General features: G+C 39.2%; 44 protein-coding genes. 14 read left to right on the top strand and 30 right to left on the bottom strand.

All coding sequences use genetic code 11. The annotated features are described in order from the left end of the window. Positions 1-268: 268 nt before the first annotated feature. The 7 genes from AC07VK_RS17330 to AC07VK_RS17300 all read right to left on the bottom strand — a co-directional run bounded on the left by AC07VK_RS17330 (position 269) and on the right by AC07VK_RS17300 (position 6380). Positions 269-649: a hypothetical protein gene (locus tag AC07VK_RS17330; RefSeq protein WP_131029427.1), complete on the bottom strand. Its 381-nt coding sequence runs from the start codon at positions 647-649 to the stop codon at positions 269-271. Between the two features lies 1 nt (position 650). Then, the gene (locus AC07VK_RS17325) at positions 651-1886 is read right to left on the bottom strand and encodes an ABC transporter permease (protein WP_492962029.1); all 1236 of its coding nucleotides are present in this window, start codon (positions 1884-1886) and stop codon (positions 651-653) included. Between the two features lie 88 nt (positions 1887-1974). Continuing rightward, a complete protein-coding gene (locus tag AC07VK_RS17320) occupies positions 1975-2613 on the bottom strand; it encodes an MBL fold metallo-hydrolase (RefSeq protein ID WP_492962027.1) in 639 nt (212 codons plus the stop codon). 50 nt (positions 2614-2663) lie between these two features. Next, a complete protein-coding gene (gene gldD, locus AC07VK_RS17315) occupies positions 2664-3251 on the bottom strand; it encodes a gliding motility lipoprotein GldD (protein ID WP_492962025.1) in 588 nt (195 codons plus the stop codon). Positions 3252-3306: 55 nt separating this feature from the next. Beyond that, positions 3307-4050: a shikimate dehydrogenase family protein gene (locus AC07VK_RS17310; RefSeq protein WP_492962023.1), complete on the bottom strand. Its 744-nt coding sequence runs from the start codon at positions 4048-4050 to the stop codon at positions 3307-3309. 98 nt (positions 4051-4148) lie between these two features. Then, positions 4149-4916, bottom strand: coding sequence for a phosphosulfolactate synthase (locus AC07VK_RS17305; protein ID WP_029276919.1), 768 nt, complete (start codon positions 4914-4916; stop codon positions 4149-4151). Between the two features lie 60 nt (positions 4917-4976). After that, positions 4977-6380, bottom strand: coding sequence for a tetratricopeptide repeat protein (locus AC07VK_RS17300; protein ID WP_057930756.1), 1404 nt, complete (start codon positions 6378-6380; stop codon positions 4977-4979). A gap of 250 nt (positions 6381-6630) precedes the next feature. Here AC07VK_RS17300 and AC07VK_RS17295 point away from each other — a divergent pair, with 250 nt between their 5' ends. Further along, the gene (locus tag AC07VK_RS17295; RefSeq protein WP_492955901.1) at positions 6631-7086 is read left to right on the top strand and encodes a nuclear transport factor 2 family protein; all 456 of its coding nucleotides are present in this window, start codon (positions 6631-6633) and stop codon (positions 7084-7086) included. Positions 7087-7558: 472 nt separating this feature from the next. On the opposite strand, the gene AC07VK_RS17290 is transcribed toward AC07VK_RS17295, so the two are convergent. Both AC07VK_RS17290 and AC07VK_RS17285 read right to left on the bottom strand, forming a co-directional pair. After that, entirely contained in the window at positions 7559-10069 is a 2511-nt protein-coding gene (locus AC07VK_RS17290; RefSeq protein ID WP_492962021.1) for a M1 family aminopeptidase, read from the bottom strand. Positions 10070-10174: 105 nt separating this feature from the next. Beyond that, positions 10175-11056: a TraB/GumN family protein gene (locus AC07VK_RS17285; RefSeq protein WP_492962019.1), complete on the bottom strand. Its 882-nt coding sequence runs from the start codon at positions 11054-11056 to the stop codon at positions 10175-10177. Between the two features lie 210 nt (positions 11057-11266). Between AC07VK_RS17285 and amaB the strand changes: the two genes are divergently transcribed. Then, the gene (gene amaB, locus AC07VK_RS17280) at positions 11267-12808 is read left to right on the top strand and encodes an L-piperidine-6-carboxylate dehydrogenase (RefSeq protein ID WP_492962017.1); all 1542 of its coding nucleotides are present in this window, start codon (positions 11267-11269) and stop codon (positions 12806-12808) included. A gap of 177 nt (positions 12809-12985) precedes the next feature. On the opposite strand, the gene AC07VK_RS17275 is transcribed toward amaB, so the two are convergent. After that, positions 12986-13627, bottom strand: coding sequence for a GIN domain-containing protein (locus AC07VK_RS17275; protein ID WP_492962015.1), 642 nt, complete (start codon positions 13625-13627; stop codon positions 12986-12988). Between the two features lie 293 nt (positions 13628-13920). On the opposite strand from AC07VK_RS17275, the gene AC07VK_RS17270 reads away from it, so the two are divergent. From AC07VK_RS17270 to AC07VK_RS17255, 4 genes are all read left to right on the top strand, one after another. Beyond that, a complete protein-coding gene (locus tag AC07VK_RS17270; protein WP_492962014.1) occupies positions 13921-16725 on the top strand; it encodes an outer membrane beta-barrel family protein in 2805 nt (934 codons plus the stop codon). A 5-nt stretch (positions 16726-16730) separates the two neighbouring features. After that, positions 16731-17513 (top strand): GLPGLI family protein, encoded by a 783-nt coding sequence (locus AC07VK_RS17265; protein ID WP_492955895.1) that lies wholly within the window; start codon positions 16731-16733, stop codon positions 17511-17513. 55 nt (positions 17514-17568) lie between these two features. Next, positions 17569-18138 (top strand): Crp/Fnr family transcriptional regulator, encoded by a 570-nt coding sequence (locus AC07VK_RS17260; protein WP_492955894.1) that lies wholly within the window; start codon positions 17569-17571, stop codon positions 18136-18138. 265 nt (positions 18139-18403) lie between these two features. Further along, entirely contained in the window at positions 18404-18838 is a 435-nt protein-coding gene (locus AC07VK_RS17255) for a carboxymuconolactone decarboxylase family protein (protein WP_131029441.1), read from the top strand. Positions 18839-18949: 111 nt separating this feature from the next. Here AC07VK_RS17255 and AC07VK_RS17250 read toward each other — a convergent pair whose 3' ends face one another. Together AC07VK_RS17250 and AC07VK_RS17245 are read right to left on the bottom strand one after the other, a co-directional pair. Further along, positions 18950-20134 (bottom strand): class I SAM-dependent rRNA methyltransferase, encoded by a 1185-nt coding sequence (locus tag AC07VK_RS17250; RefSeq protein ID WP_492962012.1) that lies wholly within the window; start codon positions 20132-20134, stop codon positions 18950-18952. A gap of 147 nt (positions 20135-20281) precedes the next feature. Then, on the bottom strand, positions 20282-21292 hold the full coding sequence (locus AC07VK_RS17245) for a LacI family DNA-binding transcriptional regulator (RefSeq protein ID WP_492955892.1): 1011 nt from the start codon (positions 21290-21292) through the stop codon (positions 20282-20284). Positions 21293-21556: 264 nt separating this feature from the next. Here AC07VK_RS17245 and AC07VK_RS17240 point away from each other — a divergent pair, with 264 nt between their 5' ends. The 5 genes from AC07VK_RS17240 (at position 21557) to AC07VK_RS17220 (ending at position 30314) form a co-directional block, all read left to right on the top strand. Next, complete coding sequence (locus tag AC07VK_RS17240) at positions 21557-24787, top strand: SusC/RagA family TonB-linked outer membrane protein (RefSeq protein ID WP_492962009.1); 3231 nt, start codon at positions 21557-21559, stop codon at positions 24785-24787. Positions 24788-24804: 17 nt separating this feature from the next. Beyond that, complete coding sequence (locus AC07VK_RS17235; RefSeq protein WP_492962007.1) at positions 24805-26649, top strand: RagB/SusD family nutrient uptake outer membrane protein; 1845 nt, start codon at positions 24805-24807, stop codon at positions 26647-26649. A gap of 13 nt (positions 26650-26662) precedes the next feature. Continuing rightward, positions 26663-28309 carry a hypothetical protein gene (locus AC07VK_RS17230; RefSeq protein ID WP_492962005.1) on the top strand — a complete coding sequence of 549 codons (1647 nt, stop codon included), beginning with the start codon at positions 26663-26665 and terminating at the stop codon, positions 28307-28309. 231 nt (positions 28310-28540) lie between these two features. Next, a complete protein-coding gene (locus AC07VK_RS17225) occupies positions 28541-29557 on the top strand; it encodes a pectinesterase family protein (protein ID WP_492962003.1) in 1017 nt (338 codons plus the stop codon). A 16-nt stretch (positions 29558-29573) separates the two neighbouring features. Continuing rightward, on the top strand, positions 29574-30314 hold the full coding sequence (locus AC07VK_RS17220) for a rhamnogalacturonan acetylesterase (RefSeq protein ID WP_492962001.1): 741 nt from the start codon (positions 29574-29576) through the stop codon (positions 30312-30314). A 206-nt stretch (positions 30315-30520) separates the two neighbouring features. Here AC07VK_RS17220 and AC07VK_RS17215 read toward each other — a convergent pair whose 3' ends face one another. The 11 genes from AC07VK_RS17215 to AC07VK_RS17165 all read right to left on the bottom strand — a co-directional run bounded on the left by AC07VK_RS17215 (position 30521) and on the right by AC07VK_RS17165 (position 46310). Continuing rightward, positions 30521-32146: an NADP-dependent glyceraldehyde-3-phosphate dehydrogenase gene (locus tag AC07VK_RS17215; RefSeq protein WP_057930772.1), complete on the bottom strand. Its 1626-nt coding sequence runs from the start codon at positions 32144-32146 to the stop codon at positions 30521-30523. A gap of 117 nt (positions 32147-32263) precedes the next feature. Then, positions 32264-33703, bottom strand: coding sequence for an MFS transporter (locus AC07VK_RS17210; protein WP_492953642.1), 1440 nt, complete (start codon positions 33701-33703; stop codon positions 32264-32266). A gap of 22 nt (positions 33704-33725) precedes the next feature. Next, positions 33726-34388 carry a bifunctional 4-hydroxy-2-oxoglutarate aldolase/2-dehydro-3-deoxy-phosphogluconate aldolase gene (locus AC07VK_RS17205; protein ID WP_492961999.1) on the bottom strand — a complete coding sequence of 221 codons (663 nt, stop codon included), beginning with the start codon at positions 34386-34388 and terminating at the stop codon, positions 33726-33728. Next, complete coding sequence (locus AC07VK_RS17200) at positions 34381-35436, bottom strand: PfkB family carbohydrate kinase (protein WP_492953644.1); 1056 nt, start codon at positions 35434-35436, stop codon at positions 34381-34383. Before AC07VK_RS17200 ends, AC07VK_RS17205 begins: the two co-directional genes overlap by 8 nt. 114 nt (positions 35437-35550) lie before the next feature. Beyond that, positions 35551-36951, bottom strand: coding sequence for a glucuronate isomerase (uxaC, locus tag AC07VK_RS17195; protein ID WP_492961997.1), 1401 nt, complete (start codon positions 36949-36951; stop codon positions 35551-35553). A gap of 197 nt (positions 36952-37148) precedes the next feature. Further along, a complete protein-coding gene (locus AC07VK_RS17190; RefSeq protein ID WP_492953646.1) occupies positions 37149-38795 on the bottom strand; it encodes a UxaA family hydrolase in 1647 nt (548 codons plus the stop codon). Between the two features lies 1 nt (position 38796). After that, positions 38797-40308, bottom strand: coding sequence for a tagaturonate reductase (locus AC07VK_RS17185; protein WP_492961995.1), 1512 nt, complete (start codon positions 40306-40308; stop codon positions 38797-38799). Between the two features lie 55 nt (positions 40309-40363). Beyond that, positions 40364-41395 carry a pectate lyase gene (gene pelA, locus AC07VK_RS17180; RefSeq protein WP_492961993.1) on the bottom strand — a complete coding sequence of 344 codons (1032 nt, stop codon included), beginning with the start codon at positions 41393-41395 and terminating at the stop codon, positions 40364-40366. Positions 41396-41582: 187 nt separating this feature from the next. Further along, complete coding sequence (locus AC07VK_RS17175; RefSeq protein ID WP_492961990.1) at positions 41583-43514, bottom strand: glycoside hydrolase family 88 protein; 1932 nt, start codon at positions 43512-43514, stop codon at positions 41583-41585. Between the two features lie 6 nt (positions 43515-43520). Continuing rightward, the gene (locus tag AC07VK_RS17170; RefSeq protein ID WP_492961988.1) at positions 43521-45194 is read right to left on the bottom strand and encodes a glycoside hydrolase family 28 protein; all 1674 of its coding nucleotides are present in this window, start codon (positions 45192-45194) and stop codon (positions 43521-43523) included. A gap of 336 nt (positions 45195-45530) precedes the next feature. Continuing rightward, positions 45531-46310 carry a pectinesterase family protein gene (locus tag AC07VK_RS17165; protein ID WP_492961986.1) on the bottom strand — a complete coding sequence of 260 codons (780 nt, stop codon included), beginning with the start codon at positions 46308-46310 and terminating at the stop codon, positions 45531-45533. 501 nt (positions 46311-46811) lie between these two features. On the opposite strand from AC07VK_RS17165, the gene AC07VK_RS17160 reads away from it, so the two are divergent. Then, positions 46812-48452 (top strand): glycoside hydrolase family 43 protein, encoded by a 1641-nt coding sequence (locus AC07VK_RS17160; RefSeq protein WP_492961984.1) that lies wholly within the window; start codon positions 46812-46814, stop codon positions 48450-48452. A gap of 4 nt (positions 48453-48456) precedes the next feature. Beyond that, positions 48457-49248 carry a rhamnogalacturonan acetylesterase gene (locus tag AC07VK_RS17155; RefSeq protein WP_492961982.1) on the top strand — a complete coding sequence of 264 codons (792 nt, stop codon included), beginning with the start codon at positions 48457-48459 and terminating at the stop codon, positions 49246-49248. Between the two features lie 29 nt (positions 49249-49277). Here the strand turns inward: AC07VK_RS17155 and AC07VK_RS17150 are convergent, their stop codons facing one another. Both AC07VK_RS17150 and AC07VK_RS17145 read right to left on the bottom strand, forming a co-directional pair. After that, positions 49278-49529 (bottom strand): DUF6814 family protein, encoded by a 252-nt coding sequence (locus AC07VK_RS17150; RefSeq protein ID WP_215165650.1) that lies wholly within the window; start codon positions 49527-49529, stop codon positions 49278-49280. Between the two features lie 11 nt (positions 49530-49540). Further along, on the bottom strand, positions 49541-51064 hold the full coding sequence (locus AC07VK_RS17145; RefSeq protein ID WP_492961980.1) for an MFS transporter: 1524 nt from the start codon (positions 51062-51064) through the stop codon (positions 49541-49543). Between the two features lie 151 nt (positions 51065-51215). On the opposite strand from AC07VK_RS17145, the gene AC07VK_RS17140 reads away from it, so the two are divergent. Further along, complete coding sequence (locus AC07VK_RS17140; protein ID WP_426326658.1) at positions 51216-52106, top strand: bestrophin family protein; 891 nt, start codon at positions 51216-51218, stop codon at positions 52104-52106. 462 nt (positions 52107-52568) lie between these two features. On the opposite strand, the gene AC07VK_RS17135 is transcribed toward AC07VK_RS17140, so the two are convergent. The 5 genes from AC07VK_RS17135 to AC07VK_RS17115 form a co-directional block, all read right to left on the bottom strand. Beyond that, positions 52569-53117 carry a TlpA family protein disulfide reductase gene (locus AC07VK_RS17135; protein ID WP_492961977.1) on the bottom strand — a complete coding sequence of 183 codons (549 nt, stop codon included), beginning with the start codon at positions 53115-53117 and terminating at the stop codon, positions 52569-52571. Between the two features lie 180 nt (positions 53118-53297). After that, a complete protein-coding gene (locus tag AC07VK_RS17130; protein WP_492961975.1) occupies positions 53298-54665 on the bottom strand; it encodes a S41 family peptidase in 1368 nt (455 codons plus the stop codon). 186 nt (positions 54666-54851) lie between these two features. After that, complete coding sequence (locus AC07VK_RS17125) at positions 54852-56141, bottom strand: hypothetical protein (protein ID WP_492961973.1); 1290 nt, start codon at positions 56139-56141, stop codon at positions 54852-54854. 136 nt (positions 56142-56277) lie between these two features. Then, positions 56278-56805, bottom strand: a complete 528-nt coding sequence (locus AC07VK_RS17120; protein ID WP_492953660.1) for a hypothetical protein — start codon at positions 56803-56805, stop codon at positions 56278-56280. Next, positions 56798-57307 (bottom strand): RNA polymerase sigma factor, encoded by a 510-nt coding sequence (locus tag AC07VK_RS17115; RefSeq protein WP_051691810.1) that lies wholly within the window; start codon positions 57305-57307, stop codon positions 56798-56800. The genes AC07VK_RS17120 and AC07VK_RS17115 overlap by 8 nt, the downstream gene beginning before the upstream one ends. Between the last annotated feature and the right edge of the window lie 364 nt (positions 57308-57671).

Here is a 57671-nt window from a genome sequence, read left to right as displayed (position 1 = left end):
TAGAAAAACGCCCTAATTAGCCCTGATTGAAGTGTAAAGCCCGCATCCCGAATTTTCATCGGGAGAGGACTTGTAATGGAAAGCAGGACTACAGCAACCGATAAGCACTACTATTGCGCTCCAAGAAAAAAATATTTAAATCGCAAGGCTAACCATCGTTACACGATATTTTCCTTTTACAATTGGTTTGGTTCGTGGAGACACGAACCAAGGCCTTTGATCCCGAATCTTCGGGACAGCATGACGACTCTTATAGGTTTTGAATGAATTACTGCGAACAAGGTCCGTCAGGGATTTCCTTACTGATTTTAAGCACTTTCATCACCACCAAGGTAGAATCGAAATCTGGCGAAACTGTAGCGGTATCAGACTTCGCGAAATAACCTTCTAATTCTACATATACTGGCTCGTAAGGCTTTTCGAACCCTAAGTTACTATAAGAGAGCTCTAAGTTTTTTACACTGTCTTTAACCCAATATTCACGTCCATCTTCACATAAGGTAAAAGACTTCATTTCAGGCCCAAAACTATACAAACCTTTAACCGTTTTCAGATTACTTTTTTCTCCCTCGGCTTTATCGTTTCTACAAGCTGTAGCGGCTACGCCAAGGAGCACAACAAATACAATTGCTTGTTTAAATAGCTTCATTTTATATAGTTTGATTAATTTGATCTATCTTTTTAACACTTAAATTGGATGACAAAGCAGATGCCAAAAATGAGAAGATGCCTACTGTAACAAAAACTAAAACAAAATCCTTCCATTTTAATCCGATTGGATAAGAACTTACCAGCGTTTTATTTACTTCATCACCCATTTTGATAAAACCATAAGTGTGCTGAAAATAATAAAATATGAGGCCGATAATTAAGCCCAGCACACAGCCAGACATGGTAATCATCATTCCCTCAAATAAAAATATACGTTTGATTAATTTCTTTCCTGCGCCTAAACTGCTCAGAATGGCTACATCCTTCACTTTATCGATTACTAACATGGTTAACGACCCTATGATATTAAATATAGCAATAATCAGGATAAAAGTAAGAATTATATATACCGCCCATTTTTCGGTATTTAAAATGTGGTAGAGTGATTTATTTTGCTCGGCCTGATTTCTGACTTCATAATCTTTACCCGCTTTTTCGATTACCTCTTTTTGAAAATCGTCTACATCAACCCCCCGTTGCAGATTGATCTCTATTGCAGACACATTTTTCTCTTCGCCTAAAAGTTCGCGGGCGAAATTCAATGGCACAATAATACCATTGTCGAAATCTTGTTGTACTTCAAAAACACCACTTACCCGAATGTTCTTTACCACAAAATCGTCGGCAGGGTTTAAGCTATTTGCCGCGATATCTTTCTTTGGCGAATAGATTTCCAATTCTGTAAAGGGATCGACAGTATTTACAGCCAGATAACTCTGCAGGGCAGAACCAATCACCGCATTATCGCCGCTTCTGTTGTGCAGTATAAAATGGCCTTCTTTTATGGTACTATCTAATTTGGTGTTTTTTAAATAGTCTAAACTTACACCTTTAACCATTCCAACAGCTTGTTTGTTGTTGTACTTTAATAAAGCATTTTCTTGTAGTACCTCGGTAAAAGCGGCAACATCTTTATTTTTTCTGAGCTGATTAAAATAACCTGTATTCGGATCAAAAGTTTTCCCCTTAGCCGGTGTAATGGCAATTTGTGGGGTAATGGTATCGAACATATCCAATACCACTGTTTCTAAACCGTTAAATACCGAAAGGATAATAATCAATGCGGCACTGCCAACCATCACACCTACCATCGATATGCCCGATATCAGGTTAATGGCATTGGTAGATTTTTTGGCAAAAAGATACCTTTTGGCAATATAAAACGATGTATTCACAGCGGCAAAGATAAATAAAAGGTTGAGGGTTTTAAGGTAAAAGGCTTCAGGTTGTGAACCCTTTAACAATTATGAACCTTTAATCCTGCTAAAAAAATGGGTTATGTTGTTTTTCAAAACCAATGCTTGTGGCTGGTCCATGGCCAGGATAAACTTTGGTTTCATCAGGTAAGACAAAAAGTTTATCGGAAATGTTTTGGATTAATTGCTGATGATTACCTCCAGGCAGATCGGTACGGCCAATACTTCCATAAAAAAGCACATCACCACCTATTAAAATATGATCGGCTGCACTGTAAAAACACAGGTGTGCCGGCGAATGCCCCGGAGCAAAAATTAAGGTCAGTGTACTGTTACCAAAAGAAATTGTCCCTGTTTCGGGCAAAAAGGTATCGGGCAGAGGAGATATATCATAACGCGTAAAACCCATTGATGGCGCATAACCAGGAACTGCATTTAAAATTGGCAGTTCGCCCGCATGAAACTGTGGTTTTAAGCCATAGGTTTCGAACACAAATTTATTGCCGAAAACATGATCGAGATGACAATGTGTATTGAGCAATAAGACTGGCTTTAACCCTTCATTTTTAATGAAAGCCGCCAATTCATTTTGCTCAAAACCTTCGTACATGCCCGGATCGATAATGACACATTCTTTGGTTTCATCATAAAGCACGTAGGTATTTTCGCTATAGGCATTAAACGTGAAGGTTTTTATTGTAATCATAAAATTTTAGAAAAAATCCTGTTTCCAAAAGCAGGATGACAAATAATAAATTAATTTTTCCACCTAAAGGTAGAAATCAAGGTATCGATATCCTTTTTAATAAATTTAACAACGGGTTCAATAGAGTCGTATTGTGGGCGTTCATTAAAATATAAAGCCCCTCTAAAATAATGTTTAGCACTATCGGTTAAAAAAAACTGGACTGATGATGCAGTATTCCCTTCAATGGCGTAATAAATGCCGTAAACTTTATGATCGGGATAATTGATGAGTTTTTGATCAATTGCACTGGCTTTTATCGTATGTTTAAAAGCCAGTTTTCGGGCATCTTCTACCATTTCATCATATTCGCCTTTACCCGAAACATCGTAATACGTTAAATGCAAAAAGCCATTAAACTGCTTAAAGTGCAAATTGTACCAGTTCTTTTGGGCATCACGGCTTTGATCTTGTTCTACCGCCGCATAAGTTGGATATTTGAAAGTAAAGGGGACAGGCTTGGTAAATGCAGTATAATCTTTTTTAGGAAATACTATCCTGTAATAAGCTTTTGGCTTTGGGCTATAATCGTGGTTCTGACAAGCTGTTATAAAGAAAAGTAATACAAAGGGAAAACAGATCAGTTGTTTTAGTTTCATAACATTTTACCAAAGATTGCACCGTCGTTCCTACTTGCTTTGACGATAGGTTAAATTATTTATTCCAGATTGCCCAAGCTTTTTCTGCTTGTTTGTACAGCATTTCCAAACCGTTTTTAATAGCTGCACCGCGCTCAGCAGCTTTAGCCAAAAATGCTGTCTCCAGCGGATTGTACACTAAATCGTAAGCTAAATACCCTGGCCCAACTAAACTGTAATCAATTTCGGGAAAGGTATCTATATTTGGCGACATTCCGAGCGGGGTGGTATTGATCAATAACTGGTGTGAGGCTAAAATCTCTGGCGTAATTTCTGAATAGAGAATAGCACCCTGAACAGCTGTCCGTACCACAACCTGATATTGGATATTTAATTTTTCTAAAACGTACTTTACCGCTTTCGCTGCCCCACCATCACCAAAAACAAGTGCTTTTGTGTGTTGCGGTCCTAATAATGGTTTCAGCGATTCTTCAAAGCCATATGCATCGGTATTGTAGCCTTTTAAATAGGTTGCATCTTCAAAACTTTTGATCGAAATACAATTTACGGCCCCAATTTTTTCGGCAGCTTCATCTACTTCGTTTAAATAACAAAGCACGTTAACTTTATGCGGAATTGTAACATTAAGCCCACAAAGTGATGGATTTTCACTTAGCAGATCGGGCAGTGATTTAATATCGGCAATAGGGAAAAGCTCGTATTGATGATCGACTATGCCCTCATTTTGAAATTTTTCCGTGAAATATTTTTTCGAGAATGAATGAGAAAGTGGGTATCCGATTAAGCCGTATGTTTTCATAACTGTATTTACGTCATTGCGAGGCATGGAGCAATCTTAATGCGATAGAAATAAACTACCTACAGATTGCTCCGTGCCTCGCAATGACGAATTTTGTATTATTTTACTTGGTTCAGGAAATAATCGAAAGTATCTCCCCGCAAACCTAAACGGATGGTTTCTAAAGGAATTACTTCTGCTGGAGCAATATTCCCAAGGTTTACATTGCTACCGATTAATTTAATAAACCAAACTTGCTGTTCCTTTTGAGGTGCTTCCCAAATAATGGTTTCTTCAGGAATCTGAGTTAAAATTTCATCAACCAATCCTTCACGCACTTCACCGCTTCCACGGTAAATACCTACATTACCACCTTCGCGGGCTTCGGCAATTACTTTCCACGATCCCGCCTCAATTTCGGCCTGCATTAATTTAATCCACTTATATGGGGCAAATATTTTAGCGGCATCTTTACTTCCAACCTCCGAAATAACGGTTACCTGTTTAGAAAGTTCGCGGATAAACTCACATTTTTTATCGTGCTCAATTTCAATAGAACCATCAGAAACTTCTGCATATTCCATTCCGTACTGGTCTAAAACACGTTGGTAATCTGAAAATTGGTTACGAATGATAAAGGCTTCAAACAACGTTCCTCCGAAATAGGTAGGAATGCCTGCACTTTTATATAAAGCTAATTTTTCTTTAAGGTTTGGTGTTACGTGTGATGTTGCCCAACCTAATTTTACGATATCTGTATGTACGCCGGCAACTTCAATAAAATCTTCAACCTGGCGTAGGCTCAATCCCTTATCCATAACCATTGTTAAGCCTTTTTGGCGTGGTTTAGCTGGACGTTCGGGAACGTTTAATAATGGATAATTCATATGCGTACAAAAGTGAAAAAAATTTTGAGATTTATTTGTTAAATTTTTCTCACAAGGTCGTTACCTAATATATCTGTTTATAACGTTCAAAATGGCACTATTATCCTGCAATTGTGGCAAATATTCAAATAAAATATAGTGTTTATCGGGGTCGGTTGTTAAAGCCGTTTCCAAATATCCCAGTGCATCGCTATAATTCCCCTGGGCAAAAAGATAGGCTACCATTCGGTAATACAGTTCTGCTGCTTCCGGATTATTCTTGATCGCCTCTGCCATTGTTTCCGATGCTTCCAGCAATTTTCCCTGCTCGTAAAGCACAGTACTAAAATCTAACCATGCTTCAATATCCAAAGGATTAAACTCCAATACCTTTTCGTAAGCTTCGATCGATTCATCAATCTGGCCTAATTTATAATAAGCATCTGCCATAGCAAACCAGAAATCTGGGTTCTCGGCCTCTAAATCGATTGCTTTTTTGTAAAAGTGAAGCGATTCGAAATAACGTTCTTCAAAATTCAGCGTAACACCGATCCCAAACCAGGCATCTGCCATTTTGGGATCCATTTTCACCGATTTTTTGTAGTAAGAACGGGCTTCGTCCATTTTCTCCAGTTTCTCGTAACATTCGCCAATGGCGCAATAAGTATCGGCATTAGGCTGTTCATATTCGAAAGTTTGCTTATAAACATCTATCGCCTCGTCATATTTATCGAGCTGAACCAGCGCATTACCTTTATTGAAATATGCAGAGCTAAAATCTTCTTTGATCAGGATCGCATAATCATAAGCATCAATCGCTTTTTCAAAAAGATTCAACTTATGGAAACTGTTGCCCAAATTATACCATGCCGCATATGAATACGGATCGGTATCGATGTATTGCTGATAAAACTTAATACTTTCTTCCTGTTTATCTAACACATCGTAACAGAAAGCCAGCTCATATAAGCCATCCTGGTTCTCCATATTCTGCTCTAAACTGAGCTTAATGTAGGTAATGGCGCTTTCATAGTCGCTCATGCTCTGGTAAACATAAGCCATCTGCAATAAAATCTCATCGGTACTTTCGGCCAGTCCTAAAGCTTTTTCATAATTTTCCAAAGCCTCATCAAAACGTTCGGTATTTTGAAAAATATTTCCGCGAAGCAAATAAATATCTGGTTCTGACGGCTCTAAAAGCTCGGCCTTTTGCAAAGCAATAAAAGCCTTTTCGTGGTTGTTGGTTAAAATGTAAAGATGAGCTTGTTTGATTAAAAATACTGTTGCATAAGGGTGCTGACTGATTGCAAAATCAACAACCTGCAAAGCTTTGACCGGATCATTTTTTTCAATGTAGAAATCTACAATGTATTCGAATGCGCCTGCATCGAAGAAATACTGATCCTGGTTGCGGAGCATTTCTTCGTAACGTTCTACCGAGCGTTGTGCATCTTCGTTGGATTCAAAAAAGAATTCTTCTTCCATATATTATACTATTAAAGAACCGTGCCAATTAGCAGAAAAACACATTATAAGTTTACAAGTTTTAATTATCCGTTTCTAAAATAATTATTAACATCAATCGGCTAAAACAGCGTAAATAGCTGACTATAAAGCGTATTGACTGTGATTAAGATGTGTGGATAATCGATAGATTTTTTGCAACATCGCGGTTCCTTTTCCCTTCTTTGACAAAAATACTATAAATTTATGGTATATACGTAATTAAGAAGTCATGAAAGGATTAGTCATTTTTGCCCTGTTTTTAATAAGTTTTGCTACAAATACATTTGCGCAAAGCGATGAAGAAAGTGCTATCAAAAAAACCATAAACAATCTTTTTGCCGGTATGAAAGGTGGAGACAGCACTTTAACCAGCACTGCATTTGCACCAGCAGCGATTATGCAAACCATCGTTAACAAAGAAGGTAAGGTGAATGTACGCACAGAATCCGTTAACAACTTTATCAAATTTATCGGCACTCCACACCAGGAAAAGTATGATGAGCGCATTGTGTTTACAAAAATATTAATCGATGGCCCTTTGGCTTCTGTTTGGACAGACTATAAATTTTATCTGGGCGAAAAATTTAGTCATTGCGGGGTTAATTCTTTTCAGTTGGTGAAAGGAGATAAAGGCTGGCAGATTGTTTATATAATCGACACCAGGAGAAAGGATAAATGCAATTAGTGATTTTTACGGATAAGTATTATTGTTTTTTGGAAAGCAGAACTTGTAGCTAGATTATTGTTAGTCGGGCTTTTCGTTGTAGTCCCGATTTTGAAGGAAAATCGGGAGCTGCCACTGCATCCGATAGCTATCGGATCCCGTTTAGGCACGCGGGTTCGTGCTGCTAGTTGGGGTTGCATTGCCCATAGTTGCACCGCCCTTAGTTTATAAACCTGATAGAACGGAAAGCCCGGAGCGAAGCATGAGTGAGGACTTGGAGGGATAGCAGGACTACCGCCTCCCAAGGCATAGAACTGTTCATTTCCAAAATCTCTAAATCATGCCACTCTATGTAAATCGGTTTTCAATTCTATATTTCATGTTTATTTTTTTGGAAAGCAAAACCTGCAGTTGATTAATGTTAGGCAGGATTGGGAAAAGAAAGAGCCGGCGATGTCTCCAGGCCAGCTCTTTTCTATATGAGATTTACTATTTATTCTTTTCCCAGATCAGCTGCGCCTTTTTTAAATAATTCGGCCTGTTTGCTCAGCTTTGTTTTAGCCTCTCCGCTTACTGCGGCAGCTTGTTGCGTTTTAGCCTGGGCAGCTGCAGCATAAGCACCCGCAAGTTGCTTGTTTAAATAGGTCTGTAATTTTAATCTTTCAATGGCGCCAGCAATGTTCATCATACCTTTTTCGGTAACTACAGGATTATTGTTTGCTCTCAGGTACTGAAAATACTGGCCAACTACTGCAAAGACATTATTCCTGTCACCTGTAAGCATAATGTTATCATAAAATGCCTGATACTCATCTTTTGGTTCACTGATGTATAACGTTGCAATAGAAGGTGCTATATGTGCTTTCGTATCTTCATCTAACGATGCTAAAGCTGCGATACTTTCTTGTGGAGCCAGTTTGGCCAAACCATCAACACCGGCTGCAATTACCCTATACGACCTATCTTTTAAACTTTCTAACATTAAATTTTTATAAGCCTGATCGCCAGTTTCAGCTAATTTCACTATTGCAGCCGATCTTGCTTCGGTATTTTTATCTGTTTTGGCAATCTGAAGTAAAACCGGTAAAGCTGCTGCTTTAATCTGAGTATCATCCAGGTTAATGCCATCAATGCTTAAAGCCCGTAAATCGGCAGACTTATCCTTTAAACCATCCAGCAACACCAGCTGACCACTTTTGGCTTTGCTCTGCATAATAAATTGCAGGGCTTCAATTCTATTGGCATAACTAGGCGCATTTTTGTATTGGAAATAATAGTTTTCAGCAGTTTTATTATCATTGGTTTCGCCAACTAAAATTTTATCTACATCAAAATCGATTAAATCGGGTTTAGCACTCACCTCGAAACTAAAATTCTGCTCACGGCTATTGATCAGGATTTCTTTTCTGATTTTTTTACCTCCTGCATAAATATCGATTTTGATCGGCAGCGTAAAAGTCTGCACGCTCGAATCCTGTGTTTGTTTAACTTTAATTGTTGCCTTGCCGTTTTCGTAACCATAATCGATACTTAAAACCGGATGGCCACCATTGTAATACCACTGATTAAAATAAGGGCTCCAGTCTTTTCCGGTAACCTCTTCCATAGCCAAACGCAATTGATGTGTTTCGCCATTTTTAAAGGCATTGGTAGTGAGGTAGCGGTTAAGTGATTTGTAGAAAGCGGCATCACCCATTTGATTTTTTAGGGCATATAAAATAATCGATCCTTTAGCATAGCTGATGTTATCGAACATATCTTCCTTGTCGCCATAATAAAAACGTGCCAAAACAGGGCTTTCACCTTTTTTGGTCGATCCTAAATAGGACTGCAGTTTACTGTAACGCGATTTATCTTCCGCATCCTGCCCTTCATCATGCCCATGCCAGATCACCTCGCCAAAGGTGGCAAAAGATTCGTTCATGGTTAAGTTAGACCACGACTCTGCAGTTACATAATCGCCAAACCATTGATGAAAAAGCTCGTGTGCAATGGTTCCTTCTTCATTTTCATCCAATAACTCACGGTCTGTTTTTTGTACCTGCTCGCCATGTAAAGTAGCGGTAGTATTTTCCATTGCGCCCGAAACGTAATCTCTGGCTACCACCTGCGCATATTTGTTCCATGGATAATCTACTCCTAACAGATTGCTGTAAAACTGGATCATATCAGGGGTTTTACCAAAAATCTGCCTGGCGTAAGGCGCAAATTTTGGTTCGAGATAGTAACTTACTTCCTTACCTTTATAGGTATCTTTTGTGATTTTAAACTCACCCACAGCCATCATAAATAAATATGGCGAATGTGGCAGATCCATCTTCCAGGTATCGGTCCTTGTTCCATCTGCATTGGCTTTCTGGCTCACCAATTTTCCGTTAGAAAGGGTAGTATATTTCGATTTTACCGTCATCGAAATCTCTTCAGTGGTTTTCTGATCAGGTTTATCGATAGTTGGAAACCATGCCGAAGATGATTCTGTTTCGCCCTGGGTCCAGATCTGTGTTGGTTTATTTTTATCAGTACCATCCGGGTTGATAAAATATAAACCTTTAGCATCGGTTATGGCCGCACTCCCCTTTACTTTTAATTCATCAGGTTTAGCGGTGTAAGCAATATAAACCGTGTACTTTTCGCTATTGGTGTACTTTTTATTTAAGGTGATATACAGCTTATTGTCCTTATAAATATACTTAAGCGGGGTATTTCCTTTTGCGCCAACCAATGCAATGGTTTTAATGTCCATTCCCTGCGCATCGAGAGTTAAAGAGTCTGTAGCGTAAAAATGAGGTTTTAAAGTAAGCCATTCTTTACCGTATAGGTATCGTTTTGCATAATCAAAAGATACATCGAGTTTGGTATGTACCAGATCGTTAACTTTAGTTGGAGTTACACGGTAAATATTTAAGTTGTTCGATTTTTCTACGGGCTGTTCCTGTGCAAAAAGCGGATTAGCCATAAAGGCCGAAGCCAGCAGCACGCCACAGGCAATAATTCTTTTATTCATTTTTATGTTTTTACAAATTAGCTTTAATTAAACACGGCTGTTTGTGCCAAGTAAAAACGCAAATGTAGTCGCCTTTAGTTTGTTTTTACAAATTCATTGAAATATTTAATTGGTTGCTACAGGTTTCAACACGTAACCTTTAAGCTCCAACCCTTTTATCAAGCCTTCGGCACCCACCAAATGACCTGCCCCAACTGCAATAAATAACGATTGGTTTTCCATCAGGGCAGGCAACTGAGCTAACCATCGGTTATTTCGGTTTTTTAAGAGCTCGGTTATAAATTCTTTGTTTTCTTCATCCTGAATTTTAAAGAGTTCAGTTAATTTATCTATATCCTGAGTGATGTAATAGGTTTTTAACTCCTGCATTTTTTGTTTGCTTTTAGCTATTTCCTTCACCGATTTCAAAAGTGCTTTTTTTTGCTTCTGTAAATCACTGTCAAATAAAAGCGCTCCCTGGTATTCGGCCGTTTCTAACCCATATAAAGACTTAGCATTTTTTTTGGCATATGCCTGGAAACTATTGTCTATTCCTTCGCCTACATCTTTTAACATATCCGAATTATCAAAAAACATCACCATTAGCGATACCATTGCAGGTTTAAAATTATTCATCTGCTTTAATTCAAAATCCGGTTGTTTGGTTTTAAAATAATCTTCAACCTCTTTAAATTCCGCTTTGGTTAATAAACTATCAAGCGTGTTATCTTTCATCATTAAAAACGGCGCCATTTTCTTTTGTACGGTACTATCCATTACTATTTCACCCACTACCGCATCGGCAAATTTCAATTTCTCTTGCAAAACCTTCATGGTATCGGCAAATTTTGCAGCTATTAAATGGTGTGTACCAAATAAATAGGATGGTTTTTTCAATCCATTACCAGAAATTTCCCACAAGAGCGAGTTAGTTGTCTTTTTTGTTTGTGCGGAAAGGGTAATACTGAACCCTAAAAAAGCAATGAGCAATAATTTTATTTTCATCATTCTATTTTATAACAACTGAAGTCTAATCTGATATCATTATCTTTTTGAAAACTACGCTATTTATATTGCAAAGCAAAAACACAAATTTATCGCCTTATTTTACACCTGGTTATGCTTAAAGAAAGATATTGATTACGGAAATAATTTAAAGAGCAGAATGTGACTTCCTTTCTATTAATTTTTTGTTTTTTTGTGTAAATCGTTAGCTATATGACAACAGATATTCAATCCATTTTAAACAAATTAGGCATTAGTGCCAGTAATGCCGCCTATAGTACTGGCAGCCATTGGGGAGGCCAATCGAATGCAGATACACTAGAAAGTTTTTCTCCTGTTGATGGTAAACTGATTGCCTCAGCCAAAGTTGCAGGCAAGGCAGACTATGATGCTGTTGTTATAAAGGCGCAGGAGGCTTTTGCTCAGTGGCGTACCGTTCCTGCCCCGAAAAGAGGCGAAATTATCCGCCAGTTTGGCGATGCCTTACGTGAAAATAAAGATGCGTTAGGCACTTTGGTTTCTTACGAGATGGGAAAAAGTTTGCAGGAAGGTTTTGGTGAAGTACAGGAAATGATCGATATCTGCGATTTTGCAGTAGGTTTATCCAGGCAGCTTTACGGTTTAACCATGCACAGCGAACGCCCAAGCCACCGCATGTACGAACAATGGCATCCGTTAGGGATTGTAGGTATTATTTCTGCATTTAATTTCCCTGTGGCAGTTTGGAGCTGGAATACCGCCCTGGCATTGGTTTGTGGTAATGTTTGCATCTGGAAACCATCGGAAAAAACACCGCTAACCGCAATTGCCTGTCAACATATTATTGCAAAAGTTTTTAAAGATAACGATATAGCCGAAGGGGTTTGCAACCTGGTTTTAGGCGATAGGGAAGTTGGCGAACTCATGACAAATGATGGACGCATTCCTTTAATTTCTGCGACCGGATCTACGCGCATGGGTAAAGCAGTTGGGGCTGCAGTTGGCGCGAGATTGGGAAAAAGCTTGCTTGAACTTGGCGGTAATAACGCCATTATTATTTCAGAACATGCTGATTTGGATATGAGTTTAATTGGTGCGGTATTCGGTGCTGTTGGTACCGCTGGCCAGCGTTGCACTTCTACCAGGAGGCTAATTATCCACGAAAGTGTATATGATGCTTTTACCGCTAAACTGGTTAAAGCTTACGGACAATTGCGTATTGGCGATCCCTTAGATCAAAATAACCATGTAGGCCCACTGATTGATACCGACGCAGTTGCTGCATACTTAGATTCCATTGCAAAATGTAAGGAGGAGGGGGGCAATTTTGTGGTAGAGGGCGGCGTTTTATCGGGCGATGCCTATACAAGCGGGTGTTACGTAAAACCATGCATCGCCGAAGTTCAGAATGATTTTAAGATTGTTCAGCACGAAACATTTGCACCCATTTTATATCTGATAAAATACAAAACATTAGATGAAGCCATCGCTTTGCAAAACGCTGTTCCTCAAGGATTATCATCAGCCATTATGACGTTGAATTTAAGAGAGGCAGAGCAGTTCTTATCTGCTAAAGGCTCTGACTGTGGCATAGCCAATGTAAATATCGGTACTTCGGGCGCAGAAATTGGCGGTGCTTTTGGCGGTGAAAAAGAAACAGGTGGTGGCAGGGAAAGCGGATCTGATGCCTGGAGAGCTTATATGCGCAGGCAAACCAATACCATTAATTATTCGAATACGCTGCCTTTAGCACAGGGGATAAAATTTGATTTGTAAAATCGTCCTCGTTTTTAAGGAGGATGCAGGAGAAAAGCGATTTTATCGCAATCAGATTTCTTACCTGCATTACAAATGCAGACCTCGTGGATCCTCGTTACAAACGAGGACCATCTTTTAAACTAAAAAAGCGCTGAACTTAAATTCAGCGCTTTTGTGGTAAAATATATGATGGAGTTAGAATAATTTTTCTAATAAAGATACCTGTATGTCGTCGTAACGAGATTTGTTGTTGTTTGCGAAAAGTGATTTTCTTGTTAGTCTGATACTGCTTTCCTGAGCGGTAAAACCGGCCATATTTATTTTAGATGCTACACCCATTACGGCTTGATGGAAGTCGGCAGTACCTTCTAATTTTAAGGATGCATCATCTTTTACATTTGTTGATAAATTAACGGTATTGGATTTAATATCTGCCGATGCATCATCATTTAAAACAATACTTAGGTTTAACAGGTTGAAATTTCCGGCAGTGCTTACACTTGCAGTATTTGAAGCCTCGATAGCGGTTAAATTATTGACGTGGGCAATTACAGTTAAGGTATTTTTATCGAAAGAACTAATTCTAAGTTCTTCTCCTTGTTGCTGCACCAGGGCATTTTTGGCATAATATCGATCATAAACTTCAACACTTTCTTTGGCATCCTGAACAAGGATCAATTTAACGTTTCCGGCTACTACAATTTTACCGATATTTTTAACCTGGGTTATCGCAGTATAATTTGCGTTGTTTTCTGTAGCGTTTGCTACTACTGTTGCGCTACTTAAAGTAACCATTACTAATGCAGCTGCGAATAAATTTTTAATAGAAGTTCTCATGACCTTAATATTTTTATGTTGTGATAAATATTTTGTTTAAATACCTAATTATTAGGCGGTTTTGTAATTAAGACTGCGGTTTATCAAAAACGTTTCAGCGAGTTTCCGGCTATTATACCATGCGCTTGTATTTATAGACAAACGGCTAATTAACCTATACGAAAAACGATTTGTTGTAAAACCCGAAAGATTAAAATGAATTGAGTATTAGGCAATAATGTTAAAAAAGGTTAAAGCATTATACACAACTAATATATTAGTTTTATATTCGGCAAACAAAACCAAATCTATCTATGAAACGCCTATTACTCTCGCTGTGCCTTTTTGTTTTTATCTCCACTTATTCGAAAGCACAAAGCCTCCATACCATTAAAGGCCGAACGATTGATACCGCATCGACAACGCTTTTATCAGGAACTTCTATCGCAGTTTTAAATGCAAAAGATTCTACATTGGTAAAATTTACCCGGGCAGCAGAAAATGGCTCATTTGAGCTTAGCGGAATTAAAAACGGAAAATTTATCTTATTGGTTTCTTACCCTAAGTATGCAGATTTTGTTGATCATTTTACGCTCGATTCTACCACTCAGGTTAAAGATTATGGAAAGATTAACCTTACCGGGATGGCCAAAATTCTTGCCGATGTAATTATTAAAGGAAACAGAAACGCCATAAAAATTAAAGGTGATACCACAGAGTTTGACCCCAAAGCATACAATATCGAACCAAACTCAAAGGTTGAGGACCTGATTAAACAATTCCCGGGCTTTCAGGTAGATAAAGATGGAAAAATTACGGCTCAGGGCAAAACAGTACCGAAGGTGTTGGTAGATGGTGAAGAATTTTTTGGCGACGACCCAACACTGGTAACTAAAAACCTGAGGGCAGATATGGTAGAATCTGTTCAGCTTTATGATAAAGCCAGCGATCAGGCTAGTTTTACAGGCATTGATGATGGCGAAAAAACCAAAACACTTAACATTAAACTTAAAGAAGATAAAAAGAACGGTTATTTCGGTAAAGTACAGGGTGGTTATGGCACAAAAGATTTTTATCAGGGTCAGGCCATGTTCAATAAATTTTGGGGTAAAAAGAAATTTTCAGCCTACGGCATTTTAGGAAATAATGGTACAGTAGGTTTAGGCTGGGATGACCGGGATAAATATGGAGCCTCTGGCGGCCTGACGATGAGCGATGATGGTGGAATGTATTTTAGTAGTGGAGGCGATGATTTTGATAGTTATGATGGGCGATATAATGGCCAAGGTTTACCCATAGCAAGAACCGGAGGCTTGCATTTTGATAACAAATGGAATAAAGATAAGGAATCGTTAAATACGAATTATAAAATTGGATCGATCAGGGTTCAGGGTAATAGAAATTCGATAAGCCAGAACAATTTGGAATCGGGAGTACAGAACAACAAATCAGATGAATCATTTGACAATGACATGTTCAGACAAAAACTGGATGCCATGTATGAGCTAAAAATCGATACTACCTTAACCATGAAGGTTAATGTTGATGGGGCATTGAAAAAAAGTAATACCTCAAATTATTTTGTAACCTCAACTTATGGTGAGAATGATAAATTCCTAAATTCATCAGACAGAACGCTAAGTAATGAGGTAGATGATCAAAGCTTTAACATGAACGTTTTATTTACTAAAAAACTGAAGAAAAAAGGGCGAACATTATCATTAAACTTAAATCAATCGATCAACAAAAGTAATAGTGAAGGGTACTTAAACTCCTTTAATAAAAGAGCGGATACGGTTGGGACAGGAACGATAGATAGTCTTACCAATCAATTAAAGACTAACGATGTAACAAATAGTGCCTTTAAGTTAAATGCAGCTTACACTGAACCCCTTTCAAAAACCTTAACTGTAATTATAAACTATGGTTTAAGCTTAATGAACGGAAAATCAGACCGCTTATCTTTTAATCAATCTGGTAGCGGTAGATATGATATTTTAGATACCCTTTACAGCAATAACTTCGAACTGAACCAGACTATCAATCAGGCTGGCGCAATTTTCAACTACAAAAAGGGTAAAACCATTATCAATTTTGGATCGAAATTTAGTGGGGTAAACTTTAAACAGGAAGATATTTACCACAACAGAACTTATGTAAGAAACTTTATTAATTATATGCCTCAGGCATCTTATCAATATCGTTTTTCTCAGCAAAAATCGTTTAGAATTAGCTATAACGGTAATACCAATCAGCCCTCGCTTGATCAACTTCAGCCGGTTAGGGTAAATAATGACCCGTTTAATGTTGTGGAGGGAAATCAAGACTTAAGGCCATCATTCAGAAGCAATATTAATGCGAATTATAACGCTTACAAGGTTTTAACCGATCAATCGGTTTGGTTAAGTGGCTCCTATAGCTTTACTGCAAATCCAATTATTAGTGATGTAACCACGAATGGTGTTGGTAAAAGCACCTACCGCTACATTAATTACAATGATAAAATGCAGACAAATTTTTATTTATATGGCCAGATAAGCAGGAAGATAAACGCGCTTGGCGAAATAAACGTAGGTTTAAATGTAGACGCAAATGGAAATTCTTCTTATAACTTTATTACCACCGATTTAGGCAGAACCTTAAATAATACTAAAAACTATACCTACAATGGGGGCATCAATCTTTCGAAATACAAAGATAAGAGTTATAGTTTTTATACCCGCTTTGGCCCATCGTATAATATGGCAAGAGCAAGTATTGGTAGGAATAGTGATGGCTGGGGATGGACTGGCTATGCTTCAGGCAATAAACAATTACCCGGGAAATTTGAAATATCTACAGATGCAGAATACCAGTACAACGGAAAAACACAAGTGTTAACTGAAAGTTTTGAGCGTCTGATCTGGAATGCATCATTAAGCAAAAAATTCTTCAAAGCAGAAAATTTAAGATTCTCCGCAACTGTAAATGATATTCTTAATCAGAATATCGGCTTTAATCGTTCTGCCAACAATACAACCATTAGCCAAAGCAGTTATACCACTATAAGACGGTATTTAATGTTCTCTGTATCATGGGATTTTAGCAAAATGGGTGGCGGTAGTAAAACACAAAAATAATTATCATGAAAACTACACTGAAATATATCATCTTATTTGCTGTTATTTTCATCAGCAAGAGCCTAATGGCTCAAAATATACACTTCGTACAAAATGGTGTAATCGAGTTTGAAAAAAGATCGAATATGTATGCCTTGATCAAAAAGAAGATTGATAAGGACAATGAAAGTTATATGAAAGAGGCTTTTGATCAATACAAAAAAAACAATCCTCAGTTTAAGATCGCTAAAAGTACCCTAAGCTTTAATAAGGATAAAAGCTTATATAAATGGCCAACGGTAGAAGAAACAATGAATAACAATTGGTTATCCTCTGATGTTCTGGCCGATTTAAAAAACACAGTTGCCACAAATTTTGATTCGCAAACCAGCACTACACAAAAAAATGTTTACGAGGATACTTATCTGATTAAGGATAGTGTGCGCAAAATTAACTGGAAAATTACCGACGAAACAAGAGAAATTGCTGGTTACGAATGCCGCAGGGCCAATGCCATCATTATGGATTCGGTTTATGTAGTAGCTTATTATTCAAATCAGATTGCAGTTTCAGGTGGTCCAGAATCGTTTACAGGATTACCTGGTATGATTTTAGGTTTAGCGCTACCCCACGAAAATGTAACCTGGTTTGCAACTAAAATAACAGAAGTTGCTGTGCCAGAGAAAGATTTAGCAGCGCCTACAAAAGGAAAGCCAACTGATAACAAAGGTTTAAAAGCCATATTACTTGGCGCGATGAAAAACTGGGGCGAATATGCGCATCCTATATATAAGGCTTTTTCACTTTAAGCTATTAATTCTGTTTTTATAATAATACCTATTTTAGCTAATCATTAGTATAGCTATGTATAGTGCACTTTATAACCACATCAAAAGATTTATAGATTTGAATAGCGATGAACAAGAAACCCTTGAGTTGCTACTCAAATCTTTTTCCGTTAAAAAGAAAGCTTTTTTATTAGAAGAAGGACAAACCTGCAGGGCGAATTATTTTGTAGTAAAAGGCTGCTTGAGGCTTTATTTCATTGATATAAAGGGCGCTGAGCAGACCACTCAGTTTGCCATCGAAAACTGGTGGATTACCGATCTAACCAGCTTTCTATTTCATGAGCAATCTGAATTTTATATCCAGGCTGCAGAAACCACCGAGGTGATTGCCATCGAACATCATCATTATGATGAAATGTTCCATAAACTCCCTAAGCTGGAAAGGTACTTCAGACTGATCTTGCAAAAAAACCATCAAGCTTCACAGCGGAGAATAAAATTCCTGTACAGCCAAACAGCAGAGGAAAGATACCGCCATTTTAATAGTTTATTTCCTGAGTTTGTACAGCGTGTACCACAGTATATGCTGGCTTCTTACCTTGGCTTTACCCCAGAATTTCTGAGTAAAATCAGGGCAAAGAAATAGTAGTTTGTTAACCGTAGAACGCACAGCGTTAGTCTCATTTAATGTGGGCCACGGAGACACAGAAAGGACGGATAAATATATACTGGTATCGAAAAAGAAAACAAATGACCAGTGAGGGTACAGACAATGGAAACACTCAGTGTTAATCGGTGCCTCCGTGGCAAAAAAATGTGCCCTTTATGTTAGCTAATCATTTCTTAAACTACATTAAGTTTTTTGCTCGTTAAGTTCCAGACCTTTACATCGTAATCAAAAAACAAATAAAATGGAAAGTAGAATTGATATCCCAAAAGTAGAACCTGCAGCTTACCAGGCAATGTACGGTTTAGAGAAATATTTATCAACCAGCAAGCTAGATCCAATTCTTTTAGAACTGATTAAAATGCGTGCATCGCAAATTAACGGCTGTGCATTTTGCTTAAATATGCACTCAACCGATGCCCGAAAAATAGGAGAAACCGAACAACGTTTGTATTTATTAAACGCCTGGAGAGAAACAACCTTATTTACGGCACAAGAAGAAGCTGTTTTAGCTCTAACAGAAGAAGTAACCTTAATTAGCCACCATGTTTCTGATGCAACTTATCAAAAAGCGGCAAGCTTTTTTAACGAGCAGGAATTAGCACAGATTATTATGGCTATAGTTACCATTAATGCCTGGAACAGACTGGCCATTACCGCTAAAGTGATGGTTGGCTAATTAGATTCCGCTTTCAGCTGAGCTCAAAGACACAATAACACTTGGTTATGTTTAAAATACCTTGGTGCTTTTGTGTCTTTGTGGTTTAAAGTAGATTGGTAGGGGATAAATTTATAGCACCCTTAACAACAATCCCTTTAAGTATTCTCCTTCCGGAAAAGAAATCCGAACCGGATGATCTTCTGGTTGGCAGAATTGTTTAATAATCTGAACTTCTTTGCCTGCATCAAGTGCCGCCCAGGCGATAATCTGTTTAAAGGTTTCGATATCAACTGCTCCTGAGCAAGAAAAAGTAGCCAATAAGCCTCCTTTTTCTAACAATAACATGCCTAAACGGTTTAAATCTTTATAGGCTCTTGCTGCGCGGTCTAATGCCGAACGCGATGGTGCATATTTAGGTGGATCGAGCACAATCACATCAAATAATGCTCCTGATTCTTTGAATGCCCTGAGCTGTTTATTTACATCTGATTGTATAGCGGTTACTTTATCCGGATTGAATTGGTTTAAGGCTACATTTTGTTTTAACGTTTCAACAGCGAGGCCCGAACTGTCAACACTGGTAATACTTGCTGCACCATTGGCCAAACTATTTAAGCTAAATCCACCGCTGTAACTAAAACAGTCTAAAACTTTTTTACCTTTTGTATAACTGGCTAAAATGTGTCTATTATCGCGCTGATCGCAATAAAACCCTGATTTTTGTCCTTCTGCGATATTGATGTTATAAATAATTTCATTTTCTTTTACCTCCAAAAATTCTGGCGGGTTTTCGCCCCAGAGCAACCCGTTTTCGATGGGTAAACCTTCGTGGGTACGAGCAGTGGCGTCACTTTTATCAAAGATCCCCCTTGGATTTAATTCGGTTTTTAAAATTTCTACGATTTCTGCTTTCACTTTTTCGATTCCTGAACTTAAAATCTGTAACGATAGAAAATCCGCATATTGATCAACAATTAAGCCTGGCAGAAAATCAGCTTCGCTAAAAACCAGTCGGCAGGTGTTGGTCTGTTCGCTTAAAATAAACTGACGTGAGGCGATTGCCTGTTTTAAACGGTTCTGATACCAGCGGTTATCAATAGTTTGCGCTTCGTCCCATTCTAAAAGACGAACAGCAACACGCGAATTGCTGTTAAAATAACCATAGGCCAGAAATTCATTATCGAAAGCAAAAACCTTTACTACATCACCATCTTCAGGTTTTCCTTTAACTTTTTCTAATGCTCCAGAAAATACCCATGGATGTCTTTGTAATGCTGCTTTTTCCTTACCCTTTTTTAATGTGATTTCTACCATGCTGCAAAGGTAATAATTTGTAGGGAGTTTGGCGTTGAGCGTTTGGCGCTAAGCGAAGGATGATAAGTTTAGAGTTGGAAGTTTAGCGTGCCGTGCATCAGCCGCATACTGCTAAACGCCTTGCACAAATCGCCAACCGCTTGGCGCTCACCGCTTCTTCACCAGCTCAGTATCCAAAACCTTGGTTTCAAACTCAGTTACTGGTCTTTTGGCTTCTATCATCGAGATTAACAGTTCTGTGGCCACCTGTCCCATTTCGAATGCTGGTTGTTTAACCGAGGTTAGGGAAGGCGAAAATAATTCGACTAAGTTTGAATTTGTAAAACCTGCAATCGCAATTTTATGTGCCACTTCTGGATTGGTTTTCTTCAACGCCATAATGCAGCCTGTGGTTAAGCGGTCGCTCGAAATAAAAATTCCATCTGGTTGTAGGGGTAAAAGTTCTTTAACTGCCTGTTCTAGTTCTGCGCTGTGCATACCACCATGCTGGCAATATTTAACGAGTTCAGGCCTAAATTCGATATGATATTTAACCAAAGCAGCTTTATAACCTTCTAACCTTTCTTTTGTTATCGAAAGGTTTTCTGAATTGGTTAAATGGGCAATGGTTCTTTTTCCTGATAAAATAAGATGTTCTGTGGCATCAAAAGAGCCTTTAAAATTATTCGCGATTACTTTATGGGTTTCAAAATCCTTGGGCACACGATCAAAAAAAACAATTGGTAAGCCCTTAGCGTACAGATCTCTTAAATAATCAATATCCTGCGTTTCCGAAGAAAGTGCAATTAATAAACCATCAATAGAACGTGATGCAAGGTGCTCAACATTCAGTTTCTCCTGTTTGTAAGATTCGTGACTTTGAGAGATGATGACGTGATAATCTTTATCATAAGCAATTGATTCAATGCCATTTATCACCTGAGAAAAAAAGTTGTTGGCAATTTCGCTCACAATAATGCCGATAGAATAGCTACGGCGCTCCTTTAAACTTCTGGCGATTGGATTAGCGCGGTAATTAACCTTTTCGGCATAAGCTAAAACCAGTTTTTTGGTTTCCTCACTAATTTCGTAACGGTCTCTTAAAGCCCTTGAGACTGTTGAAGTTGACAGTCCTAATGCTTTAGCAATATCCTTTATGGTAGATGTTTCAAATCTCATTTTCGTAATGCGTACAAGTTACAAAAAATATCTCTTTAAGGGGATTAGATGAACAACATTAATAAACGTCGTATCTACGTTTTTGGGAACGTTTGCACAGTTTTTTAGTTAAATCTGGTTTCAATTGCTTTTTAGTTTGTAAAATTGTTACATCAACGTAACCAAATATAAACTAACTATAACATCCCGAAATAGAATTATATTCTATCTGCAAGCGATTGCAGCATCGTAAAAAACCAAATTACTTTAAATAAATAAATAACTATGAGCAGAGTTTTACTCTTTTTAGCACTTCTCTCTTTTTTTGGATTATCTGTTGCTCGAGCACAAAACAGACAATTAACAGGAACTGTAAAGGATAAATCTGATGGGCAGCCACTAATAGGCGTGAGTGTATCGATAAAGGATTCGAAAATTGGAGCGAGTACTGATGCGAATGGAGTTTACAAAATTACCATTCCGGCCAAAGGTGCTACCCTAATTTTTACCTATGTAGGTTATAAAACAAAAAATGTTGCTGTAGGAGAGCAAAATAAAATAGATGTAACACTTGAAGAAGATGCCAACACTTTACAAGAGGTTACCGTAAACATCGGTTATGGCTCGGTGCGTAAAGAAGCCTTAACCGGCTCAGTGTCTTCCATTACCGGAAAAGATATTGATCAGTTCCCGGTTAGTACCGCAGCGCAGGCTTTGGCGGGTAAACTGGCAGGTGTATCGGTTACCACTACAGAAGGAAGCCCAGGCGCCGAAGTGGTAATTAAAGTACGGGGCGGTAGTTCCCTTACCGGTGATAATTCTCCCCTTTATATTGTAGATGGGATCCAGGTAGAAAATGCATTGTCTATTTTATCGCCAAACGAGATTCAATCTATTGATGTTTTAAAAGACGTGGCATCAACATCGATTTATGGTAGTAGAGGTGCTAATGGAGTGGTTATCATTACCACAAAAAGCGGTAAAAAAGGAAGACCGATTGTTTCGTTTGACGCTTATGCGGGTGCGCGGCAGATTGTAAACGAGCTGGATGTAATGAATCCTTATGAGTTTATCAAATATCAATATGAACTGTATAACAACAACACCAATCAGGATGTAAAAGATACTTTTACCAAAAAATATGGCACTTTTGAAGATCTGGACATTTACAAAAATATTCCAAATATCGATTGGCAGGACAAAGTTTTCGGCCGTCAGGCATGGAGCAATACCGAAGTTTTAAATCTATCAGGCGGTACTTCTAAAACCACTTACAATGTTTCGGTAAATAATACAAAAGAAGATGGCATTATGCTTAATTCTGGTTATAGGAGAACTTTTGCTTCGATGCGTTTAGACCATAAATTTTCAGACAAATTCAGGGTAGGTTTAAATGCACGCTACAGCCGTCAACGTATTGATGGTGTGGGTACAAGCGCTACAGGCTCGCAAGGTACCAACCGTTTAAGAAACTCGGTGCGTTATCAGCCCTACTCTGGCGGAAGCGATTCTGGCGATTTATTCGATGCGGACTATTTAACTACCGGATTAACCAATCCAATTACTTTGGCCAACCAGGAATTGAAATATGATTACCGCAACGATTTAATTTCGAGCGGTTATGTACAATATTCGATTCTTAAAAACTTAACGATAAAGAGTACCGTTGGTTACAACCGAACTAACAGGCACGTTAATACTTTTAATGGCCCGGTAAGTAACGTAGCCAGGAACAATGCGGGTTTACCTGCTATCCAACTGGACACGGTTGCCCAAAAATCTTTTATCAATACCAACACCATTAACTATAAACCAAATTTGGGTAAAGACCATAGTTTAGATTTATTGGTCGGCCAGGAAATCAATATGGTCGATATCGATTCGAGAACAACGGTACTTAAATTTTTACCCATCAACATCTCTCCTGATGATGCTTTTGTGAGCAGTGCTCCGGCGAATACCATTCAGGACAGGCCAACCTCACTAATTTCTGGTACCAGACAATTTTCGGTATTTAGCAGGGCCTCTTACGGTTTTAAAAACAAATACCTGGCCACTGTAAACTTCAGAACAGATGCTTCTTCATTATTTGCAGCAGGTAAACAATGGGGTTATTTTCCATCGGCACAGGTTGCCTGGAGGGTAACGGAAGAGAAATTTGTAAAAGACATGAACCTTGATTGGTTAGATAACTTTAAAGTTAGGTTTAGCTATGGTGCAGCTGGGAACAACCGCATCGGTCAGGATTTATTTAGAACATTATTTTACCTAAGCTCTACCACTGGTGGTTATGCCGATACAGATGGTTCAGTATCAACAGGATTAATTTCGGGTACCGCCACAGGAAATATTTTATCTAACCCAAACATTACCTGGGAAACCAACATTTCTAAAAACCTGGGTATTGATATTGATTTATTTAAAAACAAGTTATCGCTTAATTTAGACTATTACGACAACAGAACAAAAAACCTACTATTAAATGCAAATGTGCCACAAACTACGGGTTATGCTACACAACAGCAAAATGTGGGTAAAACCCAAAATACTGGTTTCGAACTGCAATTGAATTATCAGGCCGTTAAATCCAAAAACTTCAGCTACAATACCAGTTTCAATATTTCATTCAACAAGAACAAAATTGTCGAACTGCAAAACGGTGTAAGTTCTTATATCACACAATCAGGCTGGGTAAACAGTCTGGGCGATTTTAAAGTCGAAGTAGGCCAGCCGGTTGGTCAGTTTTATGGTTTTGTTTCTGATGGGCGCTATACTGTTGATGATTTCACTTACGTCCAAAACACAACTACTGGTGCTTATACCTATACACTTAAGCCAACTGTTGCAAATAGCAGGGTATTATTGGGTAACCGTGATCCTCAGCCAGGCGACATGAAGGTTCAAAAATTATCCTCTTCATCAAGTATGATGATCGGGGATGACGACAGGACGGTTTTAGGCACATCGCAGCCGAAATTCACTGGCGGTTTTAACAACCAGTTTGCCTATAAAAACTTCGATTTAACCGTATTTGTAAACTTTAGCTACGGAAGCAAGGTGTACAACGCCAACAAAATAGAGTTTACTTCACAGTACAATGTTAAAGACAACAATTTACTTGCCGTGATGAACGATCGTTGGCAGAACTTTGATGCCAATGGTGTAAAGGTAACAGATCCGGCATTATTGACTTCCATGAATGCCAATACTTCCCTATGGACACCAACAGGAGGAAACTATGCTTTAACTTCTTATGCGATTGAAAATGGCTCGTTTTTAAGAATCAGCAACGTAACACTAGGCTATAGCTTACCACAAAGTTTAATTAAAAAAACTGGTTTTATTTCCAAATTAAGGGTTTATGGAACAGTTAATAATCTTTACACCATCACGGGCTATACCGGTTACGATCCTGAAGCAAACACCCGCAGATCAAACCCACTTACTCCGGGTATAGATTATGCAGCTTATCCGCGCAGCAGATATATCCTTGCTGGTATTAATATGGTATTTTAACCTCAACATTAAAGAAAATGAACAATAAATTTATAAAATCGGCTTTAATGGTAATTGCTGTTGGAGCATTGAGCATAACTACTTCTTGTAAAAAATATTTAGATGTACAATCACCATCAACTTCCAGTCCGGATGTTGTTTTTGAAAGTACAGCCAATACCAATGCGGCAATTATTGCAGTTTACAACCGTCTTTGTGGCGATAATGGTTATGGAAGCCGCATATCTACACTATTTGGGTTAACCGCCGATGATTTTAAAACCTCGGGGAGTTATAGTTCTTCTGACCGTAGGGGAATCAGCATGTATGGTGCAAGTTCAGACAATACCGATCTGATCAACCCATTTTTACAATTATATGCAGGCGTAGAGCGTGCAAACATCTGTATCAAATTTATTCCGGCCTCTAGTCTTTATACCAACGGTTCTGAGGCTGACAAAACGATTATGAAACGCTATTACGGTGAAGCTTTAACATTAAGAGCACAATTTCTTTATGAATTGATCCGTAACTGGGGTGATGTTCCTGCGTCTTTCGTGCCTTCAGCAGATGCCGAAACATTGTATGGCCCAAATGTAGACCGCAATAAAACCTATGATCGGATCATCGCGGATTTAAAAATGGCTGAGGACCTGGTGCCATGGAGAAGCGGAATCACAGAATACGGCAGTTTCCGTTATACCAAAGGTGCAATTAAAGGCTTAAGGGCCCGTATTGCTTTAGCCAGAGGCGGTTATTCGTTAAGATCGGCCAACCATACCATGGAACGCAGTGCTGATTATTTAACTTATTATAAAATTGCTTTTGATGAGTGTTTGGATATTATGAACCACCGTTCGGAACATAGCCTGAATCCGGTTTATGAAAATGTATTTAAGACATTGCATACCACAACCCGCTATGATGACGCACACGAACTGATGTTTGAAGTGGCTGCTTTTGGCGGTAACGCTTCTACTGATAGTAAATTAGGTTATTATAATGGTATCCGTTTTAACTCTGCTTCAACTTTTGGTTCAGGTGGCGGTGGGATGAATGCTATCCCCACTTACTTTTATGAATTTGATGTCACCAAAGACTGCCGCAGGGATGTAACCATCGGCGTTTTCGAAATTACCGCAACATCAAAGAAAATTATCAATACCCTGTTTAACATGACGGATGGAAAATTCCGTAAATCATGGACAACTTTTAACAACTCTTCTGCTGCTCAAACTTTTGGGGTAAACTGGCCAATGTTACGTTTTGCCGATATACTGTTAATGTATGCAGAAGCTGATAATGAAATTAACGGAGCACCATCGGCCACAGCAGTTAATGCCTTGCAGGAAGTACAAAAACGTGCCTATGCTGGTTTTGAAGGTCAGATCCCGGTAACACCAATGGATAAAAACGGCTTTTTTACTTCTATTGTGAAAGAAAGGTTGTTGGAATTTGGAGGGGAGGGTATCCGTAAATATGATTTAATCCGCTGGAATTTATTGGGCAGTAAATTTGAAGAAACACGCACTAAAATACGTGCTTTAATTGCAGGAACCGGCGATTATACCAGTGTACCGAATTATGTTTATGCCAAAGAGGGAAATTACCTGTTGGGAACGAGCGTAAACGAAGTAGCCACACTCGATCTCTATGGTGGTGTACCAAATAATGTGTTTGCCTCGCCAGGATTAAACACTTCAACAGCCCCGAGCGGTTATACCACTAAAAACTGGAGAAAGGCTGTTACAGAAGAAAACTCCATAACTAGCACTTCAACAGGAATTGCTTTTTACTTCGAAGCAAATAAAAAGGAACTTTTCCCATATCCTAAAACAACATTGATCGAAAATCCGAGTATGGCTCAAAACTTTGGTTATTAACTAGATATTAATTATGAAAACATTTATAAATCAATTGGGGTTTAAATTCGTCGTTTTATTATTGATGGTTGTAATAATTTCTTCTTGTAAAAAGGAAGAAGATGTTCCAACAGAACCTGCGCGGATATTTAAGCCAAGCGATGTAAAAATTACCGCTGGCGAAACTTCTGCGAAATTAACCTGGACAGTTCCATTAATGTCGACAGGTAAAACCTTTAAATACAGTATCGATTTCTCTACAGATTCGCTGTTTGCTACTGTAAATTACACCACTACAGCCGATACGGCCGGTGTAACTGTAACTGAAGAGAATTTAGCGGTAAGAACCAAATATTATGCAAGGGTTAAAGCCAACGCAACCGAAAGTCAGCCTGAATCGAAATACATACGAAGCGGTGCTTTTCAGTTAACCGGAATTCAACTTTTTACGGCCATCAGAGATAACGAAATTAAAGAGAATAACATTACACTGCGTTATATCCCAACCGTTGGTTTAACATCCATGGTTTTAACCCCTGAAAGCGGAACGGCAACCACGGTAACCTTGAGTACGACTGATGCCTCGGCTGGATTAAAAGCCATAGCAGGATTAATAGCAGGAACAAAATATACTGCCGAACTGTTTGCAGGAACGAAAAGCAAAGGGATTGCCACTTTTACCACCCTTGCACCAACTACCTATACGGTAAAATTAAATCCTGGCGATGACCTGGCAGCTGCAATAGCGAGCGCAACAAATGGCGCAATTATCGGTTTAAACCCAGGCACCTATACCTTGTCGGCAACCACTTTCATCACCCAAAAAACCATTACCATAAAATCAACATCAGGCAACCCAACCGATACAAAGGTAAATTATAGGGAAATTGATTTAGAGGGCACAGGAGCAGGTGTAACCCTTTCAGGCATCGAGTTTGATGGAACAGCCAGTGCATCACTTTATTTCATTAATTTTATTGGCACACAGGCATCCAATGGTGCAGCAGCAACTTTTACCAATGTGGTGGTAGATAACTGTATTGCGCACGGCTCTGTAACGTCGTTTTTAAGAGGTGATAGAGGCACAGCCGCCCGCGATTTTAAAATCACAGGTATTACGGTTAATAATTCGATTGTTTACGACATGGGCTTAAATGGCTCATCTGCTTATTATACTTTCCACGTAAATAAAATGCAGTTTAATACCCTTACCATATCTAAATCTACTTTTTACAATGCTGGTCCGGGTCTGGTTACTGCAAGCACCACTTATGCAGGAGATGTGATCCCAACAGTTGCCATCACGAATTCGACATTTAATGGTTTTGGCGGCAATGCTAAATACGCGCTGTTAGATGCAAATGCAAACCCGATCAACTTTACCATTTTGAACAGCATTTTTGCTAATACACCAAAATCTGGTACGGTTAACGCTGCTGCCATTAGGGGCACAGGTGCAGGAAGTACATTGAAGATTTCTAACAGTAATTACTTCAACCTGTTCAGCGCCCTAACAGGCGGAACAGCACTAACCTTTGGAACAGCCACTTTAGCCAGTAATCAATCAATCAATACAGGCTGGACAGCCACAACAGCTGATTTTACTTTAGCTGTAGGTTCGCCTTTAAGAAGTGCAGGAAGCACCGGAGGCCCAATCGGCGATCCAAGGTGGACATACTAACAAAATTATAGGGTAGGTTTTAATCTGCCCTTTTTTAATGAACTTTATTCAGGGTTGGTATTTAATAGGTTCCAAATAAGAATCGTCATCTCGACCGGAGCATCGCGAAGTGGAGAGATCTGCCTCGATAGATCTCTCGGCTACGTTGCACTCCGCTCGAGATGACGGCTTTTGGGTAATGACAATCCAGGAGTTATTAATTAAAATTAAATTCAGATCTTAACTGACCAAATGACAAGAATATCCTACTTCAAGCTGATCACGCTACTCCTCTTCAATATATCCTTTCTTTATCTACGTGCCCAGGATCCCAAATATCCTTCTGAAATAACCGTTGCACAAGATGGCAACGGAAATTACAAAACCATTCAGGAAGCCATCAATTCAGTGAGGGATTTAGGCGAAAAAGAAATTAAAATTCACGTTAAAAATGGCACATACAAGGAGAAACTGATTATTCCATCATGGAAAATCAGGATTTCGATTATCGGAGAAGATGTCGAAAAAACCATTATTACCTTTGGTGATTATTCAGGAAAGCCAAATCCTCTGGGTAATGATGCTTTTGGCAATCCCAAGTTCAGCACCTATACCTCATTTACCGTACTGGTTCAGGGAAATGATATCCATTTCGAAAATTTAAGCATTATCAATTCGTCTGGGCGCGTTGGGCAAGCTGTAGCCTTACACGTAGAAGGTGATCGTTTTTTAGCAAAAAACTGCAGGTTTTTGGGCAATCAGGATACGCTTTATGCAGCGATCGAAAATAGCCGGCAATATTATCAGGACTGTTATATCGAAGGCACAACCGATTTTATTTTCGGTAAAGCGACAGTGGTATTTCAAAATTGTACCATCAAAAATCTAAGCGATTCTTATGTTACCGCTGCCTCAACTTCGGCGCAGCAAAAATTCGGATTTGTTTTTATAAATTGTAAGCTCATTGCAGATGAAACTGTAACAAAAGCTTATCTCGGCAGGCCTTGGCGACCTTATGCAAAAACGGTATTCATTAGCTGCAATCTGGGCAAACATATTTTACCCGAAGGTTGGAATCCCTGGAAAGGCGACCTGATGTTCCCAAATAAGGAATTGACCGTTTTTTATGCAGAATATAAAAGTAAGGGCGATGGCGCGTCGCCTAAAACGAGGTTGCCCTGGACAAAACAATTAACAGATAAAGAGGCAAAAAACTATACTTTAAAAAATATATTAGGTGGAACGGATCAATGGAATCCAGCTAAATAAAATAACTGATAAAAACATGAACAAAAATTTCTTTAAAATTTTGGCGGCAGGAATAATAGCCGTTTTATTTTCTTTTACATGCATACAAAAGAAAACAAAACTCTATATCATTGGCGACTCTACCGCAGCAAATAAAGAAGAAAAGGCCTATCCGGAAACAGGCTGGGGCATGGCATTACAGTCTTATTTCAAGGCTGATGTTACCGTTGATAACCGGGCTTTGAACGGAAGGAGTACAAAATCTTTCAGGGCAGAGAAACGCTGGGACCCAATATTGGCTCAGTTAAACCCGGGCGATTATGTTTTCATCGAATTCGGACATAACGATGAGAAAGTTGATAAACCAGCTGTCGGTGTATCCTTAGCCGATTTTAAGATCAACCTGGTTAACTACGTAAAAGAAACCAGAAGCAAAAAAGCATTCCCTGTTTTACTTACACCAATTTCGCGCAGAAGTTTTAAAAATGGGGTTCTAATGGATTCACATGGTGATTATCCGCGTATAACCCGCCAAGTAGCTGATTCGTTAAATGTACCACTGATTGATATGCTGGTGAAAACCGAAAGTCTGTTAAACCGCCTGGGTGAAGAACCATCCATCAAATTATTCAATTATGTTGATTCGGGAAATGTGAACTACCCAAATGGCAAGAAAGACAATACACATTTAAGCCCGGAGGGAGCCAAACAGATTGCCGGTTTAGTGGTGAAAGGGATTAAAGAGTTAAAGTTGAGTTTGGTAAAGAGTTTGAAGTAAAATACGGCAGGAATCGTCCTCGTTTGCAACGAGGATGTATGAGAATAGCGATTAAATCGCCGAGATGTAATTACAATACCTCGCAATTACAAATGCGGCACTCAGTAATCCTCGTTACAAACGAGGACTATAATACATGATAAAAGCCGCAAATTCATAGATTTTTAATCTGCGAATCTGCGGCTTAGTTTTTGTAAAACTTTTAATTAGAAAATATACTTCGTACTTAAGAAGTTCGAATCATCACCTTTAACAATTTCGTTCAATAACTTTTTATTGTCATCTGTAAATTTGGTTGCTACCAACGAACGGATCGAGAACGAACGCAATGCATCCACTACAGAAAGCGTTCCTTCAGCACTGTCTTTACGACCAGTAAAAGGGAAAGCATCAGGTCCTCGCTGACATTGGCAGTTGATATTTACACGACTTACCTGGTTAACCAAAGGATCGATCAATGAAGAAATTACCGCAGCGTTATTGCTAAAAATACTCACCTGCTGGCCGTGTGGCGAACCAATTAGATATTCGATAGGTTCTTCCAGATCATCAAACGGAACAACAGGAACAATAGGACCAAACTGCTCTTCGCGGTATAGTTTCATATTGCTGTTTACCGGATACATAATGGCTGGATAAACGAAAGTTTCTAAGGTTTGTCCGCCATTCTTATTGATCACTTTAGCGCCGTGCGAAACTGCATCATCAATACATTCTTTTAAATATTCAGGCTTGTTCAGCTCAGGCAGCGGTGTAAGGTTTACGCCTTTCTCCCATGGCATACCAAATTTCAGTTTCTCTACCTCGGCAGATAACCGTTTTAAAAACTCCTGTGCCAAACTGCGGTGAACATAAACGATTTTAATCGCAGTACAACGCTGTCCGTTAAAAGAAAGCGAACCTAAAACAGTTTCAGAAACCGCTAAATCAAGATTGGCATCTTTAGTAATGATTGCAGCATTTTTAGCATCCAAACCTAAAATTGCCCTTAAGCGGTTTACTTTAGGATGCAGTTTTTTCAGTTCGTTGGCTACTTTACTCGATCCGATTAAAGTAAGTACATTAATTTTTCCCGATTTCATTAGTCCAGGCACAATGGTATTGCCGCGGCCATAAATGGTATTTACAACACCTTTAGGGAAGCTGGAACGGAAAGCCTCTAATAAAGGATAATGTAATAAGGTACCGTGTTTAGGTGGTTTGAATAAAAGCGTATTGCCCATAATCAAAGCGGGGATAAGCGTAGTAAAAGTCTCGTTTAAGGGATAATTGAACGGCCCCATACAAAGCACCACACCTAAGGGAGAACGGCGCACCTGGGCAACAATTCCCTGCTCAATTTCAAAACGCGACGATTGCCTGTCGATATCTTTCAGTGCATCGATAGTTGCGTAGATATACTCAACTGTCCGGTCGAATTCTTTAACCGAATCGGCATACGATTTCCCGATTTCCCACATAATCAATTTCGCAACAATTTCTTTTTGCTCAATCATTTTATGGGTGAAGTTTTCTACGCAGCTAATCCGATCGGCAACGCTCATGGTCGGCCATTGGCCGCGGCCGTTATCATATGCAGCTACGGCTGCATCTAAAGCTTCTGTCGACTCTTTTTCTGTACAAACAGGGAAACTACCGATACGTTTTCGTTTTAAGCCTTCAGGGGTTTTTACGCATACAGGAGAAAACACTTCATTAAATGGTCCATTCCATGGTTTCATCTCTCCATTTGAAAGAAACTCTTTTTGATTGATTTCTTCCTTGAGCCTAAATTCATCTGGAATCTGGCTCTCTTCAACGAAAATACTTTCGAGGTTTAGCGATGTACTCAATTTGGGGTTGTTGTTAGGGTTGAATTAATGTTAAGTCTATAGTTTAAGTATAGATTTACTGTTATAAAAAGACCGGGTATCAGGATTGTTTATGCTCCTTAAGCCTCGGCCTTTAAATTATTTTAGTTCGATAACTTTATATTTTGGCACTAAGGTTTTCATTACTGTCCAGCCGATGAGGTAACATACCGCACAGATAGAGAAGATAATAAAATAACCTGCTTCTTCACCTTTAAAACCCATAAAAACAATCTCGTTTTTGCCTGTATAATCAAACAATAAACCAGAGCCTTTATTGATAATGAAGGAGCCTAAGCCGCCTGCCATACCACCAATACCCGTAATGGTGGCAATTGCCTTTTTGGGAAACATATCGCCTACGGTTGAAAATATATTTGCCGACCATGCCTGGTGAGCGGCACCTGCAATACCGATAATGATTACCGGAATCCAATAGGTAATGTGTCCCAAAGGTTGCGCTGCTAAGGCTAAAAGCGGGAAAAACGCAAAGATCAACATCGCTCTCATTCTACCCTCATACGGATTCATGCCTTTTTTATCAACAAAATAAGTTGGCAACCACCCACCAATAATAGACAGTAAGGTTATCATGTAAAGCACAAATAAGGGAAGGGCACTTTGCGTAGAATCCATTCCATAAACCGATTTCAGATATGCTGGTGTCCAGAATAAAAAGAACCACCAAACCCCATCAGTCATAAATTTACCAAAAGCAAAAGCCCAGGTTTGTTTATATTTAAAACAGTCGATAAAAGAAACTTTTTCTTTAGTCTCTTCTACATAATCAGCCAATTTACGGTCGTTGATCACATCCTGCTGAATATAAGCCAATTCTTCAGGACTAACCCTTTTATGCAATTCTGGTTTATTGTACACAAATACCCATAATCCCATCCATACAAAACCCAGTGCACCGATAATGATGAACGACATTTCCCATCCATAGGCTTTTGCAATAAAAGGAATGGTAATCGGTGCAGCTAGTGCACCTACAGTAGCGCCTGCATTGAAAATACTGGTTGCAAATGCCCTGTCTTTTTTAGGGAAGTACTCGGCCGTGGCTTTAATCGCGGCGGGAAAATTTCCTGCCTCTCCAACAGCCAATACAAAACGGGCAAAAATAAACAGGGTAACACTTACCGAAACGATTAATCCGGTATCGTTAACACGGGCAATAACTTCTTTAGCCCCTTCGAATCCTACAAACCAGTTTCCATTGATAATCCCAGCTGTAGCGATACCACAGAAAGCATGTAAACAGGCGCCAACAGACCACACGCCTATTGCCCACAAAAAGCCTTTTTTGGTATCGAGTTTATCAACCAAACGACCCGCAAAAAGCATCGATATTGCATAGAAAATAGAGAACAGGGCCGTAATATTTCCATAATCATTATTATCCCAATGAAATTCTGGTTTAATAAAATCTGTCCAGGTTAACGAAAGTACCTGTCTATCTAAATAATTTATGGTCGTAGCTAGAAATAACAGCAAACATATGGTCCATCTGTATTTGCTTGTTTTGGGTTGGTTCATTTGGTTAGGGTGTGTTAAATTTTTATTTGCTCTGCTGAATTAACTCAAGCGCTAATTTTGTATTGTCGAATAACTCCTCGTAAAGACCTTTGCTCATCACCTCTTTACTGATTAATTTGCTGCCCATACCTACGGCACAAACGCCTGATTTAAACCAGGTTTTTAGGTTGTCGGCATTAATTTCTACACCACCGGTTGGCATAAATAACTGTCCGGCAAAAAGATCTTTAATTGATGAAATAAATTCAGGGCCTAAAATATTGGCGGGGAAAATTTTGATCAGCATGGCTTTGTGCTCTTGTGCAACGCTGATTTCGGTCGGCGTCATACAACCCGGGATCCAAAGCATGCCAATTTTGTTTGCAATTTCAGCAACTGCCGGATTTATAATCGGTGCCACAATAAAATCTGTTCCAGCTTCGATAAATGCATGTGCATCTGCAGGCGTTTTAATGGTTCCGATACCCAAATAAAGATCTGGCATCTCTGCATCACGGATTTCTTTCAACTTTTTAAAGTTCGGAAGGGCCGATTTGCCCCGGTTGGTATATTCGAAAACACGAACACCGGCTTTATACAAAGTACGTAATATTTCTACGCTACCCGATTCGCTATCCTGGTAAAAAAGGGGTAACATGCCCTGCTCTAAAATGGCATCTAAAATTTTGTGCTTGTTGCTAATCATTGCGTATTATTCTTTTTTCTATATCGGCTACAGTACTGGTTGTAGCATCGCTTGGAATGTATAATTTATCGTATGCTGCTGCGGTGGCAAAATTCAAGGTTTCTTTGGCCGATAATTGGTTGTAAAAGCCATAAATTAGGCCAGCCATAAAACAATCGCCACTACCCACTTTATCTAAAATTTCTTCTGAAACATATTCTTCAGAAACTGTTAATTCATCAGCGGTATAAATTGCAGTATAATACCTTATACCTTTACCATGATCGAACCTGAAAGTATTTGCAACCGCCTTACAAGACGGAAACAAACTTAATATTTCTTTAGAAGTATCTGTTGCCTGTTGCAGTAACGTTTCCTTTGCATAACCCTCAGTTGGTATTAAATCTTCGTGAAGTGCAGTGCCCAACATTTTATTGGCCGCCCATACATTACCCATAATCAGGGTGCAATATTGAGCCAGTTGAGGCAAAACATCAATCGGATCTTTACCATACTTCCAAAGCTTGGCACGATAGTTTAAATCGAGCGAAATGGTAATATTTTTCGCACTTGCCACTTTTAAAGCTTCTAAGCAAACATCAGCAATAGATTGATTTATTGCCGGGCATATGGCACTAAAATGAAACCAGCCCACACCATCGAAAACTTCATCCCAGTTAATCTGTCCAACTTTTAAATCCGCATAGGCCGAATTTGCCCTGTCGTAAATTACGCCTGCATTTTTTAGGTCTTTCCCTTTCGGAAGATAATATAAACCCAAACGCTCGCCATGGTAAACCATTGGTGTGGTATCGATGTTCCTTGCATCCAGATAATCTACAATTTCACGGGTTACCGAATTATCCGGCACAGCCGATAAGTAAGTTGAAGGAACATTCCAAAGTGCCAGTGCCGTTGCTACATTCAGCTCTGCACCGCCAACATAAAATGGCAGTTTATTTTCTTTTAACCACTGGCCATCCATATCCGGACAGATGCGCAAAAGTATTTCACCAAAGCTTAAAACTTTTTCTCCTTTTTTTGATGAAGCGAATATTTGGATGCTCATTTTTGTATCTAATCGGCGTATTTCATGCTGTTTTCTGCAACGGTATGAAAATGGAAGGAAAACGATTGAAATGATTTGATTCCAACGAAATACCTCTTTAAAGCCCTATTTTGGTTAAAATTTAAAGTAATTTTTTGCGTTAAAGTACGAAATATCCTGAACAATTTTACCAACCCACTCCAAGTCGTTAGGTAATTCGCCGTTCTCAATGTCTTCTCCAAAGAGGTTACAAACGATCCTTCTGAAATATTCGTGACGGGGAAAAGAAAGGAAGCTGCGCGAATCGGTAAGCATACCCACCAAACGGCTTAAAAGCCCCATGTTTGATAATGCATTTAATTGTTTGATCATACCATCTTTTTGGTCTAAAAACCACCATGCCGAACCGAATTGCACTTTACCCGCAACCGAACCATCGTTAAAGTTTCCGATCATGGTTGCAATTAATTCATTATCGGCTGGGTTAAGGTTATAAATAATGGTTTTTGCCAGTTTATCTTGATTATCCAAACGGTTTAAGAATTTAGAAAGCATTCGGGCCTGGCTAAAATCGCCGATCGAATCCCAACCGGTATCTGGGCCTAATTGCCTTAACATCCGGGCATTGTTGTTACGCAATGCGCCTAAATGATATTGTTGTACCCAACCTTTTTCATGATCCCATTCTGCAAAATAAACCAGCATAGCCGATTTAAATTTCAGGTTTTCCTCGTAAGAAATATGTTGTTTACTGCGAATTTTATCAAAAATTGATGCAATTTCTGCTTCTGTATAGTCTTCGGCGTAAATCTGTTCTAAACCATGATCAGAAACTGAACATCCATTTGCCGCAAAGTAATCGTGACGGCTTTTTAAAGCATCGATATAATCCTGGAAGCTGCTGATTGTTTTATCTACAACGCTTTCTAATTTGTTGATATACTCGTTTAAACCTTCAATATCGTCACTATTCATCGCTTTATCCGGGCGGAAAGCCGGTAACATTTTAAGGTTTGCACCCTCTCTCGCCAATTGTTGGTGATAGTTTAAGCTATCCAAAGGATCATCGGTAGTGCAAACAGCTTCTACGTTCATTTTAGCTAACAAACCGCGTACGGAGTACTCAGGTGTTTGCAGTTTTGCAGAACATTCATCGAAAATTTTCTGTGCCGTTTTACCCGAAAGCAGGTCGTTTATGCCGAAATAACGCTGAAGCTCTAAATGTGTCCAGTGGTATAAAGGATTACGTAAAGTATAAGGAACAGTTTCTGCCCATTTTTCAAATTTTTCATAATCTGATCCGATACCGGTAATGTATTTTTCATCAACACCGTTGGCACGCATGGCTCTCCATTTGTAATGATCGCCCGCAAGCCAAACCTGGCTGATGTTTGCAAACTGCGTGTTATTGGCAATCTGCTCTGGAATAAGGTGATTATGGTAGTCGATAATCGGCAATGATTTTGCAAAATTGTGATAAAGCTTTTCGGCGGTTTTGCTTTGCAAAAGAAAATTTTCGTCTAAAAAAGATTTCATGCTATGTGATTTGAGACATTAGATAATGGATTTGAGATGATCTAAACGTCCTTCTATTAATTTTTTATTTATATAATAATATTTGTCCCGTCCCCGGTCTGTGTCCCCACAAACCGGAACTCAATTTACGCTTTACTCGCTTGGTGGTCTTTGGGTACACAGACCACGGCGAAAGACTTGAGACTTATGACTCACGACTAAAGGCTCACCCCCCGTTTCCATGGAATAAAATCATCCTGATTAAGCAACACCGCTTTAGGAATTACTTCGCCACTGGCTGCTTTAATGCAATATTCCAAAATGTCTTCTCCCATTTGCTCGATGGTTTTTTCGCCTTCGATTACCGGCCCGCAATTGATATCGATAATATCGCCCATACGTTTGGTTAATGCATTATTGGTTGAAACCTTAATGGTTGGGCAAACCGGGTTTCCGGTAGGTGTACCCAAACCTGTAGTAAACAAGATTAAGGTTGCTCCAGACGCTGCTTTTCCTGTCGTGGCTTCCACATCGTTTCCAGGAGTACAAACCAAGTTCAATCCTGGTTTTGTAGCGGGCTCAGTATAATCCAAAACATCTTCAACCGGCGATGTTCCGCCTTTTTTGGCTGCACCAGTACTCTTAATCGCATCGGTAATTAAACCATCTTTTATATTTCCAGGCGATGGATTCATGAAAAACCCAGAGCCTACATTTTCTGCAGATTGATTGTAAGCAGTCATCAATTGGATAAATTTACGTGCTGCGGTTTCATCTTTGGTACGGTCGATTAACTGTTGCTCTGCGCCGCAAAGCTCAGGGAACTCGGCAAGAAGTACAGTACCGCCTAAAGCCACCAATAAATCAGACGTATAGCCTACTGCCGGATTAGCACTAATTCCACTAAAACCATCGCTACCACCACATTTAACACCTAAAACCAGTTTGCTTAACGGAGCAGGCTGACGTTCGATATTATTGATTTCAGTTAAACCGATAAAAGTTTTTCGAATCGCTTCTTTCACCAATTGCTCTTCGCTTTGCGATTGTTGCTGCTCAAAAATGAATAAAGGTTTATCAAAGTTTGGACTGCGGTGTTTTAAATCGTCCATAAAATCTTTAACCTGTAGGTTCTGGCAGCCTAAACTCAATACGGTTACACCGGCAACGTTAGGGTGATCGGCATATGCGGCCAATAACTTACTTAACACAGCAGCGTCCTGGCGGGTACCACCGCAACCACCCTGATGGTTTAAGAATTTAATACCGTCAACATTTTTAAAAACACGGTTGGCCGTTGGGTTTGCCTGTCCGATAGAACTTGGATCGGCCTCAGCTAAAATTTCACCATTTTTATAAGCCTCAACCAGTTGGTGGGCATAAGATTTGTATTTATCAGTTACGGCATAGCCCAATTCATTGTGCAAAGCCTCACGGATCACATCCAGATTGCGGTTTTCGCAGAAAACGGTCGGAATAAACAACCAATAATTTGCAGTTCCCACGCGGCCATCACTACGGATATAACCGTTAAAAGTTCTGCCTTCAAATTTAGAAACATCAGGTGCATGCCATTCGTAATGATACGGGCGGAATTCGTATGGATCAGAAGCATGTTTAGTATTTTCGGTATCCATTAAACCACCTTTTAGGATGAAATGCTGCGCTTTCCCCACCAGCACGCCATACATAATAATGTGATCACCCGCGTTCATATCCTGCATAAAAAACTTATGCTTAGCCTGGATATCATCCTGTAAAATATATTCCTGCCCATCGTAAATAACGGTTTCGCCTTTTGCCAGGTTTTGCAGGGCAACAAGCACATTATCGTTAGGATGGATTTTTAAAATTCTAGTAACCATTTTAAATTGTTCTTTCTGAATGCAAGTTACTTAAAGTTTCTTTTGCACCCTTGTTCTGTAATAAATCAACGTAAGATTTTACGGCCGCGTTAAAGCCGGGATAGTTATTCAGGTTTTTATCCCAAAGACGTCTGTCGCCAAGGGTATTATCTACAACCGTTTCAGGGTTTTTCCAGTATCCGTATAAAATTTCTGCGAATTCATCCTGTATTGGATAGGTTTTTCCGTTTACGCTGGCCGTGTAAGTATCACCATCTTTATTCACATTCATGAAAAGGATATAAGCTGCCACACCTAAAGCGGTAAGTTGAGGAACTTCGTTTTTTAAAGCGTAATACCTTCTGATTAATGGCATGTTACGCATCTGCATTTTTGAGGTGAAGTTTAGCGTGATGGCCTGCCACTGGTGCTCTAAGGATGGATTGCTAAAACGGTCGATTACGCTTTCTGCAAAGGCAATTGCTTCATCATAGGTAATATCTTCGTTTACCACAACAGGCGCAATTTCATCTTTCATCAGTTTTAACACATGGGCTGAGAAATCTTCATTCGCCATAGCTTCTTTTACAGTATTAAAGCCCGCTAAAATGGCCAATCCGCAGCTGATGGTGTGCGTACCATTAAGTAAACGAAGTTTTAGCTCTTTAAATTTATCGATCGATGGAACGATAAAAACCCCTTTATCGGCCTTCGCAAAAGATAAAATCTCCTTCACTTTTTCGCTTGACGATTCGATGGCCCAAAGTCTGAAGGGTTCTGCCATAATCATGAGTTCATCTTCGTAACCCAGTTCAACCTCAATCGTTTTTTGTTCTGCCTCGGGAAGTTTTCCCGGAACAATCCTATCAACCAGAGTCTTGCAGAAATGATTAGCCGTTTTTAACCAGTTTTCGAAATCCCAGCCCAATTTGTTCTGGATAGCCAGATCCAATAAAATTTCTTTCAATTTATCAGCATTGTCACTGATTAATTCCGTTGGAACAATCACCATTCCGCTTTCGGCCGAACCATTAAACGCAGTATATCTTTCGTGCAAAAACGCCAGTAATTTCCCAGGGTAAGATTGCGGTGGGTTATCGGTTATTTTATCTTCGCTTTTAACAATTCCAACTTCCGTTGTATTCGATATTACAACCTGCATTTCTGGCTGGTGGGCAGCTTTTAAAATTTCGGCCCAATCTTGCGAAGCAGATAAAACACGGCTAATAGAAGAGTTAATTGAATTTTCTTCCACATTAACGCCATCTTCGATACCCTTTACACAAAGCGTATATAAATTATCCTGTTTCGAAAATGCATCAGCACCACCTTTTGATGTAGATTTAACCACTAAAACACGACCATTAAAAATCCCTTTCTGGTTAGCCTTATCAATAAAATAATCGGGTAGACCACGTAATAAAACACCTGTTCCAAACTGGATTACTTTTTCTGGTAAAGCTAAAATCTCAGCGCTTGGTTTGGTAACCTTGTCGTCGTTAATGTTTGCTAAATTCTCTTTGTTTAAAATCATTGCCTTTTCTAATTTCTGTCATTGCGCGCTGCTGGTAATGACGGGTTATAATTATCTATTTTCCGGTTGTGGCTAACCACTTCGGGTATTCCTTTTCAATTAATTTCTGTCCCCAATTGCCATACCAGGCATAACCATTTCGGCGCTCAGGACTTAACTCTTCCAATTTTGTTTTAATCGTATTGTCGCGATCGCCGAAAATAGGCGTGTTTTTATCCATATCGTAAAAACGCGCCCAGGTATTGGCTGTATTATCAGCAACCAAGGCCGCGGTTTTAATATTGGTTTTAGGATCACTCGGTCTATCGAAACGATAACCGGCAATTTTATAGGTATCGAACCATTTTACCGCTGCGGCAATTGCACTTTTTACTTCCGGTGAAGGATTTTTCAGCCTCATCAGGAAACGGACAATACCTGCCGATTCACTTGTGCTTAACGAAGCCGGCTCAAATGCTCTTGCTTTTGCTGGCAACATCGAGTCTTTATCGTATTGCGCAGCCCAGATGGTTAAAGTTCCATTCTGTTTTACCTGTGTTTTGATAATACAATCGATACCTTTTGCGATGGCTTTCTCTGCTTTTTTGATGTAAGCTGGATTTACGACCTCAAAATCGTTTTTCTGCGTAACAATATCCTGTAAGATATTAAGCACATTAATCATTGCATCGTCATTGTAGGTAATTTCTGAACGGTACAAAGCTTTATCAGGATAGTACTGGGGCCAGCCACCATTGGCATATTGAGCAGCTAAAATATAATCCAATCCTTTTTCAGCTGCAGCTAAATAAGCCTTATTCTGTGTCTTTTTATAGGCTTGAACCAGGTATACCACTTCTCTGCTGGTGGCTTTATTGTCGAATGTGGCGTGTAAATCTTTAGTTGCTTTTATCCTGGCTAAAAGCTCAGGTGTTAATGTTGCACCATAGTTAACCACACTTTTATCTTCCAACTGCTTCGGCCAGCCACCATTGCCCAGTTGATAGACAAGCATTTTTTCTGCAGTAGAATCAGTAGGCTGCTGCGCATAACACGATAGCATTAAGCTTATACAGATCAGGGTGAACAATATTTTTATTTTCATCATTTTGTTTGTTCTTTGTTTGCCACGGAAGCACGGATTACACGGCGAACTTTTTTATTCCATGGTCTGTGTCCCCACAGACCATTAATTTTCATTTCCTTGTCCATGCGCCATGGTTCGTGTCCCCACTAACCATTTAGGCTTTTTCCGTGCCTCCGGGTTTCCGTGGCTAATATTTATTCATCTATGGTTACTTTTTACCCGGAACCTGTTTAATCAACCAGTTTACCAGATCGTTCGTTGCCTTAAAGTTTTCAAAATCTGCGGGCAATTTTCTGCCATCGATATATTCGTTGTAAAACCAAGGATCTCCCACCGCGAAAACGGTTCCTTTGCCATATTTTGCTGTTGCAATAAGCACATCACCATTATCAGTTAAGGCCGAAACGGCAGGGCTTTTTGTCACAATAGTGGAAATCTCTTTGATATAAACTTTCTTAGCTGTTTTAAAAATTGAGTTTCCGGCAGGGATTTTTACCGCTCCCTGCTCAAAGTTCGAACCTTGAACCTTATTGCGGCTATCTTCATTAAAATGGATACCAAAAGTTTCTGGCAGCACATTGAATTTTGAAATTTCACAATTACCAGCATCATTTAATAAGAGTACCAATACACCGCCAGCTTTAACCCATTCGCTAACCTGTTTGGCGTGTGCAGCATTCATGAAATTTGGGTTTGCCGTTTCTTTCTCCGTATCAGGGTCTACAATAATGTAAATGTTACTGCCTTTTAAATTTGCTGCTGTTGGTGCCGTTTTAAGGGTCGTGGTTTTTACGCCAGCATCATTAAATACTTTACCGAATAACGAAAAGCCATTGTTATCATCTTCTTCCCATACGTAATGAAAGGGGATTTTATCTCCGGTTGGGCCAGTCATATACTCGTTATTGAAGAAATTATCAACCGTAACGGTTAAACCTTTACCTGTTTTAGGCAGTGCGGCAATTTCCATTTCTGAAGCGGCGCAGATAAACGACCCAACACCTTTCGGATCGTTGGTGATTACTTTTTCGCTGATGTAATAGTCGAAACTTCCATCGCGGTATTTAGGTTTCCCGCCCAATCCCGATACTGAAACGGTTTTGGTCAGGTTAATTCTTTCTGCACCTGCCTGCTCAACAAATTCTTTCTTTAAGCCTGCATAGCCTTTATTTGCTGCAGCCATAAATGATGGTGCCAACCAACCTTTACGCACCCCTTTGGCCAGGCCATAAACAAACATGCTCGAAGCTGAACTTTCCAGATAATTCCCTTTTCTGGTTGGCATATCCAGAATATCGAACCAAACACCCGATTTTGGATCCTGGTATTTTACTGCAGCGGTTGCCGTACGGTTTAAAATGGCAATCAATTCTTTCCGTTGTGGATGATTGGCCGGAAAATTATCCAACACATCTACCAAAGCCATAATGTACCAGCCCATTGCCCTTCCCCAGAAATTTGCTGAGCGGCCTGTTTTTTTATCGGCCCATTGCTCTGCTCTACTTTCATCGTATCCATGATAAAGTAATCCTGTTTTAGCATCGCGGGCATTTTTCTCCATCAGGATAAACTGCTTGGCAATATCGTCGAAAGCTGCATCTTTTTTCATCAGCTTGGCGTATTCTGTGTAAAACGGTTCGCCCATGTATAAGCCATCCAGCCACATTTGATTGGGATAAATTTTCTTGTGCCAAAAGCCACCTTCCTGTGTACGTGGCTGTTTTTGCAGCTGATCGTATAATTTAGTTGCTGCTAACAGGTATTTCTGTTGCCCTGTAACTTTATATAACAACAATAACGAACGGCCATTTTTAATGTTGTCGATATTAAAATCGTCAGGTTTATACGTATTGATATTTCCTTCCTTATCCAAATAGGCATCCATTGAACTTTGGATGTACTTGAAATATTTCCCATCACCGGTATTCCGCCAAACCGTTGCAGCACCTTCCAATACCACGCCCATGTCGTAGGTCCATTTAGGGCCTTTAGCCCCTTTTAATAGTGTAGTATCCTGAAACAGTTTTTCCATTGCTGTTAAGGTTAACTGTTCTGACAATTTCTTTTGCGCAAATCCACTTTGTGTTAAAATAGAAAAACCGATGAGCGCAGCTGCTGTATATAGAATTGATCTCTTCATGTTTGTTTATTTTGAAATTTCCAGTGCTTTTTTATCTACCTCTAAACCTAAAAGCGTAGCCATTTTTGCTTTAGAAACATCTGTTCCGCTAATTTTTACACTTTTTGTTTTTTCTCCCGATACGTCAAACAAAACCTTGCTGTTATCAGGGTATTTTAAGTTATTGATATTGATGTTCGAACTGTTCTGGATCATTACAACCGGACTGGTATCTTCGGTAATTACGTTTATGTTTTTAAGGAAAATTCCTGCGGCCTCAATAATTTCAATGCCTTTCTTCGCTTTTATGGTTACGTTTTCCAGGTGGATATCTTTAATATTCATTTCTGGCAATCCCCTGAAAAATATGGCTTTTTCAGCGCCATTGGCTACCACATCTTTAATATAAAAATTTCTGAACTGAGGGGTAGCTTCGGTTACCGGAACGGTAACCGTTTTAATGGCTTCGCGTTTTTCGCCTGCCAAAGGAACCGGATCAACCGCAGCGTAATACATATCAAACAAAATTGCTTCACCCGGAATATCGATCATGTTGATGTTGTTGATGTAAATATTTTCTACCACACCACCGCGTCCACGGGTAGTTTTAAAACGCAGGCCAATATCGGTGCCGATAAAAGAACAGTCGTACACCCAGATATTTTTCGCACCACCGCTCATCTCACTTCCAATTACAAAACCGCCATGCGCATGGTAAACCACATTATTCCGAACAATTACATTTTCTGTAGGTACGCCACGTTTGCGGCCTGCTTCATCTCTTCCCGATTTAATACAGATCCCATCATCACCCACATCGAAAGTGCTGCCTTCAATTAATACGTTTTTGCACGATTCTACATCAACACCATCGCCATTCTGCGCAAACCAGGGATTTTTTACTTGTAGGTTTCTTAAGGTCAAATCCTCGCAAAGTAAGGGATGTAAATTCCATGCCGGTGAATTTTGAAAGGTAACACCTTCTAAAAGAATTTTTTTGCAGCCTGTTAACACCAACAAATTCGGACGGAGAAAATCTTTAATATCTTCATAATCGGCTGCTGTTTTACCAGCTTCAATTACACCCGCATTTTTGGTATTCGAACCTTTAACGGTTTTCTCAGATGGGTACCACATTTTTCCGTCTGCCCTTACTACGCCGCCGGAAGCGACTAAGGTTTTCCACTGTGTTTCGGTCAGTTTATCTTTTTTAACCATACGCCACGCACCACCATTCCCGTCGATAATTCCTGTACCGGTAATGGCTATATTTTCGAGGTTAACGCCCGAAATCGGACTCTGGTTTCTCCACGCAGGCTGGCCTTCCCAATTTCCCTGTACCAATTTGTATTGGTTAAAGTCGTCGGTAAACTGAAGGATTGCATCGCGTTTAAGGTGTAGGTTTACATTACTTTTTAACTCAATAGGACCAGTTAACCATAAGCCTGAGGGAATTAAAACCACACCACCGCCTTTTTGGCTTACACTGGCTATGGTTTTATTGATACTTTGCGTGTTTAAGGTAATCCCATCACCCTTTGCTCCAAAGCTGGTAATACTAGTGGTATCTTTTTTAAATTTAACCTGCTGGATAACGGGTAAGGCTTGCTTTTGTTGCGCGATAGCAGCACTTGCAGAAGATAAAATTAAGCATGCCAGAGCTACCTTAATATGGCATAAACTACCAGAAATATGTTTCATTATTTGCGCTGTTAAATTATACTTGGTTATTGTAATAACAAGTGTACGTTGTTTGCACTTAAAACAGAAGAGAAATCTATGCAATCGTTACCGGAAAACGAGGCAAAAAGGCGGCTACAATAATGCGTTTAATATCTGTATATCAGCTACTTAATACTCCTATTTCACCTCCGGATCCCATCCACGGAAAACGTTTTCCAAAATGTAGTCCTTATACTCCTCATCGGTTAATTGATGCGCCCAATTTACCCTGCTTTTTGGATTGGCGCCTTTTCCAGTACTTTTATATTCAGCATAATAGGCCGTTTTCTCATTGCTCTCTTTACCCCAGTTGTTCTAGCCCTCAGGGCGGATTAAATCTGGCAGCTCGCAGTTGAGGTAAACAACTTTTGCATAAGGCCTCCACGGTCTGCCTAGATAGAAACTATTCGCTGGTGCATCTCCTTTGATTTTGCATTTGTTTAATACATAACCAAATTTTGTAGTATCGGCAGTTGATGCCGCGGTGATATAACCCGCCTTTTTACAAAAAATGGTACAGCTTTCGAACCAGGCTGTAGAAGCTCCGAAAATAAAATCGACCGTTCCTTCGATGTAACAGTTTTTATAATATTGGCGATTGTTGCCACCATAGGTATAAAGTGTATCCTGAAAACCTAAAAACCTGCAGTTGGTAAAAATTAATTTATCACCCCCAGCCCAAACCGCAACGGCTTGCCCCACCGGACCCGATGAATTTTCGAAAGTGATGTTTTCTGCAGAAAAACCTTCGCCGTAAATATAAAAGCTAGAAGAGCCCGAAGTACCTTTTTCTTCGCCAAAAGCATTCTTCTTCTGTGCATAATCATCATAAGTTAAAATGGTTTCGTTTAGGCTCTCTCCAATAAATTTCACATTCTTTTTAGAAGCCGCCAAGATTAGCTTTTCTTTATAAATACCTTTTTTGATAAAAATTATGGTTGTTTTGTTCCTGAAATCGGGCACAGCATGTATCGCTTCCTGTACCGTTTTAAAGTTTCCGCTTCCATCGGCGGCTACCACAAAATCGGATTTAACGTCAAATGCATTTGCAACAAAGGAAATCGTTGCGAGAAAGAATAGAATGATTGCTTTCATATCAATTTGGTTAGGCTTAAATTAAAATCGGCCACGTAAAAGTATAAACTTTGTAACGCAGCCGTGTTTTTAAAATATATGATGAACAATTTTAAACATTAATATTCATCAGAAAGAAGTTTTTTAAAGATTAAACATTGCAAACGATGTCGGGAACGATTGCACAATAACAACTTGCCTAGAAATAAAAAAAGACTTAATCTTGTTAGTAGGCTAATTTGATAAAGTACATGCGTCTGCGTCATAAATATAGCGTTGTCATCCTGAGCTTGTCGAAGGACCTGCCTTAAATGCCTTACAAGCGTTTCGACAGGATCTCCCTAGGAGTCATTTGGACAATGTGACAAATTCGAAATGAACTACAAATATGATGCATACAGCCTCCAAATTACAAGCCGCATTAAGATTAGCTTTGCTGAGCACTTCGTGGTTCCCGCCTGCGTGGGAATGACGTAACGCTAAATAAATAACTGACCAAATATTAAAAAACATCATTGTAAAATGAAATATCTATTTAGTTCAATCCTTGTTTTAAGCCTTGGTATAAATACGTTTGCACAACTCGCTCCAAAAAGTGGGTTCACATCTAAAGTTTGGGTTTCTGACTTAGGTAATGGAACCTATAAAAATCCCGTTATCAACGCCGATTATTCTGACCCTGACGCTATCCGGGTGGGAGATGATTTTTATATGATCGCATCCAGTTTTGATGCTATCCCAGGCTTGCCGATCCTGCATTCGAGAGATTTGGTGAATTGGAAAATAATCGGCCATGCCTTAAAACGCCAGCCTCCGTTTGAGCATTTCGAAAAAACACAGCATGGTAATGGCGTTTGGGCACCTTCTATCCGCTACCGCAATGGCGAATTCTACATCTATTATCCCGACCCTGACTTTGGGATTTATTTGACAAAGGCTAAAACCATAACAGGGACGTGGTCTGCGCCAAAATTGGTTGCCGCAGGTAAAGGACTGATTGATCCTTGTCCATTTTGGGATGAAGACGGCAAGGCTTACCTCGCTTACGCCTACGCAGGCAGCCGTGCGGGCATAAAAAGTGTTTTGGCCATTATGCCATTAAGCAGCGATGGATCAGAAGCTACAGAAACCGGCAGAATTGTGTACGATGGCCACGAACTCGATCCAACCATTGAAGGGCCAAAAGTTTATAAACGCAACGGCTATTACTATTTGTTCGCACCAGCCGGGGGCGTTTCTACAGGCTGGCAATTGATTCTGAGAAGTAAAAATATCTACGGACCATATGAAAGAAAGATAGCCATGGATCAAGGGAAATCTTCGGTAAATGGCCCTCATCAGGGCGCCTGGGTAAATACTCAAACAGGCGAAGATTGGTTTCTTCATTTTCAGGATAAAGATGCTTATGGCCGCGTGGTTCACCTGCAGCCGATGAAATGGGTCAATAACTGGCCTGTTATCGGGCTTGATGCAGATGGCGACGGTAAAGGCGAACCGGTTATCACCTATAAAAAACCAAATGTGGGCAAGGTTTATCCGATTGAAACGCCGATAGAGAGTGATGAGTTTGAAACCTCAAAACTAGGCTTGCAATGGCAATGGCAGGCCAATCCGCAGCCTACCTGGTTATTTACTGATGCAGGCAGGGGTTTATTAAAGTTATACAGCTCGAAAATTCCTGACGATGCCAAAAACCTTTGGGAGGTTCCGAACCTGTTGATGCAGAAATTCCCTGCAGATGAATTTATGGCAACAACAAAACTCTTGTTTAAACCTAACCCAAAATTGGAAAACGAAAAAACGGGTTTAGTGGTGATGGGGAGAAGTTACGCGCAGATTAGCATTAAAAGCAAAAAAGACGGATTGTACCTTACGCACGGTGTTTGCCAAAGTGCCGATAAGGGAAAAACCGAAAATGAAAAGGAAATTGCCAAGCTAAAATCGGGTTCGGTATATTTCAGGGTTAAAGTTACTGCTGGTGCAAAATGCCAGTTTAGTTACAGTGAAGATGGTAACCGTTTTACGGATGTAGGAGATGAGTTCCAGGCCACCGCAGGCCAATGGATCGGCGCAAAAATGGGAATATTTGCCACCAGAGATACCCAAACCAATGATTCAGGAATTGCCGAATATGATTGGTTCCGTGTACAAGCATTAAAATAACAAGATGAAAAAACATAAATACCTTATCGCAGCCCTTGGCACCGTTTTACTGATGTCTTTCATTGTAAAACCCAAACCTGTTAAAATTTATTTAATCGGCGATTCTACCGTAGCAGACTATACTTTAGATGAAGGTTATCTACAGAAAAAGTATCCGATTACAGGTTGGGGGCAGGTTTTTCAACAATTCTTAACAAAAGACAGCTTAAAAAAATTAAACAGGCTGATTAAAAGCGATACCGCTTTGGTTATTGATAAAGCAAAGGGGGGAAGAAGTACCAGAACTTTTTTTGAAGAGGGAAGGTGGAAAGAAGTTTTATCAACCTTGGAAAAGAACGACCTGGTATTGATCCAGTTTGGGCACAACGATGCCGCGAAAGATAAACCTGAACGTTATGTTGATATTCCGGGCTATAAAGATTTTTTAAGAATGTACGTGAAAGAAACAAGAGCAAAAGGTGCTGTACCGATCCTGATCACCCCGGTTACCCGCAATTACCCATGGAAAGATGGCAAATTGGGAAGCGCACATGGCGAATATCCACAGGCAGTGAAAGATGTAGCCAAAGAATTAAATGCGCCGGTAATCGATCTTACTTCAATCTCAGCAACATTTTTCACGACAAAAGGCAGTGAATTTGTAAGCAAACATTACTTTATGAATTTAGATTCAGCCAAATACGAGGCTTATCCAAAAGGGCAAAAAGATAATACCCACTTCCAGCCAGAAGGTGCCAAAGCAGTTGCGCAGTTGGTTTACAATGAATTAAAAAACATCAACCGCAATACTCACTAAGAAAAAGATATTACCCTACTAATTATAAATTACAATTCCTCCGAACTTTCGGGCAGGCGATCGTACTCTCCTTTCCAGGCATAAAAGCCAAATATCATCAATCCTAAACTGATCGGGAGGAAAATAAACAGGATAATTGCCCATTGCAATATGGTATTGGTACGTTCGATATCCGAATGGGTCAGGCCCACTTTATCTATCGCCTGAATAAACAAAAAAGTCATTGTTAATGGCCCTAAAACCATCCAAACCAATCCTAAAAATTTCTTTAACGTATTCATCTTCTTCGTATCTAGTCGTTAATATTTTCGTCTCTTTTATTCGATAAATAAATTGTGCCAATAACCAGGCTCAACGCCGCTATACCTATCGGATACCATAAACCTGATAATGGTGTAGAGCCTGAAAAACTTGCAATTAGTGTTGCAATAAAGGGTACAAGCCCTCCAAAAACACCGTTACCAATATGATAAGGCAAAGACATAGAGGTATACCTGATTTTAGTCGGAAACAGCTCGACAAGGAAAGCTGCAATTGGCCCGTAAACCATCGTTACCAGCAAAATCTGGAAGAAGATTAAGCCAACAAATTTCCAGAATACCGGCGTAGGCAAAACTTTATCTTTTATTACTTCTTTGCCCAAGAGAATCCCTTTAGTTGCAGAAACCGTATCGGTTTGCACCTTGTTAAAGGATGCACCGTTTCTAAGCATTATTTTAGTAGAAACTGTTCTCAAGCTATCGGTTGAGTTCGCAATTAAAACAGAAGTTACTGGAGCTGGGCTAGCCGATAAAACATCAGCCTGTTCAATTTTTGTATAATCGGTATCATCTAAAAATGTTTGATAGATTGGACGATAAAAAAGGATGCCCAAAAGCATACCGCTCAGCATAATCCATTTCCGGCCAACTTTATCACTCCAGGCACCAAAAACCACAAAAAATGGCGTGGCAAAAGCGATTCCCCAAAGTAAAATATACCTCGAGTCGTTAAAATCCAATTTACAGGTATTTTCTAAAAATGATTGCGCATAAAACTGCCCCGTATACCAGATTACCCCTTGCCCCATGGTAGCGCCAAATAATGCCAGAAGTACCATTTTAAAATTCGCTTTGTTATTGAAACTCTCTTTTAGTGGATTTTTCGATACATTTCCTTCAGCTTTCAACTTAGAAAACATGGGCGATTCGTGCATTTTCATGCGAATGTAAATTGATACCACAACGAGCACAATTGACAGCAGGAAAGGAATTCTCCAGCCCCAGTCGCCAAAAGTTTCGGCGCCTAAAATGTTTTTTGTAATTACGATAATCCCTAATGAAAGAAACAGTCCTAAAGTTGCCGTGGTTTGAATCCAGCTGGTAAAAAAGCCCCGTTTATCTTTAGGTGCGTGCTCGGCTACATAAGTTGCAGCTCCACCATACTCTCCGCCAAGGGCTAATCCCTGAATCAGCCTTAGTATTAAAACCAAAATTGGTGCAGCATAACCAATGCTTTTATAAGAGGGAATTAAACCGATAAAAAATGTCGATCCGCCCATCAGCACCAAAGTGAGCAAGAAGGTGTATTTTCTGCCGATCAAATCGCCAAGTCTGCCAAAAACCAATGCACCAAATGGACGAACGATAAAACCTGCCGCGAAAATTGCCAAAGTGTTGATCAGGGCAGATGCGCCCGCATCTTCTGGAAACAATTGATGACCAATGATAACTGCAAGGCTACCAAAAATGTAAAAATCATACCATTCAATCAGCGTGCCTAACGATGATGCACCGATTACTTTAAAGATATTGTTCTTGGGTAAAGTGTCGCTCATAAGAAATAAGAATATTTGGTTTCCCAAGATAAACATTTGCATGACAATCGGCAACCTGTACTGTCTGTCAATTAATTTGTTACATTATCAAACATTTTGGCTTTAGTTTTGTATTTTCATCCGTAACGAATTTATTTACCATTCAAATTATATGCTTTTAATACAAAACATCAGGTTAAGTAGAATTTTAAGAAATACATGGCATGTTGATCTGATCATGATTGCCTCTTGCACCGCAGCTTACTTCGTACGCGAGTATTTAATTGCACATCATTTCTCCATTCCATCCATTATTCCAACGGTTTTAGGTACAGCTATCGCCTTTTTTATCGGTTTTAACAATAACCAGGCTTACGATAGGTGGTGGGAAGCCCGAAAAATATGGGGTGCTTTGGTGAACGATTCCCGCTCTTTTGCAAGGGCATTGATCAATTATGTGGATGAAGAGGAGGAAAGCGTAAAACGGATGATTTATAGACACATTGCTTTTTTATACGCTTTAAAGGCCAACTTGAGGGGAACGGTAGACGAGATTTACACCAAATATTTATCTGAGGCAGATTTAAAAGAAATAAAAAAACATAACAATGCGCATAATGCGATTTTAAACATACAATCGAGAGATTTACAGAGATTATCAAAATCTAATGCCATTGATGGTTTTCGTTTTATCGAAATTAACGAGATGTTAACCAGGTTCTCCGATTCTATGGGCATGAACGAGCGTATTAAAAACACCATATTCCCTACTACTTATTCCTACCTTACTAAAGTATTTATCTGGTTGTTTGTAGTTACATTTACCCTGGTAATCAGTCAGGATGCAGGGCCAGCAGCCATTTTTTTGGGCTGGTTAATCGGTTTCGTATTTGTATCTACGCAGATTAATGGAATGAGCCTCGTTAATCCGTTCGAAAACAATTCAGCAGGTGTTCCGCTTAACCAGATTACGAGGACGATAGAGATCAATCTTTTGCAGATGCTCGAAGAAGACGAGATTCCAGAGCCTGTTAAACCGATTAATAACGAATATGTGCTTTAAACTTTAACGGTTTTCTTCCCTATAAATATGAACAAAAGAGATAAAAGCCAGAAGATAAACAGGATCACAATCGCATTCAGAATGGCTTTAGGATAACCCAGCTGTACGACATCGATAAACGGATGCTTTAGTAAATAAACTCCCTGATTCAGCTCGTTTAACAAAAGATAAGCGGGTAAAGCAAATGGCTACGATAAATATTGGTTATTACCGTAAAATATGATAAAAATAGCTTAAGTGTTGCAGGATAATCATTATTCAAAAGCTGTAAACTTACACGGAATTGAAGTGCCAGGGAAAACCATACAACATAGCAGTACAAACAACAAAAGGCCTGAAATTTTCTTTTAAATCCATAAGCTAACACTGAGTGTGATAGAAAAGTAGGAAATTAATGTGGATGAATAAAATTTAATGCCCTTTATTACCAAGGCTTAATTTTTTCAACCTTTAATTTCAGGACTATTGATTACTTTTTAATGCAAATTTTAACTTCTCCTCAAAAAGTACCGATTTAGTTTTAAACTGTGGGTCAGAAAAGGAAATATTAGCAGTAGCGTAAATGATCTTTCCATCCTTTCCAACCAATACATTCGACGGAAAACCGTGATTAATATTTAGTTTTCTGATCTCGTCTTTGCTCAACGATACAATTTCGTATTTATAGCCATTTCGTTTCTGAAAGCGCCTGGCGCTGGTGGGACTATCATGGGTAATCCCGATAAACCGTACAGCCTTTTTGCCATATTTAGCCACCAGGTTATTTAATTCGGGCATTTCGGCTATACAAGGCGGGCATTTTTCGAACCAAAAGTTAATTACCACTACCTGATTTTTTAAATCGGCATTGGAGAGTTGTTGTTTATTGATGGTTAAACCGTTAAAAGGAGGTAAGTCTTTACCGGTTAAATCTTCAAAAAAAGTTTCCTGTGTAGCCCATTTAACAGGGCCATCTTGAGCCAATGCGGTGAAAGAAAAAACAGAGAACAATAGAATAAAGTAAATTTTCATCAGCGCTAAATATAAAAAAGAGGGCGTATCACAAAGGCATTTCACCTCAAATGCTGTCATATTATCCAAAGGATTCCTATGGAGAGCCTGTCGAAACACCTTAAAACGTATTTAAATAGGTCCTTCAACAGGCTCAGGATGACAAACCTATCTTTATTAAGGGAAGTTAAATGCATTTGCTTATTTAAGCTTTTTATTGAGGTAATCAATTGCAGTATTCAGGGTTGCATCTTTATTGGCTATAAAATCCTTTACTGTTGGAATCACCTCAATATCAGGCTTTACACCATTGCCTACAAATTCACGCCCATCGGGATAAGTATCCTTTTTGGTACATACTCTTGCACTTCCTCCACCAGGAAGATCAAACAAGTAAGGTTGTCCTGTACTGCCAAAAGAATTTCTACCGATTTTCGTCATGTGTTTTTGGTTATCAGCATAAATCAAAAAGTCTTCAGCTGCTGAAGCAGTATTATGGCCAATTAACAGTACCGTTGGGACTACAATACGCTTTGCCGAAAGCTTATTTTTCAGTGGATAGTAATCTAAATTGTAAAAATAATTATCCTGATAGGTTAAAAGTGCCTTTTTGTTCCATTCGCTGTTTACCGTATCCTTGGCAGAAGTATATTTTCCCCAGGCCTTAAAAGCCGAGGTTAATTGCCTGGTAGAATAACGGGATCCATAAAGCAGGCTATCATTGGTAAGATATTTCAATATGTAACTTCCAATCCCGGTACTCCCCCCTCCATTATTCCTTAAATCAATTATTATTGCCTTGGCTTCATATAATTCCGGGAGCTTAGTCATAAAAAGAGAATCTATTTTCTCATCTCCAAAAGAGTTCAGCGCAACATAAGCGACTTTATTAGGATACCATTTAAAATCCAACAGCGACGATGCTGCAAGAAATGCAGGAAAAACTTCCTTTTCCTCGGTGCGTTTATGCGTCAATTTTAAAACTAAAATTTGTCCCCTTGGTTTTTTGATTTTGATTTCGAACTCACTTCCTTCAGGTCCCTGAAGCAGTTTACTTATACTCCAGTCTTGTAAAACATAATCGGTAGAGGAAGAAATATAAGGTGCAACATCTTCAGCTATGTATATAGCGGTTGGTTTTCCATTCACCTCTATTACTTCACTTCCAACAGGAATTTCGTCCTTTTTGCTTAAATTAACATGTGTAATAATCGCTTTATTCTCCACGTTTTCGATAAAGAGGCGATAATCACCAAACATGGTATTCATTGGCTCAAAATCTTTACCATTTGGCATATAAATATTGGTATGTCCATCTTTAAGCATTGCACAAAACCGCTGCATTTCATGATAGTACTCGTAATCCGTTTTGGTTTCGGGAATCGAAGTAATCAATGCTTTATAGGTGCTATCCCATTTAATACGATCTACTTTGTTTAAATAAACGAAGTTATAATTTACTTCCTGCCAAAATTTTGATAACCCGTAAATTTTGTCGGCTTTTGTTAATTTATTCGACTGGGCAAAAACAGCCATAGGCAAGAGCATTAATAAAAGAATTTTCTTCATATCATTTGTTTTATCTAAAAGATTTTGCTTCAATTTTTATACCACTTGAAAAATCCTCCCTGACATTAAAATTATGGGCTTTTGAAAAAACAGGGTGTTCGTAAACGGACACTGCATATCCGATATCGAACAAAAAAAGTCCTACCAATTTGGCAGGACTTTATAGTTTGTTTGGTTTTGAAAATTTTATTTAAAGGTAACTGAACCATATTCGGTTTTAATAGATACGTTTGCAGCACCGCCACTACCAATTTTACCCGTATATTTTTTGGTTTCATCATCTTTACTTACCAGATTTGAAGTTACGTTTGAGCCATATTTAAAGCCGGCATACGAAGTAGAAACATTAAAATTGGCATTATAACGGTCTGCAAAGCCCAGCCCAATGCTTACATATTCGCCACCGAAGGTGAAGTTTTTACAAGCTGGGGTAATTTCGTTTACGCTAAGGCGGTTGTAATCCATATTGATGTTGGCATCACCATTTAATGTACCTAAGGTAACATTCGAATATTCGGCATTTACCGCAATTTTACCCGCTGATGCAATATTTAGATCGCCATAGGCCTGTTTAACAACCGTATTTCCTTTAACCGTGTTGATGTTTACTTTGGCATATTCTGCATTTAAAAGCAGGTTCCCTCCAATAGTGCCTACGGTTAAACCCTTGCCATATTGCACTTTAATATCAGCCGATCTCCTGATGGTGTTGATGTTTACCGCAACATACTCGGCATCAAGCTGTAAAGTACCCACAGCGCCAATGGTTACAGGGCCATTATATTCATGTTTTACCACCGCAGCATTCAGATCCTGGATATCGCATTTACCATATTGAACATTGATGTAGTTATTTACATTGCTTAAATTGCCAGCAACCAGATTACCATATTCTACCTTTAAAGAAGTTGGACCGGAAAAATTACCTAATTCTACGTTGCCATATTCTTGTGAAACCGTTAATGGGTTTACCGCTGGCATATACACCACGTAATTTACTTTCACTTCCCTCCGCCAGGTGGTTACTCCATTTTTCACCCCACGGCCATAACGTCCGTTTCTATCGCCCATGTTCGTTCTGAAAGTAACTACATCACCGTTTTTATTCGCATCAATGCTTATCCCATCAATCAGTTTTTGCGCATCATTATCCGAACTGCTATAAGCTTTAATATCCACATCAACACGTACTTCTTTTTTATCCCAGGTTTTAATGGTGATCGATCCGTATTGGTTGTTTAAATTAATTTTGTCGTTATTGTCTACACCAAAACTCTTGCTAAAAGATTTAGAACGTTCGGCATCACTGCCTGTTTGATTGTATGTTACGTGATTTACGACCATCGCCAGTGTTGAAGATTTTGCTGCACTTTCGACAATTACCTTATCTGATGGACTATTTACCGCAACTTCTTGTGCATAGGTTTTTACGGCGATTAAAGCCATAAAGGCTAAAAATATTTTTATTGTTTTCATGTTGTTAATTGTTAAACATTAATGGCTTAAAACCTGCCGGCTGGCAATAAGCAATTTAATGTGGTGAGCGTATCTACCAGTAATAAGTATCTGGAATCAAGTATCGAGACAGACCTGGCTACTGTTTCAACTTGGTTTAAATCTGGTTAACCCTTTTATAGTCGTCAACCTGGTTAATAATTAATAATTGTTGTTTCAATAACTGCAGTTGTATTTCGCGGTTTTTAACCATGGCCTTTACCACAAAAGTTTGGTTGGGCGAGGTTGGCAGCTCTGCTTTTAATCTTTCGTAATCTTCATCAAGCTTTTTCAGATCGGCCGTAAATTTTTTGTATAATTCTGGATTCGCAGAAGCGAAAATGGCCAAACTATCTCTTTTTTCGGTAATTAAACCTGCGAAGTGGACTTCTTTTTTGGCATATGAAGCGCTAACGTCGGCTATTTCTAAATCTTTGTTTTGTAATTTTCCTACGTATAACCAGGCTAAACCGAAAACCACCACGATAGCTGCTGCTGCACTCATCCATAAATACAGCTTTACCGGCTTTTTTTTCTTTTTGTTGTCTAATTCCTGTTCAATCTTTGCCCAAAGTCCTGCAGATGGCTCCATTACATCGAAAGCTCTACGGTTTTCCTTTACAAAGGTTTCTAATCTATTATTCATCTCTCATCCCTTTCTGTTCTAAAATACTTTTTAACTTCTTTTTCGCCCTCATGTACTGTGTGCGGCTTGTATTTTCACTTATTTTTAAAATGTGTGCAATTTCCTCATGGTCGTAACCTTCTAAAAGGTATAAACTCAATACTACTCTATAGCCATCTGGCAATTCGGTAATGGCTGTTCTAATTTCATCAGCTTGCAACCGTACTTCACTGTCGTCAAAACTATCCTCATCAGGCACTTCCGATAGCTCATCGGTACTTACAAACTCCATCTTACGTTTACGTAAATAATTGATGGATTTATTAATCACAATCTGCTTTAACCAAAGTCCGAAAGTGGTTTCCTGCCTAAAATCTACAATTCTGGTAAAAGCATCTAAAAATGCTTCCTGTAAAACATCTTCTGCCTCTTCTTCGTAATTTAAAATGCGCAGCGCCACATTATACATGGCCTTTGCATACAGCTTGTACAATTCAAACTGTGCTGCGCGGCTGCCCTGCATGCATTTTTTTACTAGCTCTAGGTTTTTATCGATGTATACGGCTTCCAAAATTTCGAATATTCTGATTATAAGACATAAGGGATTTTAAAACGTTGCATCAAGGTAGAAAAAAGTTTAGAAATATGTTAATACAGTGTTAAGATTAGAAATCAAATGTGCTGTTATGCTCAAGAGCGAAGCATAAAATAACTTCTTCATTCCGTTAAAAAATGTTTTTATATTGATTAGGAAATGACTGGTTCCATGCTTTTGGCAATTTCAGCCCTGCTTTTTGGTACGAGTTCCAATGCTAATTTAGTGCCGATTTATCGGTAAAGGATCGGAAGCTCTTCCCGACAATCAGGTTTATTTAACAAAGTTTGGT

This window comes from Pedobacter sp. GW821-FHT01D05 (genome assembly GCF_059422505.1).
This window is presented reverse-complemented; position numbering and strand designations above follow the sequence as displayed.

Bases quoted from the DNA above. Each gene is read 5' to 3' on its own strand.
- AC07VK_RS17145 (WP_492961980.1), bottom strand. From the start codon at position 51,064: ATGAGCGACACTTTACCCAAGAACAATATCTTTAAAGTAATCGGTGCA.
- AC07VK_RS17200 (WP_492953644.1), bottom strand. From the start codon at position 35,436: ATGAGCATCCAAATATTCGCTTCATCAAAAAAAGGAGAAAAAGTTTTA.
- AC07VK_RS17155 (WP_492961982.1), top strand. From the start codon at position 48,457: ATGAAAAAACATAAATACCTTATCGCAGCCCTTGGCACCGTTTTACTG.
- AC07VK_RS17265 (WP_492955895.1), top strand. From the start codon at position 16,731: ATGAAAACTACACTGAAATATATCATCTTATTTGCTGTTATTTTCATC.
- gldD (WP_492962025.1), bottom strand. From the start codon at position 3,251: ATGAAACTAAAACAACTGATCTGTTTTCCCTTTGTATTACTTTTCTTT.
- AC07VK_RS17290 (WP_492962021.1), bottom strand. From the start codon at position 10,069: ATGAATAAAAGAATTATTGCCTGTGGCGTGCTGCTGGCTTCGGCCTTT.
- AC07VK_RS17170 (WP_492961988.1), bottom strand. From the start codon at position 45,194: ATGAAACATATTTCTGGTAGTTTATGCCATATTAAGGTAGCTCTGGCA.
- AC07VK_RS17230 (WP_492962005.1), top strand. From the start codon at position 26,663: ATGAAAACATTTATAAATCAATTGGGGTTTAAATTCGTCGTTTTATTA.
- amaB (WP_492962017.1), top strand. From the start codon at position 11,267: ATGACAACAGATATTCAATCCATTTTAAACAAATTAGGCATTAGTGCC.
- AC07VK_RS17235 (WP_492962007.1), top strand. From the start codon at position 24,805: ATGAACAATAAATTTATAAAATCGGCTTTAATGGTAATTGCTGTTGGA.
- AC07VK_RS17190 (WP_492953646.1), bottom strand. From the start codon at position 38,795: ATGGTTACTAGAATTTTAAAAATCCATCCTAACGATAATGTGCTTGTT.
- AC07VK_RS17295 (WP_492955901.1), top strand. From the start codon at position 6,631: ATGAAAGGATTAGTCATTTTTGCCCTGTTTTTAATAAGTTTTGCTACA.
- AC07VK_RS17255 (WP_131029441.1), top strand. From the start codon at position 18,404: ATGGAAAGTAGAATTGATATCCCAAAAGTAGAACCTGCAGCTTACCAG.
- AC07VK_RS17165 (WP_492961986.1), bottom strand. From the start codon at position 46,310: ATGAAAGCAATCATTCTATTCTTTCTCGCAACGATTTCCTTTGTTGCA.
- AC07VK_RS17140 (WP_426326658.1), top strand. From the start codon at position 51,216: ATGCTTTTAATACAAAACATCAGGTTAAGTAGAATTTTAAGAAATACA.
- AC07VK_RS17300 (WP_057930756.1), bottom strand. From the start codon at position 6,380: ATGGAAGAAGAATTCTTTTTTGAATCCAACGAAGATGCACAACGCTCG.
- AC07VK_RS17250 (WP_492962012.1), bottom strand. From the start codon at position 20,134: ATGGTAGAAATCACATTAAAAAAGGGTAAGGAAAAAGCAGCATTACAA.
- AC07VK_RS17270 (WP_492962014.1), top strand. From the start codon at position 13,921: ATGAAACGCCTATTACTCTCGCTGTGCCTTTTTGTTTTTATCTCCACT.
- AC07VK_RS17130 (WP_492961975.1), bottom strand. From the start codon at position 54,665: ATGAAGAAAATTCTTTTATTAATGCTCTTGCCTATGGCTGTTTTTGCC.
- AC07VK_RS17220 (WP_492962001.1), top strand. From the start codon at position 29,574: ATGAACAAAAATTTCTTTAAAATTTTGGCGGCAGGAATAATAGCCGTT.
- AC07VK_RS17330 (WP_131029427.1), bottom strand. From the start codon at position 649: ATGAAGCTATTTAAACAAGCAATTGTATTTGTTGTGCTCCTTGGCGTA.
- AC07VK_RS17225 (WP_492962003.1), top strand. From the start codon at position 28,541: ATGACAAGAATATCCTACTTCAAGCTGATCACGCTACTCCTCTTCAAT.
- AC07VK_RS17310 (WP_492962023.1), bottom strand. From the start codon at position 4,050: ATGAAAACATACGGCTTAATCGGATACCCACTTTCTCATTCATTCTCG.
- AC07VK_RS17115 (WP_051691810.1), bottom strand. From the start codon at position 57,307: ATGCAGGGCAGCCGCGCAGCACAGTTTGAATTGTACAAGCTGTATGCA.
- AC07VK_RS17210 (WP_492953642.1), bottom strand. From the start codon at position 33,703: ATGAACCAACCCAAAACAAGCAAATACAGATGGACCATATGTTTGCTG.
- AC07VK_RS17275 (WP_492962015.1), bottom strand. From the start codon at position 13,627: ATGAGAACTTCTATTAAAAATTTATTCGCAGCTGCATTAGTAATGGTT.
- AC07VK_RS17150 (WP_215165650.1), bottom strand. From the start codon at position 49,529: ATGAATACGTTAAAGAAATTTTTAGGATTGGTTTGGATGGTTTTAGGG.
- AC07VK_RS17260 (WP_492955894.1), top strand. From the start codon at position 17,569: ATGTATAGTGCACTTTATAACCACATCAAAAGATTTATAGATTTGAAT.
- AC07VK_RS17135 (WP_492961977.1), bottom strand. From the start codon at position 53,117: ATGAAAATTTACTTTATTCTATTGTTCTCTGTTTTTTCTTTCACCGCA.
- AC07VK_RS17285 (WP_492962019.1), bottom strand. From the start codon at position 11,056: ATGATGAAAATAAAATTATTGCTCATTGCTTTTTTAGGGTTCAGTATT.
- pelA (WP_492961993.1), bottom strand. From the start codon at position 41,395: ATGATGAAAATAAAAATATTGTTCACCCTGATCTGTATAAGCTTAATG.
- AC07VK_RS17240 (WP_492962009.1), top strand. From the start codon at position 21,557: ATGAGCAGAGTTTTACTCTTTTTAGCACTTCTCTCTTTTTTTGGATTA.
- AC07VK_RS17125 (WP_492961973.1), bottom strand. From the start codon at position 56,141: ATGAAAACAATAAAAATATTTTTAGCCTTTATGGCTTTAATCGCCGTA.
- AC07VK_RS17245 (WP_492955892.1), bottom strand. From the start codon at position 21,292: ATGAGATTTGAAACATCTACCATAAAGGATATTGCTAAAGCATTAGGA.
- AC07VK_RS17185 (WP_492961995.1), bottom strand. From the start codon at position 40,308: ATGATTTTAAACAAAGAGAATTTAGCAAACATTAACGACGACAAGGTT.
- AC07VK_RS17320 (WP_492962027.1), bottom strand. From the start codon at position 2,613: ATGATTACAATAAAAACCTTCACGTTTAATGCCTATAGCGAAAATACC.
- AC07VK_RS17120 (WP_492953660.1), bottom strand. From the start codon at position 56,805: ATGAATAATAGATTAGAAACCTTTGTAAAGGAAAACCGTAGAGCTTTC.
- uxaC (WP_492961997.1), bottom strand. From the start codon at position 36,951: ATGAAATCTTTTTTAGACGAAAATTTTCTTTTGCAAAGCAAAACCGCC.
- AC07VK_RS17175 (WP_492961990.1), bottom strand. From the start codon at position 43,514: ATGAAGAGATCAATTCTATATACAGCAGCTGCGCTCATCGGTTTTTCT.
- AC07VK_RS17160 (WP_492961984.1), top strand. From the start codon at position 46,812: ATGAAATATCTATTTAGTTCAATCCTTGTTTTAAGCCTTGGTATAAAT.
- AC07VK_RS17205 (WP_492961999.1), bottom strand. From the start codon at position 34,388: ATGATTAGCAACAAGCACAAAATTTTAGATGCCATTTTAGAGCAGGGC.
- AC07VK_RS17305 (WP_029276919.1), bottom strand. From the start codon at position 4,916: ATGAATTATCCATTATTAAACGTTCCCGAACGTCCAGCTAAACCACGC.